This window comes from Stenotrophomonas sp. ZAC14D2_NAIMI4_6, from assembly GCF_003086875.1.
GTDB lineage: Bacteria > Pseudomonadota > Gammaproteobacteria > Xanthomonadales > Xanthomonadaceae > Stenotrophomonas.
Map to the genome: position 1 here is coordinate 1,918,224 of NZ_CP025996.1, position 57,671 is coordinate 1,975,894.

The 57,671-nt window shown below is 67.3% G+C and carries 44 protein-coding genes (1 of these 44 only partly in view); 30 read left to right on the top strand and 14 right to left on the bottom strand.

Features of this window, described 5'->3' with window-relative positions:
* The first annotated feature begins 850 nt into the window (after window positions 1–850).
* From C1933_RS08875 to C1933_RS08900, 6 genes are all read left to right on the top strand, one after another.
* On the top strand, window positions 851–3,295 hold the full coding sequence (locus C1933_RS08875; protein ID WP_108754791.1) for a GH92 family glycosyl hydrolase: 2,445 nt from the start codon (window positions 851–853) through the stop codon (window positions 3,293–3,295).
* 97 nt (window positions 3,296–3,392) lie between these two features.
* A complete protein-coding gene (locus C1933_RS08880; protein ID WP_108752955.1) occupies window positions 3,393–4,442 on the top strand; it encodes a LacI family DNA-binding transcriptional regulator in 1,050 nt (349 codons plus the stop codon).
* A 63-nt stretch (window positions 4,443–4,505) separates the two neighbouring features.
* Window positions 4,506–5,819 carry an L-fucose:H+ symporter permease gene (fucP, locus tag C1933_RS08885; RefSeq protein WP_108752956.1) on the top strand — a complete coding sequence of 438 codons (1,314 nt, stop codon included), beginning with the start codon at window positions 4,506–4,508 and terminating at the stop codon, window positions 5,817–5,819.
* 7 nt (window positions 5,820–5,826) lie between these two features.
* A complete protein-coding gene (locus C1933_RS08890) occupies window positions 5,827–6,822 on the top strand; it encodes a carbohydrate kinase (protein ID WP_108752957.1) in 996 nt (331 codons plus the stop codon).
* Window positions 6,819–8,060 carry an AGE family epimerase/isomerase gene (locus tag C1933_RS08895; RefSeq protein ID WP_108752958.1) on the top strand — a complete coding sequence of 414 codons (1,242 nt, stop codon included), beginning with the start codon at window positions 6,819–6,821 and terminating at the stop codon, window positions 8,058–8,060. Before C1933_RS08890 ends, C1933_RS08895 begins: the two co-directional genes overlap by 4 nt.
* A gap of 57 nt (window positions 8,061–8,117) precedes the next feature.
* The gene (locus C1933_RS08900) at window positions 8,118–10,736 is read left to right on the top strand and encodes a glycoside hydrolase family 2 protein (RefSeq protein ID WP_108752959.1); all 2,619 of its coding nucleotides are present in this window, start codon (window positions 8,118–8,120) and stop codon (window positions 10,734–10,736) included.
* Window positions 10,737–11,206: 470 nt separating this feature from the next.
* Here the strand turns inward: C1933_RS08900 and mtnC are convergent, their stop codons facing one another.
* The 5 genes from mtnC to C1933_RS08925 form a co-directional block, all read right to left on the bottom strand.
* On the bottom strand, window positions 11,207–11,902 hold the full coding sequence (gene mtnC, locus C1933_RS08905) for an acireductone synthase (protein WP_108752960.1): 696 nt from the start codon (window positions 11,900–11,902) through the stop codon (window positions 11,207–11,209).
* A gap of 3 nt (window positions 11,903–11,905) precedes the next feature.
* A complete protein-coding gene (locus C1933_RS08910) occupies window positions 11,906–12,463 on the bottom strand; it encodes an acireductone dioxygenase (RefSeq protein WP_108752961.1) in 558 nt (185 codons plus the stop codon).
* A gap of 92 nt (window positions 12,464–12,555) precedes the next feature.
* Window positions 12,556–13,197 (bottom strand): methylthioribulose 1-phosphate dehydratase, encoded by a 642-nt coding sequence (locus C1933_RS08915; RefSeq protein ID WP_108752962.1) that lies wholly within the window; start codon window positions 13,195–13,197, stop codon window positions 12,556–12,558.
* A gap of 496 nt (window positions 13,198–13,693) precedes the next feature.
* Entirely contained in the window at window positions 13,694–15,121 is a 1,428-nt protein-coding gene (locus C1933_RS08920) for an amino acid permease (RefSeq protein WP_108752963.1), read from the bottom strand.
* Between the two features lie 82 nt (window positions 15,122–15,203).
* Window positions 15,204–16,679, bottom strand: coding sequence for an amino acid permease (locus tag C1933_RS08925; RefSeq protein WP_108749481.1), 1,476 nt, complete (start codon window positions 16,677–16,679; stop codon window positions 15,204–15,206).
* 133 nt (window positions 16,680–16,812) lie between these two features.
* On the opposite strand from C1933_RS08925, the gene C1933_RS08930 reads away from it, so the two are divergent.
* Together C1933_RS08930 and C1933_RS08935 are read left to right on the top strand one after the other, a co-directional pair.
* The gene (locus C1933_RS08930; RefSeq protein WP_108752964.1) at window positions 16,813–17,427 is read left to right on the top strand and encodes an NUDIX hydrolase; all 615 of its coding nucleotides are present in this window, start codon (window positions 16,813–16,815) and stop codon (window positions 17,425–17,427) included.
* Window positions 17,428–17,501: 74 nt separating this feature from the next.
* On the top strand, window positions 17,502–17,819 hold the full coding sequence (locus C1933_RS08935; protein ID WP_159093955.1) for a hypothetical protein: 318 nt from the start codon (window positions 17,502–17,504) through the stop codon (window positions 17,817–17,819).
* Window positions 17,820–17,944: 125 nt separating this feature from the next.
* Here C1933_RS08935 and serA read toward each other — a convergent pair whose 3' ends face one another.
* Window positions 17,945–19,186 carry a phosphoglycerate dehydrogenase gene (gene serA, locus C1933_RS08940; protein WP_108752966.1) on the bottom strand — a complete coding sequence of 414 codons (1,242 nt, stop codon included), beginning with the start codon at window positions 19,184–19,186 and terminating at the stop codon, window positions 17,945–17,947.
* Window positions 19,187–19,357: 171 nt separating this feature from the next.
* Between serA and C1933_RS08945 the strand changes: the two genes are divergently transcribed.
* The 4 genes from C1933_RS08945 to C1933_RS08960 all read left to right on the top strand — a co-directional run bounded on the left by C1933_RS08945 (window position 19,358) and on the right by C1933_RS08960 (window position 23,463).
* The gene (locus tag C1933_RS08945) at window positions 19,358–20,746 is read left to right on the top strand and encodes an FAD-binding oxidoreductase (protein WP_108752967.1); all 1,389 of its coding nucleotides are present in this window, start codon (window positions 19,358–19,360) and stop codon (window positions 20,744–20,746) included.
* A gap of 61 nt (window positions 20,747–20,807) precedes the next feature.
* Window positions 20,808–21,107 (top strand): DUF2388 domain-containing protein, encoded by a 300-nt coding sequence (locus C1933_RS08950; protein ID WP_108752968.1) that lies wholly within the window; start codon window positions 20,808–20,810, stop codon window positions 21,105–21,107.
* 10 nt (window positions 21,108–21,117) lie between these two features.
* The gene (locus C1933_RS08955) at window positions 21,118–22,947 is read left to right on the top strand and encodes a DUF4105 domain-containing protein (RefSeq protein WP_108752969.1); all 1,830 of its coding nucleotides are present in this window, start codon (window positions 21,118–21,120) and stop codon (window positions 22,945–22,947) included.
* A 93-nt stretch (window positions 22,948–23,040) separates the two neighbouring features.
* Window positions 23,041–23,463 (top strand): hypothetical protein, encoded by a 423-nt coding sequence (locus C1933_RS08960; RefSeq protein WP_108752970.1) that lies wholly within the window; start codon window positions 23,041–23,043, stop codon window positions 23,461–23,463.
* 227 nt (window positions 23,464–23,690) lie between these two features.
* Here C1933_RS08960 and yeiP read toward each other — a convergent pair whose 3' ends face one another.
* The 5 genes from yeiP to C1933_RS08985 all read right to left on the bottom strand — a co-directional run bounded on the left by yeiP (window position 23,691) and on the right by C1933_RS08985 (window position 29,758).
* The gene (gene yeiP, locus C1933_RS08965) at window positions 23,691–24,257 is read right to left on the bottom strand and encodes an elongation factor P-like protein YeiP (RefSeq protein WP_108749488.1); all 567 of its coding nucleotides are present in this window, start codon (window positions 24,255–24,257) and stop codon (window positions 23,691–23,693) included.
* Window positions 24,258–24,306: 49 nt separating this feature from the next.
* Entirely contained in the window at window positions 24,307–25,077 is a 771-nt protein-coding gene (locus tag C1933_RS08970) for an SDR family NAD(P)-dependent oxidoreductase (RefSeq protein WP_108752971.1), read from the bottom strand.
* Between the two features lie 259 nt (window positions 25,078–25,336).
* A complete protein-coding gene (locus C1933_RS08975; protein ID WP_108752972.1) occupies window positions 25,337–27,895 on the bottom strand; it encodes an EAL domain-containing protein in 2,559 nt (852 codons plus the stop codon).
* The gene (locus C1933_RS08980) at window positions 27,892–28,785 is read right to left on the bottom strand and encodes a hydroxymethylglutaryl-CoA lyase (protein ID WP_108752973.1); all 894 of its coding nucleotides are present in this window, start codon (window positions 28,783–28,785) and stop codon (window positions 27,892–27,894) included. Before C1933_RS08980 ends, C1933_RS08975 begins: the two co-directional genes overlap by 4 nt.
* A 184-nt stretch (window positions 28,786–28,969) precedes the next feature.
* Entirely contained in the window at window positions 28,970–29,758 is a 789-nt protein-coding gene (locus C1933_RS08985) for an enoyl-CoA hydratase/isomerase family protein (protein WP_108752974.1), read from the bottom strand.
* 119 nt (window positions 29,759–29,877) lie between these two features.
* Here C1933_RS08985 and C1933_RS08990 point away from each other — a divergent pair, with 119 nt between their 5' ends.
* The 9 genes from C1933_RS08990 to C1933_RS09030 all read left to right on the top strand — a co-directional run bounded on the left by C1933_RS08990 (window position 29,878) and on the right by C1933_RS09030 (window position 39,703).
* Complete coding sequence (locus C1933_RS08990) at window positions 29,878–30,132, top strand: FeoA family protein (protein WP_108749493.1); 255 nt, start codon at window positions 29,878–29,880, stop codon at window positions 30,130–30,132.
* Window positions 30,129–31,991 (top strand): ferrous iron transport protein B, encoded by a 1,863-nt coding sequence (feoB, locus tag C1933_RS08995; protein WP_108752975.1) that lies wholly within the window; start codon window positions 30,129–30,131, stop codon window positions 31,989–31,991. The genes C1933_RS08990 and feoB overlap by 4 nt, the downstream gene beginning before the upstream one ends.
* Window positions 31,991–32,236: a DUF6587 family protein gene (locus tag C1933_RS09000; RefSeq protein ID WP_108752976.1), complete on the top strand. Its 246-nt coding sequence runs from the start codon at window positions 31,991–31,993 to the stop codon at window positions 32,234–32,236. The genes feoB and C1933_RS09000 overlap by 1 nt, the downstream gene beginning before the upstream one ends.
* 101 nt (window positions 32,237–32,337) lie before the next feature.
* Entirely contained in the window at window positions 32,338–33,069 is a 732-nt protein-coding gene (gene dapB / locus C1933_RS09005) for a 4-hydroxy-tetrahydrodipicolinate reductase (protein ID WP_108752977.1), read from the top strand.
* Window positions 33,070–33,341: 272 nt separating this feature from the next.
* On the top strand, window positions 33,342–34,469 hold the full coding sequence (gene carA / locus C1933_RS09010; protein ID WP_108752978.1) for a glutamine-hydrolyzing carbamoyl-phosphate synthase small subunit: 1,128 nt from the start codon (window positions 33,342–33,344) through the stop codon (window positions 34,467–34,469).
* Window positions 34,469–35,011 (top strand): hypothetical protein, encoded by a 543-nt coding sequence (locus C1933_RS09015; RefSeq protein ID WP_108752979.1) that lies wholly within the window; start codon window positions 34,469–34,471, stop codon window positions 35,009–35,011. The genes carA and C1933_RS09015 overlap by 1 nt, the downstream gene beginning before the upstream one ends.
* A gap of 54 nt (window positions 35,012–35,065) precedes the next feature.
* Complete coding sequence (gene carB / locus C1933_RS09020) at window positions 35,066–38,308, top strand: carbamoyl-phosphate synthase large subunit (protein WP_108752980.1); 3,243 nt, start codon at window positions 35,066–35,068, stop codon at window positions 38,306–38,308.
* An 8-nt stretch (window positions 38,309–38,316) separates the two neighbouring features.
* Complete coding sequence (gene greA / locus C1933_RS09025; protein ID WP_188489793.1) at window positions 38,317–38,781, top strand: transcription elongation factor GreA; 465 nt, start codon at window positions 38,317–38,319, stop codon at window positions 38,779–38,781.
* A 4-nt stretch (window positions 38,782–38,785) separates the two neighbouring features.
* Window positions 38,786–39,703 carry a phosphoglycerate mutase gene (locus tag C1933_RS09030; RefSeq protein ID WP_108752981.1) on the top strand — a complete coding sequence of 306 codons (918 nt, stop codon included), beginning with the start codon at window positions 38,786–38,788 and terminating at the stop codon, window positions 39,701–39,703.
* A 311-nt stretch (window positions 39,704–40,014) separates the two neighbouring features.
* On the opposite strand, the gene C1933_RS09035 is transcribed toward C1933_RS09030, so the two are convergent.
* Window positions 40,015–41,046 carry a DUF1176 domain-containing protein gene (locus tag C1933_RS09035; protein WP_108752982.1) on the bottom strand — a complete coding sequence of 344 codons (1,032 nt, stop codon included), beginning with the start codon at window positions 41,044–41,046 and terminating at the stop codon, window positions 40,015–40,017.
* Window positions 41,047–41,191: 145 nt separating this feature from the next.
* On the opposite strand from C1933_RS09035, the gene recJ reads away from it, so the two are divergent.
* Window positions 41,192–42,949 (top strand): single-stranded-DNA-specific exonuclease RecJ, encoded by a 1,758-nt coding sequence (gene recJ, locus C1933_RS09040; protein WP_108754792.1) that lies wholly within the window; start codon window positions 41,192–41,194, stop codon window positions 42,947–42,949.
* Window positions 42,950–43,119: 170 nt separating this feature from the next.
* Window positions 43,120–46,005, top strand: coding sequence for a VIT domain-containing protein (locus C1933_RS09045; RefSeq protein ID WP_108752983.1), 2,886 nt, complete (start codon window positions 43,120–43,122; stop codon window positions 46,003–46,005).
* A 59-nt stretch (window positions 46,006–46,064) separates the two neighbouring features.
* Here the strand turns inward: C1933_RS09045 and C1933_RS09050 are convergent, their stop codons facing one another.
* Window positions 46,065–47,027 carry a phosphatase PAP2 family protein gene (locus C1933_RS09050; RefSeq protein WP_108752984.1) on the bottom strand — a complete coding sequence of 321 codons (963 nt, stop codon included), beginning with the start codon at window positions 47,025–47,027 and terminating at the stop codon, window positions 46,065–46,067.
* Between the two features lie 9 nt (window positions 47,028–47,036).
* Complete coding sequence (locus C1933_RS09055) at window positions 47,037–48,245, bottom strand: acyltransferase family protein (protein WP_108754793.1); 1,209 nt, start codon at window positions 48,243–48,245, stop codon at window positions 47,037–47,039.
* 134 nt (window positions 48,246–48,379) lie between these two features.
* On the opposite strand from C1933_RS09055, the gene C1933_RS09060 reads away from it, so the two are divergent.
* From C1933_RS09060 to C1933_RS09090, 7 genes are all read left to right on the top strand, one after another.
* Entirely contained in the window at window positions 48,380–49,291 is a 912-nt protein-coding gene (locus tag C1933_RS09060; RefSeq protein WP_108752985.1) for a LytTR family DNA-binding domain-containing protein, read from the top strand.
* A gap of 199 nt (window positions 49,292–49,490) precedes the next feature.
* Window positions 49,491–50,616 (top strand): peptide chain release factor 2 gene (prfB, locus tag C1933_RS09065; RefSeq protein ID WP_108749502.1). Its coding sequence is split into 2 segments (ribosomal slippage): window positions 49,491–49,565 and window positions 49,567–50,616, totalling 1,125 coding nucleotides; the frame shifts between segments, so codons are not numbered across the junction.
* A 45-nt stretch (window positions 50,617–50,661) separates the two neighbouring features.
* A complete protein-coding gene (locus tag C1933_RS09070) occupies window positions 50,662–51,444 on the top strand; it encodes a helix-turn-helix transcriptional regulator (protein WP_108752986.1) in 783 nt (260 codons plus the stop codon).
* A 715-nt stretch (window positions 51,445–52,159) separates the two neighbouring features.
* Window positions 52,160–53,545 (top strand): NAD-dependent succinate-semialdehyde dehydrogenase, encoded by a 1,386-nt coding sequence (locus C1933_RS09075; RefSeq protein WP_108752987.1) that lies wholly within the window; start codon window positions 52,160–52,162, stop codon window positions 53,543–53,545.
* Window positions 53,546–53,608: 63 nt separating this feature from the next.
* Window positions 53,609–55,249 (top strand): acetolactate synthase large subunit, encoded by a 1,641-nt coding sequence (locus C1933_RS09080; protein WP_108752988.1) that lies wholly within the window; start codon window positions 53,609–53,611, stop codon window positions 55,247–55,249.
* Window positions 55,250–55,581: 332 nt separating this feature from the next.
* Window positions 55,582–57,093: a lysine--tRNA ligase gene (gene lysS / locus C1933_RS09085; RefSeq protein ID WP_108752989.1), complete on the top strand. Its 1,512-nt coding sequence runs from the start codon at window positions 55,582–55,584 to the stop codon at window positions 57,091–57,093.
* Window positions 57,094–57,294: 201 nt separating this feature from the next.
* Window positions 57,295–57,671, top strand: partial view of a two-component system response regulator gene (locus C1933_RS09090; protein ID WP_108752990.1) — the start only. Its footprint extends 769 nt past the window's final position; 377 of the gene's 1,146 nt are visible here — the first part of the coding sequence; it begins with the start codon at window positions 57,295–57,297; its stop codon lies beyond the right edge, outside the window.

The following is a 57,671-nucleotide window of genomic DNA, read 5'->3' on the forward strand; positions in this document are numbered from 1 at the left end:
GAGAGCTCCCCCGCTTGCCCAGTCTTATCGCTTCGAGTGTCCAGCTCCAGCAACTGTTCGGGCGGATCAAGGGAGAATCCGGCGTGGGCGCCAAGCTCCATGGCGATCGTCGAGATCCAGGCTTACACGGCGGCCCACGCCGGCTCTCGACACCTACGCTGCCAGATTTCCATCAGATAAGGCTCGTAGGCGCCATCCATGGCGCCTGCGGTCCTGCAAGCCCACACCGCCCCGCCTCTGACAGATTCCCGCGGCTGTTGGTAACGGCGCCTGGTGTTCCGTGCGGCTGTTGGTAGGTGTCGACCTTGGTCGACACATCTGTCGGATATCGAATGGATTCATTCAGTTGGCCGGCGGCCAGTAGATCCACGCCATGCGTGGACTGTCAGACATCGAAATCAATCTGGGGTCGGAGCCCGTTGCGCAGCAACGGGATCCGACCCCTGCCTTCCCGGCAGATCGCGGAAATCTGTCGAAGGCGGGGTGGGTCCGGTTGAGGGGGCGTGAGCCGCATGGATGCGGCGACCGAGCTTACATGGACGTACTTGCAGCGTCCCCCTCAACCGGGCCCACCCCGCCATCCCACGGAATGCCAGCCTTTGACGTTGACGTTGACGTGGCTCCCAGCAGGTGCAGGGCCGCAGGCCCTGCAAAAGACCCCCCCCTCTTTTGCTGCGGCGCAGAATGCATGGGCGGGCGCTCCCTGTTCTACTTCAATCGATCTAAATCCGCCGGGGTGCGGATTTGTACCGATGGAAACGGGGAGTTCGGCCGCAGCGGCCGGCACCCGCTGCCGCCCTGCCGCCAAGGAGTCCTGTCCGTGACCAGGTTGTCCCGCCGTCGTTCCCCCCTGCGCCTGCCGGCGCTCTCCCCGCGGCCGCTGGCCCGCGCCGCCTGCCTGCTGGCCCTGGCCATCACGCCCTGGCTGCAGGCCGCACCTGCCGCACTCGAACGCGAGGTCAACACCTTCATCGGCAGCAAGGATGACGGCAACACCTTCCCCGGCGCGTCGGCACCGTTCGGCCTGATCCAGGTCAGCCCGATCGGCAGCCACTATTCCGGCTGGCGCTACGACGACGAAAAGATCCGCGGCTTCGGCCATTCCTTCCTGTCCGGCGCCGGCTGCTGGGAACAGGGCGGCCAGGTCTCCATCCTGCCGGTGACCGGTAGCATCGGCCCGGGCGGCGATTTCGATACCGCCAACCCCAAGCAGTTCGACCACAAGGCCTACGCCGCCAACTACACCCACGACGGTGAAGTTGGCCAGGCCGGCTATTACAAGGTGCGCCTGACCAGCTACGGCGGCATCGACGCCGAAGCCACCGCGCGCACCCGCGCCGCGGCCGAGCGCTATACCTTCAGCCAGCGCAGCGGCGATGGCCATGTGCTGGTGAACGTGGGCCAGGCCAACGAGCGCCATTCGGTGATCGGCAGCGTGGTGGACGTGGTGGGCGACCGGGTGGTGGAAGGCAAGCTGGTCACCAAGAGCTTCTGCGGCGGCCACCAGTACACCACCTGGTTCCGCGTTGAATTCGATCGCCCGTTCAAGGCACACGGCACCTGGGGCGAGGCCGGTGGCCTGCCCAATGCGCGGCACAGCATGGAAGGCGAGCAGAAGCCGAACGGCGCCTGGCTGACCTTCGATCTGGCCAAGGGCCAGTCGGTTACCGCGGTCAGTGCGATCTCGCACGTGGACGCCGAAGGCGCACGCACCAACCTGCGCGCCGAGGGCATGCAGGGCGGTGCGCTGATCGGCTTCGACCGCATGCGCGCGCTCTCGCAGAAGGACTGGCGCGAGCAGCTGGCGCGGGTGCGCGTGCAGGGCGGCACGGGCGATGACCGCACCGTGTTCTACAGCGCGCTGTACCACGCACTGCTGCAGCCGCTCACCGGCAGCGATGCCGATGGCCGCTACCGTGGCTACGACGATGGCATCCACCGCGCCGATGGCTGGACCTACTACGAGTATTTCTCGCTGTGGGATACCTACCGCGCGCAGAACCAGTGGCTGGCGCTGACCCGTCCGGACGTGGCGCGTGACATCGGCCGCACCCTGCTGGCCATCGACGAGCAGGGCGGCTGGCTGCCGCGCTGGGGCTATGCCAACTTCGAAACCAACATCATGACCGGCGATCCGGTCACCCCGTTCATGGTCGACCTGTGGCGCTTCGGTGCGCTGAAGGGGCGTGAATCGCAGGCCTGGGATGCGCTGCGCCGCAATGCCTTCGGTACGCCGCCGCTGAACTCGCGGATGGCCGGCCGCTCCGGCAACCCGACCTACCTGGACAAGGGCTACGTGGTCTATGACCGCGCGTTCCCGTCCAAGGGCATGGACGTGGACCCGCACCATGGTGGCTCGGCCACGCTGGAATACGCACTGGCCGACTGCGCGCTTTCGCAGATGGCCGACGGCCTGGGCCATGCGCAGGATTCGGCGACGCTGCGCGAGCGCGGCCGCAACTGGCGCAAGGTGTGGGACCCGCAGGTGCGTGACGCCGAAACCGGCTTCACCGGCTTCCCGCGCCCGCGCACCGAAGACGGCCAGTGGTATACCCCGGCCGACGGCCATTACAGCCCGCGTTCGCACCATGGCTTCCATGAAGGCACCGCGTGGCAGTACCAGTGGCTGGCGCAGCAGGACGTGCCGGGCCTGGTGGAAGCAATGGATGGCCGCGAGCAGGCCGGCCGCCGCCTGGATGCCTTCTTCGCGATGGATGCGCTGCAGGCCGATCCGCTGACGGCCGCGCGCAAGGAATGGGTGGTGGGGCCGTACAGCTACTACAACCAGTTCCGTTACAACCCCAACAACGAACCGGACCTGCACGCGCCGTGGCTGTACACGCTGATCGGCCAGCCCTGGAAGACCGCCAACGTGCTGCGCGCGGCGCAGCAGCTGTTCACCAACGCACCCAACGGCGTCACCGGCAATGACGACCTGGGCACGATGTCGGCCTGGTACCTGTTCAGTGCCATCGGCGTGTATCCCGCGGTGCCGGGCAGCGGCCAGTTCCTGCTGCACACGCCGCGCTTTGCCAAGGTGGAAGTGGACATGGGCAATGGACGCACGCTGCGCATCGACGCGCCGGGCGCCGATGGCCGCCGCCTGCAGTACGTGCAGGGCGTGCAGCTGGATGGCCGCGCGCATGCCCCGGTGTGGCTGGACTGGAACCAGCTGCAGCAGGGCCCGCGCCTGCAGTTCGCACTGGATGCACAGGCCCCGACCGAAGGCTGGGGTACCGCAGTGAAGGACCTGCCGGTCTCATGGTGCGCTGCACCAGGCAGCGTGCTGCGCTGAGCCATCGTCGTGCCGTTCGCGGCCAACCAGCGAACGGCACGGCACGAATGGCCTCCGATCCATTAGGCTTGACCCTCCCGAGGAGCCCGGTACAGCGATGAACGACAACGACGGCACTTCCAGCAAGCGTTCCGGCAAGGCGGTGACGGTGACCGACATCGCCCGTGCGATCGGCGTGTCGCGTGCCACCGTGTCGCTGGTGCTGCGTGGCAGTCCGCTGGTCAATGTCGATACCCGGGCCAAGGTGGAAGCCGAGCTGCGCCGCCAGCGCTACGTCTACAACCGTGCGGCGGCCAACCTGCGCCGGCGCACCTCCACCAGCATCGCGCTGGTCATCAACGATCTGTCCAACCCGTTCTTCGCTGAATTTGCCTCGGGCGTGGACGAGGCATTGGGCGGGCGAGGGTATGTCACCCTGCTGGGCAGCACCGGCGAATCGCCGCAGCGCCAGCAGGCGGTGCTGTCCACGCTGATGGAACACACCCCGGCGGGACTGATCCTGTCGCCGGCCGAAGGCAGCGATGCCGCACTGCTGCGGCAGGCGCTGGGTGCCAACGCCAACGTGCTGCTGTTCAACCGCGAACTGGAAGGGGCCGACTGGGACTTCCTGACCCTGGACAACCAGCACGGCGCCTATCTGGCCACCCGCCACCTAATCGAGCGCGGCCACCAACAGATCGCCTTCTTCGGCGGCCATGCCGATTCCAGTTCCTGCCACCAGCGCCGCGCCGGCTTCCAGCAGGCCCTGGCCGAGGCGGGCCTGGCGCTGCCGCCGGGCTGGATGATCGAATCGGCGCCCAATCGCCTGGAAGCGGCCGCGCGTACCGATGAACTGTTCGCCGACGGCCATCGTCCCAGTGCCGCGGTCTGCTACAACGACACGGTCGCGCTGGGCCTGATGCTGGGCCTGAACTCCCGCGGCATCCGCCCCGGCGGTGATTTCGCAGTGACCGGTTTCGATGATATTTCCGAGGCCTCGGTGGCGGTGCCGCCGTTGACCACCCTGACCGCCGACCCGCGCGAGCGTGGCCGTCAGGCCGCCGCGCTGCTGCTGCAACGCCTGGATGATCCCGATGCACCGCCGCGGCGCACCGTCGCCCCGGTGCAGCTGCGCGTGCGCGAGAGCAGTGCCGCGCGGCCGAACTGATTTTCCACGACCTTTTCCCTTCCACGTACCAACGACCTACACGCGCATCGAGGCGCGAACCGCATGCCGATTTCCGCAACGCCCCGTCCATCGGGATCCAACAGCAGCCAGGCGCCGGTGATGAATGCCCGTGCGGCCCTGTGGGTGGCCACCACCATCTTCTTCATGTGGGGCTTCCTGACCAGCCTCAACGATGTGCTGATCCCGCACCTGAAGGCCGTGTTCGAGCTGAACTACACCCGCGCCATGCTGGTGCAGTTCACCTTCTTCGGCGCGTACTTCCTGATGTCGGTGCCGGCCGGTCGGCTGGTGGCACGGTTGGGCTACAAGAAGGGCATCATCGCCGGCCTGCTGATTGCCGGTGTGGGCGCGCTGGGCTTCTGGCCGTCGGCCGCGCTGCGCACCTATGACGCCTTCCTGGCCTCGCTGTTCGTGCTGGCCACCGGCATTACCGTGCTGCAGGTGGCGGCCAACCCGTACGTGGCGCTGCTGGGCCCGGAAAAAACCGCCTCCAGCCGCCTGACCCTGGCGCAGGCGCTGAACTCGCTGGGCACCACGCTGGCGCCGCTGTTCGGCGGCTTCCTGATCCTGAGCACTGCGGTGAAGAGCGGTGACGAAATCAAGGCGATGCCGGTGGCCGAGCAGCTGGCCTACCGGACTGCCGAAGCGCAGTCGGTGCAGGGCCCGTACGTGGGCCTGGCCATCGCGCTGGTGCTGCTGGCCGTGTTCGTCTACCTGTTCCGCCTGCCCAGCCTGACCGAAACCACCGAGCAGGCCGACAGCAGCCACCACACCCTGCTGGATGCGTTGAAGCAGCCGCACGTGCTGTTCGGCGTGCTGGCCATCTTCTTCTACGTGGGCGCCGAAGTGTCCATCGGCAGCCTGATGGTGAACTACCTGGCGCTGCCCGAAATCGGCGGCATGAGCGAACAGCAGGCCACCCATTACGTGTCTGCCTACTGGGGCTGCGCCATGGTCGGCCGCTTCGCCGGCGCCTGGCTGCTGGCCAAGTTCTCGCCGCGCCGCCTGCTGGCCGGCTTCGCGCTGGCCAACGTGGTGCTGCTGGCGGTCACCCTGGGCTCGGGCGGCAAGGTGGCGCTGTACGGCATCGTGGCTACCGGCCTGTTCAATTCCATCATGTTCCCGACCATCTTCTCGCTGGCCATCGAACGCCTGGGCCCGCTGACCAACAAGGCCTCCAGCCTGCTGATCATGGCCATCGTCGGTGGCGCGATCATTCCGCTGCTGCAGGGCATGCTGGCCGATCGCATCGGCCTGCACCTGAGCTTCGTGCTGCCGGTGGTCTGCTACGTCTACATCATCTTCTACGGTCTGGTGGGCTCGCGCCCGCCGGCCGTCGGCCCGCAGGGAGGCTGAGTCGGAAATGGGTGCCATTGTCTGCTTCGGCGAAATTTTGATCGATCTACTAGCGCAGCCGCCGGCCTCGGCCGACACCCCGCGCGCCTTCCTGCAGTACGCCGGCGGTGCGCCGGCCAACGTGGCCGTGGCCGCTGCCCGGCTGGGCGCGCAGACCCAGTTCGTGGGCATGCTGGGCCGGGACATGTTTGGTGACTTCCTGGCCGACAGCCTGGCCGAGCACCGCGTGGGCACCGACTACATCGTGCGCACCGATGCGGCCAAGACCGCGCTGGCGTTCGTGGCGCTGGACGCCCACGGCGAGCGCAGCTTCAGCTTCTACCGGCCGCCGGCGGCCGACCTGCTGTTCCGTGACAGCGATTTCCAGGGCGCCTGCTTCGACAGCGCCGCCTGTTTCCATGTGTGTTCCAACAGCCTGACCGAAGCGGACATTGCCGCGGCAACCTTCGCCGGCATGGAGCGTGCGCGCGCCGCCGGTGCAGTAGTCAGCCTTGACCTGAACCTGCGCCCGGCGCTGTGGCCGGCCGACACCGATCCCACGCCACGCCTGTGGCAGGCGCTGGAGCGTGCCGACCTGGTGAAGCTCTCGCGCGAAGAGCTGGACTACCTGGCCGCGCCGCACGGCGCCGACGGTGACCAGGTCGTGCTGCAGCGCCTGCTGGCCGCACAGGCACGCTGGGTGATCGTGACCGACGGTGCCGCCACGCTGCGCTGGTACACCCGCGAGCAGCAGGGCCAGGTCACCAGTTTCCGCGTGGCCACGGTGGATACCACCGCCGCCGGCGATGCCTTCGTGGGCGGTGTGCTGGTGGGCCTGCTGGAGCGCGGCGGTGCCGGCGCCGGCTTCGCCGCGTTCTGCCAGGACGCGCAGGCGATCACCGAAACGCTGCGCTTCGGCGCGGCTGTCGGTGCGCTGGCGGTCACCCGCAAGGGCGCCTTCGCGGCCATGCCCTCGCTCGATGAAGTGCAGCAGCTGCTGCAGACCCAGGAACTTTCCGCATGACCCAGACCGCCTCCCGCTTCGTTCCGCAGTTCCGCTCGGCCGAGTTCCTGCGCGCGCACATCGCCGACACGATGGCGTTCTACCACCCGCGCTGCATCGACCCCAACGGCGGCTTCTTCCACTACTTCCAGGACGATGGCACGGTCTATGACGCCGGCCACCGTCACCTGGTCAGCAGCACCCGCTTCGTCTTCAACTACGCCATGGCCTACCGCGAATTCGGTAATGCCGAGTACCGCGAGGCCGTTGAACATGGCGTGCGCTACCTGCGCGAGGTGCACCGCAACCCGTCCACCGGCGGCTACGCCTGGACGCTGCGCGATGGCCAGGTCGAAGACGATATGAACCACTGCTATGGCGTGGCATTCGTGCTGCTGGCCTACAGCTGCGCGCTGAAGGCCGGCATCGAACAGGCCCGCGCGTGGATGGACGAAACCTGGCAGCTGCTGGAAGCACGCTTCTGGGAAGCCGAGCACGGCCTGTACAAGGATGAAGCCGATGGCCAGTGGAACTTCACCGGCTACCGCGGGCAGAACGCCAACATGCACATGTGCGAGGCAATGCTGGCCGCGTTCGAGGCCAGTGGCGAGCAGCGCTATGTGCAGCGCGCACTGCAGCTGGCCGACAACATGACCCGGCGCCAGGCCGCCAAGGCCGGTGGGCTGGTGTGGGAACACTACGACACGAACTGGGAGATCGACTGGAACTACAACCTGGACGATCCCAAGCACCTGTTCCGCCCGTGGGGGTTCCAGCCCGGCCACCAGACCGAATGGGCCAAGCTGCTGCTGATCCTGGACCGCCACGTGCAGGCCGATTGGCTGGTGCCCACAGCCCAGCACCTGTTCGATGTGGCGGTCGAGCGCAGCTGGGATGAAGCGCGTGGCGGCCTGTACTACGGTTTCGCGCCGGAATCGCGGCGCCAGCCGGGCATGGACGGTGCCCCGATCGGCGGCGACAGCTTCGTCTGCGACGACGACAAGTACTTCTGGGTGCAGGCCGAAACCCTGGCTACGGCCGCACTGATGGCCCAGCGCACCGGCGATGACCGCTACTGGCAGTGGTACGACCGGCTGTGGGCGTATTCGTGGGAGCACTTCGTCGACCACCAGTACGGCGCGTGGTTCCGCATCCTGGATGCCGACAATCGCAAGTACAGCAATGAAAAGAGCCCGGCCGGCAAGGTGGATTACCACACCATGGGCGCGTGCTACGAAGTGCTGAACGTCGTTCGTTGAACATCGCCCGAATGCAGTAGTGCCAGGCCCTGCCTGGCAGAAAAACAGGAGCAGCACGTGCACCGTCTTCCTCTCGCTGTCCGTCTGCTCCTGCTGCTGTTCACGTTTGGCAGCTTCCCCGCGCTGGCCGCGCCTCTGCCGGCGCAATGGGAATTCCGCATGCTGCCCGGTGATGCGCAGGGCGCCGCGCACCCCGGCCTGCAGCAGTGGCGCACGGCGCGCGTACCCGGCAGCGTGCACACCGACCTGCTGGCCCATGGGCTGATCCGCGACCCCTACGTGGGCGCGCCGGAGGCCGAGCTGCAATGGATCGGCTTGGCCGCCTGGGAATACCGCGCGCGCTTCGATGTAGACGCGGCGACCCTGGCCAAGGCGCATGCCGAGCTGCGTTTCGACGGCCTGGACACCTATGCCGAGGTGCGTTTGAACGGCAAGCCGCTGCTGCGCGCCGACAATGCGCACCGCACCTGGCGCGCGCGCGTGGAAGGGCGGCTGCGGCCCAGCGGCAATGAACTGCAGATCGTGTTCCGTTCGCCCATCCGCACCCTGCTGCCGGGCGTGCAGGCGATGCCGCACAAGATTGCCGGCAACTATCCCTCGCCCTACGGTGATGAGCCCAAGGACGCGATGGTCGGCAACTTCGCACGCAAGCCGGCCTACCATTTCGGCTGGGACTGGGGCCCGCGTTACGTGACCGCCGGTGTCTGGCGTGGTGTCGACCTGCAGGCCTGGGACACGCACCGCCTGACCGATCTGGCCGTGCGTACCGATGCCTTGGACGCGCAGCAGGCGCGGCTGGCCGTGCTGCTGCAGGTAGAGCAGGGTAGTGCCGCCGGCTCGGCCAGGGTGGACGTGGAAGTGCGTGATCCCGACGGCCGCGTTGTGGCCACGGTGCAGCGCCCGGTGCTGTTGCAGCCCGGCCAGAACAGCGTGGAGATTCCGGTTGAGCTGGCTGATCCGCGGCGCTGGTGGCCGGTGGGGCAGGGTGCGCAGGACCGCTACACGGTGCGCGCGCAGCTGGGCGCTGGCGGCGACCCTACACTCCAGCGCGAGCAGCGCATCGGCCTGCGCACGGTGGAACTGCGCCGCGAGAAGGACGAGAAGGGCGGGCAGGGTTTCGCCTTCGTCATCAATGGCGTGGAGACTTTCGCCAAGGGCGCCAACGTCATTCCGTTCGATGCGTTCCCGGCGCGGGTGGATGTGGCGCGCCTGCGCCAGGTGCTGACCGCCGCGCGCGATGCCAACATGAACATGCTGCGCAACTGGGGCGGTGGGTACTACGAGGACGACGCGTTCTTTGACATCGCCGACGAGCTGGGTCTGCTGGTCTGGCAGGACTTCATGTTCGGCGGTGGCATGCAGCCCGGTTACGATCCGGCGTTCCGCGCCAGCGTGGTGGCCGAAGCGCGCGACAACGTGCGGCGCCTGCGCCACCACCCCAGCATCGTGCTGTGGTGTGGCAACAACGAAGAAGAGACCGCGTGGAAGGACTGGGGCCATGGCCGCGACCTGAAGGCTGCCGACCCGGCGTTTGCCGCGCGGGTCTGGCAGGGCTATGTCGATCTGTTCGGCAACGACCTGCGCCAGGTGGTGGGCGAGGAAGGGCTGGGTGTGCCGTACTGGTCCAGTTCGCCCAGCAATGATCTGGACGAAAAAGCCAACGATTCCACCCGCGGCGACAAGCACTACTGGCAGGTCTGGGGCAATCCGGCGCTGCCGGTGCAGGCGTACCTGCAGGAGACGCCGCGCTTCATGTCCGAGTACGGCCTGCAGGCCTGGCCGTCGCTGGCAACGGTGGACCAGATCGCCACGCGCGCCGAACAGCGCATCGACAGCCCGGTGATCCGCGCCCACCAGAAGTTCATGGCCGGCGAGGGCAACAGCCGCCTGCTGCAGTACATCGAGCGGGGCTACGGCACGCCGAAGGACTTCGCGGACTTCGTCTACCTGAGCCAGGTGATGCAGGCCGATGGCATTGCATTGGCGGCGCTGCATCATCGCGCTTCACGGCCGTACACCATGGGCTCGCTGTACTGGCAGCTCAACGATGTCTGGCCGGGTGCATCGTGGTCCAGCGTGGATTACTTCGGGCGCTGGAAGGCACTGCATTTCGCTGCGCGTCGCTTCTTCGCGCCGGTCACCCTGGCGGCCCTGCGTGACGAAGGCAGCACCCGCGTGCGCCTGATCAACGATGGCGCTGCAGTGGACGCGCGTTGGCGGCTGCGGGTGATGGATGTGGACGGGAAAGTGCTGCGCCGTCGCGAGGCGGCGGTGACTCTGGCTGCCGCCGGGGTCACCTCGGTGGGCGACTTCGGTGATGCCGAACTACTGGCCGGCGCCGCCCCGTCGCGCACCGTGGCGGTGTTCGAACTGCTGCAGGATGGCAAGGTCGGTGCGCGGCAGGTGGTGGGCTTCGTTGAAGCCAAGGACCAGGCACTGCCGTCGCAGGCGCTGAGGGCCACGCTGCAGACCGAGGGCGATCACTACCGCCTACGACTGCAGAGCAAGGCGTATGTACGTGCCGCCTGGATCGACTTCGGTGCGCTGGATGTGCAGGTGGAAGACAACCTGCTGGATCTGCTACCGGGCGAGACGCGCGACATCGCCGTGCGCGGCCCGGTGGATCTGGCGACGCTGCGTGGCGCCTTGCAGGTGAAAACCCTCAACGACCGTTGAAAGCGGAGCACCCCGCTGTGGTAGGTGCCAACCTTACACCCCGCTTTGGTAGGTGCCAACCTTGGTTGGCACATCAAGAGCATGCCAACCAAGGTTGGCATCTACCGATCACCGTTGGGCAGACGAATCTCGCTTTGGTAGGTGCCAACCTTGGTTGGCACACCAGGAACATGCCAACCAAGGTTGGCATCTACCGAAAACCGTTGGGCAGGCGTACCCCGCTCTGGTAGGTGCCAACCTTGGTTGGCACACCAGGAACATTCCAACCAAGGTTGGCATCTACCGAAAACCGTTGGGCAGGCGTATCCCGCTCTGGTAGGTGCCAACCTTGGTTGGCACACCAGGAACATTCCAACCAAGGTTGGCATCTACCGAAAACCGTTGGGCAGGCGTATCCCGCTCTGGTAGGTGCCAACCTTGGTTGGCACATCAAGAGCATGCCAACCAAGGTTGGCATCTACCCCCTGCAGTTACAGCTGGATCTGCTGGAAATTCTCGACCCGCTCGTGGCCGTTGGCGGCCTGGCCGGTACGCGGCAGCGGGTAATCGTCCAGGCGATCGATCAGGCGGGTCTGCAGCCCGGCCTCGCGCGCGGCGTCCAGCTCTTCCACCACATCGGACAGGAACAGGATCTCGCCGGCCGGCACGCCAATGGACTGCACGATGCGGCGGTAGCTGTCGGCCTCACGCTTGCCGCCCACTTCGGTATCGAACCAGCCCGACACCAGCGGGCTGAGGTCGCCAGCATCGCTGAAGCCGAAGAACAGCTTCTGCGCTGGCACCGAGCCGGACGAATACACGTACAGCGGCAGGCCGGAGGCGTGCCAGCCCTTCAGCACCGGCGCCACTTCGGGGTAGAAGTGCGCGGTGTAATCGCCGCGGCGGTAGCCGGTATCCCAGATCACGCCCTGCAGCGCCTTCAGGGCGGTGTGCTTGCGGTCCTGGTCGATCCAGCCCTGCAGCGTTTCCACCACCAGGCTGTCCTGGCAGGCGCCGCCGATCTCGGTGGCCACCGCATCCAGCCAGCGGCGGATCTCCGGTTGCTGGCCGTGCTCGGCCACGAACGCCGGCAGGGCCTGGCGGGCGTAGGGGAACAGCACGTTCTTGACGAACGAAATGCTGCTGGTGGTGCCTTCGATGTCGGTCAGGATGACGCGGGGCTGCATGGATCAGGACGCCTGGGTAGGAATGTAACGCGGGAACTTCTGCGCGATGTCGGTGCCGGTGAAATGACCGACCCAGCCATCCGGCTCGGTGAAGAAACGGATCGCCACGAAGCTGGGCTCGTCGCCCATGTCGAACCAGTGCGTGGTGCCATCGGGCACCGCGATCAGGTCGTCCTTCACGCATTCGATCTCGTACACCTTGTCGCCCACGTGCAGGGTGAACAGGCCGGAGCCGGCGACGAAGAAGCGCACCTCGTCTTCCTTGTGGAAGTGCTCGTCGAGGAATTTCTTGCGCAGTTCGGCGCGGTTCGGGTTGTCCGGGGCGATCGAGGCCACGTCCACGCTCTTGAAGCCGCGCTCGGCCACCAGGCGGTCGATGTCGGCGCGGTAGGCGGCGAACACCTCATCCTGGCTGGCGCCGGGGGCAACCGGCGCGGTGGCCTGCCAGCGCTCGAAGGTAACGCCGATCTTCTGCAGTTCGGCAGCGATGACCGCGCCGTCCTGGGTATCCAGCAGCGGCGAGTCGGGGCGGGTGTCGTCGTAGATGCGCAGTCGGCTCATGGCGGCAGCTTGAACATTCCGGGGGAAAGACAGGGTAGCAGGGTGCAGGCGGCGGCCAGATGGCCAATGGGCATGTGCCTGTGCGCGATGGTTCAGCCGCGCAGCTTGCGCAGTTCCAGTTCGCAGTGCAGCAGGAACTCGAAGGCTTCCATGTGGCGGCGGGCTTCGGCCATGTCGCGGCCCCAGGCGTACAGGCCGTGGCCGTCGATCAGGTAGCCCCACAGCGGCTGGCGGTCCAGCAGGTCATCGACCTGGGCCGAGAGCACGTTCATGTCCTGGGTGTTGGCGAACACCGGGATGTCGATGGCCATTTCGTGGGTGCTGTTGCCGGCGAAGGCCTTCAGCAGTTCGTAGCCTTCCACCCGGATATGGCCCTGCGGGGCGTACAGGCGCGAGGCGATGGTCTGCACCGGGGAGTGGGTGTGCAGCACGCAGCCCACCTCGGGAAAGCGGCGGTACAGCTGGGTGTGCAGCAGGGTTTCGGCGGACGGGCGCAGCGGGCGGCCGACGGCCTGGCCGTCGAAATCCACCACCATGATGTCGTCCTCGATCAGGCGGCCCTTGTCCTTGCCCGAGACGGTGATCGCGGCGTGGCGGTCGTCCAGGCGGTGGGAGAAGTTGCTGCTGGTGGCCGGGGTCCAGCCGGCCTGGGCCAGTTCGCGGACGTTGTCGATCAGCAGCTGGGCCAGTTCGCTCAGGCGCGCGGTGTCGTAGGGAAAGGTGGGGGCGTTCATGCGGGTGATTTTACTGGATTCGGCCAACGGCTGAGCCCCTCGTGGCTGGGTCGCCGTTCTGAATCCCTGGGTTGGCCGGGCGGGGTGGGCTGGCGGGACACGCCGTAAATCCATCCATGGAGCAACTGTGTTGTGGGATGGGATTTTGGCCGTCTGGCAGACAGGCACGGCAAAGCCGGCTGCCGGCCGGCAGCCGCTGCCGTGCGCCCTGGGCTTGCCTCAAGCGGGGATCGGTCCGCTTTCATGAAAGCGGACCGATCCCCGCTTGAGGCAAGCCCAGGGCGCACGGCAGCGGCTGCCGGCCGGCAGCCGGCTTTGCCGTGCCTGTCTGCCAGACGGCCAAAATCCCATCCCACAACACAGTTGCTCCAGGGACGGATTCACGGCGTCCCCCGCGAACCCAACCCGCCCCGCCAAACCATTACACCCGCTCTTGCCGTTGCTCTGGCTTCAAGCGCGGTTGCAGGGCCGCAGGCCCTGCAAGCAAAACAAAACCTCACTTACCCCGCAGGCGGCTGTGCTTGAAGCCGTAGCCGAAATAGATCACGAAGCCGACGACGGTCCACACGCCCATCAGCATCCAGTTGTGCAGCGTCATCGCCGACAGCAGTGCCAGGCAGCTGATCACGCCCAGGCTGCAGACCAGCCAGGCCGCCGGAATGCGGAACGGGCGCGGCAGGTCCGGCTGGGTGCGGCGCAGGATCAGCACGCCGGCACACACCGCGGCGAAGGCGATCAGCGTACCCATCGAGGTCAGCTCGCCCAGGATATCCAGCGGGAACAGCGCCGCCAGCAACGCGATGCCGATGCCGGTGATGACCGTATTGATGTGCGGGGTGCGGTACTTCGGGTGGATCTTGGTGAACACCGGCGGCAGCAGGCCATCGCGGCCCATGATCATGAAGATGCGCGGCTGGCCGATCACCATCACCAGCACCACCGAGGCCAGGCCGATCAGGGCGCCCACTTCCACCACCCAGCGCAGCCAGCCCAGCTGCGGATGCGCGGCCACGGCGGTCACCACCGGTTCGTCGGTGCCCAGCAGCTGGAACGGCACCAGGCCGGTCATCACTGCGGCCATGGCGATGTACAGCACGGTGCAGATCACCAGCGACAGCATCATGCCGATCGGCATGTCGCGCTGCGGGCGGTGCGATTCCTGCGCGGCCACCGACACGGCCTCGAAGCCGATGTAGGCGAAGAACACCATGGCCGCGCCGCGCAGCACGCCTTCCATGCCGTACTTGCCCGGGCCTTCGTTGGCCGGAATGAACGGGGTCCAGTTGCTGGTGTCCACGTACTTCCAGCCGACCACGATCACCAGCACGATCAGGCCGGTCTTGAGGATGACCATGGCCATGTTCATCGCCGAGGACTTGCTGATGCCCACGTAGCACAGCCAGGTGAGCAGCAGCACCAGGATGGCGGCGGGAATGTTGGCGATCGCGCCGGTCGGGCGCAGCTGTGCGTCCAGCGGCGCGCTGACCAGCGCGGCCGGTAGATGGATGTCGAACTGGCTGAGGAAGCTGAGGAAGTAGCCGGTCCAGCTGACCGCCACTGCCGAGGCCGACACGCCGTATTCCAGCACCAGCATCCAGCCGATGAACCAGGCCGACAATTCACCGAAGGTGGCGTAGGTGTAGGTGTAGGCGCTGCCGGACACCGGCACCATCGCGGCGAACTCGGCATAAGCCAAGGCGCAGAACGCGCAGCAGATCGCGGCCAGCACGAACGACAGCATGATGGCCGGGCCGGCGTGGTTGGCCGCGGCCTGGCCGGTGATGACGAAGATGCCGCCGCCGATCACCGCGCCGATGCCCAGCGCGGTCAGGCCCCAGGGACCCAGGTGGCGGCGCAGGCTCAGCCCGTTGGCGTCTTCATGGGCGGCATGCGGATGCTTGGTGGCCCACAGTTGCTTGAACATGTGTGTCGGTCTTGTCGAAGCGCCATTCGAGGCGGCGCGGGGGAAAACGGACGGGCCGGCGCAGGGCCGGCCCGTAGGGGGATCAGGGCGACTTGGCCAGCTTGCTGTTGCGCATGCCGTAACCCAGGTAGATCAGCATGCCCAGCACGGTCCAACCCACGAACAGGTGCCAATGCACCACGAACGCCTGCCAGAACAGGAACAGGCAGGTGGCCGCACCCAGCGGGCAGATGATCCACACCGCCGGCACGCGGAACGGGCGATGCAGTTCCGGGCGGCTGTAGCGCAGCACCAGCACGCCGATGCAGACGGTGGCGAAGGCCAGCAGGGTGCCCATCGACACCAGTTCGCCCAGCACGTTCAGCGGCACCAGGCCGGCCAGCGCGGCAGCGATGACGCCGACCACGATCGTGGCCCAGTAGGGCGTGCGGAAGCGGGCATGCACCTTGCCGAAGAACTTCGGCAGCAGGCCGTCGCGCGAGATCGTGTAGGCGATGCGGGTCTGGCCCATCATCATCACCAGCACCACCGAAGACAGGCCGGCGATGGCGCCGATCTCGACGAAGGTCTTCAGCCAGGCCAGGGTCGGGTAGGGCTCCAGCGCGGTAGCCACCGGCTTGTCGGTGCCCAGCAGGTGGTAGGGCATCATGCCGGTCAGCACCGCACAGACGATGATGTAGACCACGGTGCACACTGCCAGCGAACCGAGCAGGCCGATCGGCATGTTGCGCTGCGGGTCCTTGGTTTCGCCGGCGGCGGTGGAGACCGCATCGAAGCCGATGTAGGCGAAGAACACGATGGTGGCCGCGCGGAAGATGCCACTCCAGCCGAACTCACCCGGCACGCCGGTGTTTTCCGGAATGAACGGCTGCCAGTTGGCCGGGTCGACATGGGCCGCGCCGATGCCGATGAACAGGCAGATGACGGTGACCTTGATCGCCACGATGATCGCGTTGACGAACGCGGACTGGGTGACGCCCACGTACAGCAGGCCCGACACGGCCGCCACGATCAGCACCGCCGGCAGGTTGAACAGCTTGCCCGACGATACGAATTCGCTGCCGGTCCAGGCGATGGGCGCGGCGCTGAGCAGGTCCGGGAACGGCATGTGCAGGGTGGTGGTGATGAAGCTGATCAGGTAGGCCGACCAGCCCACCGCCACCGACGCCGAGGCGAACAGGTATTCCAGCACCAGGCACCAGCCGATGAACCAGGCCATGCCTTCGCCCAGGGTGGCGTAGGAATAGGAATAGGCGCTGCCGGACACCGGCATCATCGCGGCGAACTCGGCGTAGCACAGGCCCGCCAAGGCACAGGCGAAGCCGGCCAGCACGAACGACAGCATCACCGCCGGGCCGGCGTGGTTGGCCGCGGCCTGGCCGGTGAGCACGAAGATACCTGCGCCGATCACCGCACCTACGCCCAGCAGGATGAGGTGTTTAGCCGTAAGGGTCCGTTTCAACGTGGCTTCGCCGTCCAGGCTGCCTTCGATGGGTTCGCCAGCATCGACGTGCCCGGCCGGTTGTACCGGCTTGACCCTCAACAGAGCTTTCAGCATGCAGAACTTTCCTGATGATCGGATTGGGAGGGCTGCCGATACGTTGCCGGCGGCCTGGAATGGTGAAGGCCGTGCGAACGGCCCGCTGTACCTTAGCCAAAGCTGAAGCCACCGCACAAGCGCAATCGCAACAATGAACGGCGATAATGGCCGATGTTTTCCAGGTCGCCCCGTATTCATGAACGAATCCGTCGAATCCCTTGCCGTGCTTGATGATCGGCTGCGCAGCCTGCTGCAGGACTATGGCGGCCGGGAGCCGTCCCACGGCGAGCTGGCTGCCGAATTCGGCACATTGCTGGACGATCCGGAAGATTCGTTCCGTCGCGAGCGCCTGGCCGGGCATTTCACCGCCAGCTGCTGGCTGGTCAGCGCCGATGGCCAGCGCGTGCTGCTGACCCACCACCGCAAGCTGCAGCGTTGGCTGCAGCTGGGCGGGCATGCCGATGGCGACCGCGACCTGGCCCACGTGGCGCTGAAGGAAGGCGAGGAGGAGTCGGGCCTGACCGGCCTGGTGCTGGAAGACCCAGCCATCTTCGACCTGGACAAGCACTGGATTCCCGAACGCAAGGACGTGCCGGGGCATTGGCACTACGACGTGCGTTTCGTGATCCGCGCGCTGGGTGGCGAGGCCTTCGTACTCAGCGAGGAATCGCTGGAGCTGGCCTGGCGGCCGGTGGCCGAGGTCGCCGCGGACCCGGAATCGGACGAATCGATGCAGCGCATGGCGCGCCGGTGGTTGGCGCGTTGATGCTCTCGGACGGCTGTGCCGCGTTTGTTGCGGCTCATGCGTGTGGCGAGGCGAAGCAGGATGCTGCCCTTGCGATGATCAAGGCTGCATTGCCAGTCATCACATCCATCGACTGGGAGCGCGTGCCATCACGCCTGGAGGTCCCCGGGGTGGGGCGGGAGCGGCTGGCGCAGGAGTTGAGCGCCATTGCAGATGCTGTTGGCTTGCCAAGCGACGCTGCGTTGACGGTTGTCCAGGTGGATGGGGCGGTACCTTCGCTGGGCAGCCGCCTGCAGGACTGGCTGGTTCATGCCGAGGAGCTGGATCTCGTCGATACGCTGTTCCTGTCGATGGAAGACAGGGTTCTGATCCATTGGGACTTTTACAAGAACCTCCACGCCGTAAGGTTCTGAGGTGTTCCATCCACGCATGGCGTGGATCTACTGCGGGATCGCGCGAAACGCCAGTAGATCCACGCCATGCGTGGATGGCGCGATGCCGGAAGCAATCCACCGGGGCATGCCCGGCGACGCCTTGCTCAGTACAGAATGCGCGTCCGCAACGTGCCCGCAATCGCGGCCAGCTCGTCGCGCACGGCGCTGGCCTGCTCTTCGCTGGCGGTGATGTCGATCACCACGTAACCCACCTTCGGGTCGGTACGCAGGAACTGGCCGTCGATGTTCACGTTGTGGCGCGAGAAAATCTCGTTCACCTTGGACAGCACGCCCGGCACGTTCTGGTGGATGTGCAGCAGGCGCAGACTGTCGGCATGCTCGGGCAGGGTCACTTCCGGGAAGTTGACCGCCGACAGGGTGCTGCCGTTGTCGCTGTAGCGCACCAGCTTGGCCGCCACTTCCACGCCGATGTTGTCCTGCGCTTCCAGGGTGCTGCCGCCCACGTGCGGGGTCAGGATCACGTTGTCGTGGCGGGTGAGCGGCGATTCGAAGATATCGCCGTTGCCCTTGGGCTCGACCGGGAACACGTCCAGCGCTGCGCCACCAATGTGGCCGCTGGCCAGGGCGGCATCCAGCGCATCGATATCGACCACGGTGCCGCGTGCGGCGTTGATCACGTGTGCGCCCTTGCGCATCTTGGCCAGCTCGGTGCTGCCGATCATCCATTGCGTGGACGCGGTTTCCGGCACGTGCAGGGTGATGATGTCGGCGCGCGCCAGCAGGTCATCCAGGCTGGCCGCGGCGCGGGCATTGCCCAGCGCCAGCTTGGTTTCCACGTCGTGGAAGATCACCTGCATGCCCAGCGATTCGGCCAGCACGCCCACCTGGGTGCCGATATGGCCGTAGCCGATGATGCCCAGGGTCTTGCCGCGCACCTCGTGGCTGCCGCTGGCTGACTTCGACCAGCCGCCGCGATGGCATTCGGCGTTCTTCTGCGGAATGCCGCGGGTCAGCATGATCGCCTCGGCAATCACCAGTTCGGCCACGCTGCGGGTGTTGGAATAGGGGGCGTTGAACACCGGAATGCCGGCCAGCTCGGCCGCATCCAGGTCCACCTGGTTGGTGCCGATGCAGAAGCAGCCCACCGCGATCAGGCGCTTGGCTTCGGCCAGCACCTCGGCACTGAGCTGGCTGCGCGATCGGATGCCGACGATGTGCGCCTCGGCGATGCGCGCCTTCAGTTCGTCTTCGGGCAGGGCCTTGCTGTGGGCCTCGATCTGGCTGTAGCCGGCGGCGGTGAACACCTCCACGGCGGTCTGGCTGACCCCCTCCAGCAACAGCACGCGGATATCCTGCTTGGGGAACGAGGTCTTCTTCGGCGACATGGGACGGCACGGCCAGTGGGACAGGGGCCGCTCACTATGCCAGATCACCGCGGCCATGGTGCAGTGCGGAATTGGTTGCATTCGAACCTATTGCCGCGTGCCGACGGGACTGGACGCCCGCCCGCGCCGCTGGCACGCTTGCCCGTTCTTCACGCACCGCGCTGGACCGTCATGACCGATTCCCGCATCGCCTCGCTGCAGCAGGCCTGTCCCGGCCTGAAGCTGAAGACCGAGCCCGCCGACCTGGAACACTACGGCCGCGACTGGACCCGGCGCTGGACCCCGGCACCGCTGGTCATCGCGCTGCCGGCCACGGTGGAAGAGGTGCAGGCGGTGATGCGCTGGTGCGCGGCCGAAGGCGTGGCCGTGGTGCCCTCCGGTGGCCGCACGGGGCTGTCTGGCGGCGCGGTGGCGGCCAACGGCGAGCTGGTGCTCAGCCTGGAGCGCATGAACAAGGCGCTGGCCTACGATGCCGTGGACCGTACCCTGGTGGTGCAGGCCGGCATGCCGCTGGAAGCGCTGCACAACGCCGCGCTGGAACACGGCCTGATCTACCCGGTGGATTTTGCCGCGCGCGGTTCCTGCTCGATCGGCGGCAACATCGCCACCAATGCCGGTGGCATCCGCGTGATCCGTTATGGCAACACCCGCGAGTGGATCGCTGGCCTGAAGGTGGTGACCGCCAGCGGCGAGCTGCTGGAGCTCAACAAGGGGCTTATCAAGAACTCCAGCGGTTACGACTTCCGCCAGCTGCTGATCGGTTCGGAAGGCACGCTGGGCGTGATCGTGGAGGCCACCGTGAAGCTGACCGACCCGCCGCCGGCCAGCAACGTGATGCTGCTGGCGGTGCCCAGCTTCGACGTGTTGATGCAGGTGTTCGCCGCGTTCCGCGCGCGCCTGCAGCTGCAGGCCTTCGAATTCTTCACCGACCGGGCGTTGGAACACGTGCTGGCGCATGGGGCGCAGGCACCGTTCGACGAAGTACACCCGTACTACGTGGTGACCGAGTTCGCGGCCAACGACGAGGCGCAGGAAGCCGCGGCGATGGCGGCCTTCGAAGACTGCATGGGCAATGGCTGGGTCAGCGACGGCGTGATCAGTGCCAGCGATGCCCAGGCGGCCCAGCTGTGGCGGTTGCGCGAGGGCATCACCGAAGCGCTGGCGCGCTACAAGCCGTACAAGAACGATGTGTCGGTGCGCATTTCGGCCATGCCGGCGTTCCTGGCCGAAACCCAGGGGCTGATCGGCCAGGCCTACCCGCAGTTCGACGTGGTCTGGTTCGGCCATATCGGCGATGGCAACCTGCATATCAACGTGCTCAAGCCCGATGACACCAGCGATGCCGATTTCGTAACGCAGTGCGAGCACGTGACCAAGCTGCTGGCGCAGGTGCTGGCGCGCTTCGATGGCAGCATTTCCGCCGAGCACGGCATTGGCCTGGTCAAGAAGGGTTACCTGGACAGCACCCGTCGCCCGGCCGAGATCGCGTTGATGAAGGCGGTCAAGCGCGCCTTCGATCCGGAAGCACGGCTGAATCCCGGCAAGCTGTTCGACGTCTGAGTCGCACATCTTCTTCACGATGCCGTTACGCTTCACCCATTCCCACTGCGAACCGCACACCATGATCCGATCCGCGCTGATGCTTGCCCTGCTGTCCCTGCCGCTGGTCGGCTTCGCTTCCAGCTTCGCCGGCACCTCGGCCGGTTCGGCCACCGGCGCCTCGTCCGGTTCGTCCGGCAGCAGCTCCGGTGATGACAAGGTGGTGCTGGCCGCGCGCGATGATGCGGCGGCCTTCGTGGCCACCGATGGTCAGATCCGTGGTGCGCGCCTGCAGGCGGCGCTGGCGCACCTGCGCGAACAGGATGCCGGCGCGCAGCAGCAGAGCGATCTGGAACTGGCGCGGGCACTGCTGGCCCGTTGATGCGGGCGCAATGAGCTCGGCCAGCAGCGTCGCCGGGCATGGCCCGGCGCTACCTTGGCGCGCTGCGGTGGCGGTCGGGATTGCCATGATGGCGTGGTTGGTGGCGCCGGCCGCACATGCCGCCGACCGCCTGCAACTTGACCCGGCCGGACTGACCGCCGCGCAACAGCACACCGCGCAGCAGACCCTGGACGATGTGCAGGCCTTGCTGCCTGCCGGCCTGCTGCAGGCACTGCCAGAGCAGGTGCGGGTGGGCTGGCGTACCGATCTGCCGTCGAACGTGCATGGCCGTGCATTTGCCGGCGGCATCGCGCTGCGTCGCGCGCTGCTGGATGACGGTGCGCCGGGCGCACGCCGTGCGCGGCGCAGCGCGCTGGTGCACGAATTGGTGCACGTGGCCGATCGCGCAGACGGGCAATGGTCACGCAGCGCACGTTGGCGTGACCTGGCCGGCTGGCAGCGGCGGCCCTGGCACCTGGGGCGGGGTGACAACGCGTTCACTGATCGCAGCCCGGATGCCTACGAGCGCCGCAGCGCGGCCGAGTACCTGGCGGTGAACGCCGAATACTTCGTGCTGGATGCAGATTTCGGCTGCCGCCGCCCGGCGCTGGCGCAGTGGTATCGCGCCCACTTTGGTGCGCCGCCGTCGCTGCCCGAGCCGCAGTGCCCGGTGCAGCTGCCACTGCTGCAGGCCGACGATGAAGAGGGTGCAGCCTCGCTGCTGCGCCTGGACCCGGCGCGGGTGTACGCGGTGGACTATCTGTTTGCCGAGGGCAGTGCGCAGCCGATGAGCCGCTGGGGCCACAGCATGCTGCGCCTGGTGATCTGTCGCCCGGGCCGCGCGCCTGGCCCCGATTGCCGTCTGGATCTGGCCTACCACCGCGTGCTGTCGTTCCGCGCGTTCGTGGGGGATGTGCAGATTTCCAACTGGCGCGGCCTGACCGGCGGCTACCCCTCGCGCCTGTTCGTGCTGCCGCTGCAGCAGGTGGTGGACGAGTACACCAAGGTGGAGCTGCGCGGCCTGCAGTCACTGCCGCTGCAGCTGGACCGCGGCGAGATCGCCAGTCTGCTGGAACGGACCGCGCAGGTGCACTGGAGCTACGACGGCCGCTATTTCTTCGTCAGCAACAACTGCGCGGTGGAAACGGCCAAGCTGCTGCAGGCCGGCGTGCCACGCCTGGGCCAGGCGGGCCTGGCACAGCTGACGCCGCGCGGCCTGCGCAAGCGCCTGGTGCGCTTGCAGGCGCTGGATGAAGCGGTACTGGCCGACCGCGCATCGGCACAGGCGCAGGGCTACTACTTCGCATCGGCGCGCGACCATTACCAGCAGCTGTTCGCCGTGGCGGCCACGCAGCTCGATCTGCCGGCGGACACGGTGTCGGGCTGGTTGAAGCTTGCGCCGGAACAGCGTGGGCCCTGGCTGCAGCGTGGCGATATGCGCGCCACCGCCGCTCTGCTGTTGCTGGAACAGGCGGCGCAGCGCCGGGCCGAGCTGCGCGCGCGCGACGTGCTGAAGCGGCGGTTGCTGGCGGAACCTGACAGCGCGGCCACTGCGGATCTGCGCAGCCTGCTGCAGCAGAGCGGGCACTGGCTGCGTCCAGGTGCGCTGCTACCGGGGCAGGGCTACGGGCTGCCGCTGGACGACGAACAGGCCGCACTGGCCAGCGAGGTCGCGCAGGCCAGTGCGCAGTCGGTGCCGGCCTGGCAGGCGCTGCGCCTGCAGTTGCGCGCGCAGCTGCCGCCGAAGCAACGCCAGCAGATGGATGCGATCGATGCCAACCTGGCCGTGTTGTCTACCCGCCTGCGCGAGCAGGCCGCAGCGGCGGGTGACCCTGCCTGAACCGTGTGTCAGTGCATGGGGGCGGGTTTCAGTGCCCGTTTACCGCGCGATGGTAGGGTCAGTGCTCCTGTAGTTGCGACAAGGAGCCACGCCATGCGTGCAGTTTCCGCCTTGATGGCCGTCTCCCTCGCCGCCGTGCTGGCCGCGTGCCAGCCCGCGCGCCCCACCTCCAGTGCATCCCCGGAAGCGCCCGCATCGGGCACGACGGCAGGCAGCGAGCCTGTTTTCCGCGCGACCGGCAATGAGCCGGGCTGGCTGGCCGTGGTCGGCGGACCGGCGCCGGGCCTGCAGGTTGAAGTGGATTATGGCCAGCGCCGTTTCCAGGTGCCGACGCCGACCGAAGGTGCCGATGGCTGGGTGGGTAAGGCCACCGATGGCACCGATATCAAGCTCAGCTTCCAGCGCACGCCCTGCCAGGACGACATGAGCGGGCAGGATTTCGAGGCCACCGCCATGCTGACCGTGGGCACCCGCCAGTATCACGGCTGCGGCCGCTTCGCCGCGCCCGCCCCGTAGCGGCGAGCTTGCTCGACGGCTTTCTCCGCTTCGTAGAGTCGAGCTTGCTCGACTGCTTCTGCCGCAAGAGCAGTCGAGCAAGCTCGACTCTACAAAAAGCGGTGCCGCGCGAGCATGCCCGCGCCCATTCCTGGTAGGTGCCAACCTTGGTTGGCACGCTTGGAGCAGTCGAGCAAGCTCGACTCTACGAACGGCGGTAGCGCCGGGCCATGCCCGGCGCAGGGCGCTCAGTCGGCGCGGCCGGCGAATTCGCCGGTGGTGGTGTTCACCAGCACGCGCTCGCCGTTGCTGATGTATTCCGGCACCATGATTTCCAGGCCGGTATTCAACTTGGCCGGCTTCGGGCGCTTGGTGGCGGTGCCGCCCTTCAGTTCCGGCGGGGTTTCCACCACTTCCAGGGTCACGTTCTGCGGCAGCTGGATCGCCACCGGCAGTTCGTCGATCACCTGCACGTAGATGCCGTTCAGGCCGTCGGTGATGTAGCCGGCGTCGTCGCCGATCACATCGGCGTCCAGGGTGTACGGGGTGTAATCCTCGTCATCCAGGAACACGAAGGCATCGCCATCCTTGTACGAATAGGTGGACTGGCGACGCAGCAGTTCCACTTCGACCAGGTTGTCATCGGCATCGAAGCTGGCATCGAGCTTGTTGCCGCCCGGCACGCTGTACATGATGAAACGGAAGCGCACGTTGCCGCCGCGGCCCTGCGGCGAGCTGCGTTCGATGTCGCGGATCTGGTACACGCCGTTGTTGTACTCGACGACGTTGCCCTTCTTGATGTCGTTGGCTTTCATGGTGTTCTAGGTCGGTTGGGGGAGGGCGCCATCCCGGCGCCCGGGGGAATCACTTCGGAGCGAGGCGGGTAGCGCCGTCCAGGCGGATGGTCTCGCCATTGAGGTAGGTGTTGCCGATGATGTGGCCGACCAGACTGGCGAAGTCTTCCGGCTTGCCCAGGCGCGAGGGGAACGGGATCGAGGCGGCCAGCGACTGCTGCACGGCCTCGGGCATGCCGTCCACCATGGGCGTCCAGAACACGCCGGGGGCGATGGTGTTCACCCGGATACCGAAGCGCGACAGTTCGCGGGCCATCGGCAGGGTCATGGCGACCACGCCGCCCTTGCTGGCCGAGTAGGCGGCCTGGCCGATCTGGCCTTCGTAGGCGGCCACGCTGGCGGTGTTGATGATCAGGCCGCGTTCGCCGTCATCGCCGGCCGGGTTGTGCTGCATGCGGTTGGCGGCGGCCTTGGCCACGTTGAAGCTGCCCACCAGGTTGACCATGACCGTGCCTTGGAAGTTGGCCAGCGGCATCGGTGCCTCCTTGCCCAGCACGCGGCCGGCACCGAGGATGCCGGCGCAGTTCATGGCCAGGTTCAGCCCGCCCAGGAAGTCGTGTGCCTGGTCGATGGCGGCGGCCACGGCCGCTTCGTCGCTGACATTGACGTTGAAGTAGCGGGCCTTGTCGGCGCCCAGCGCGGCGACCGCGGCCGCACCCTTGTCGTCGTTCAGATCGAACAGGGCGACCTTGCCGCCGTGGGCGACCAGGTGTTCGGCCACGGCCAGGCCCAGGCCGGAAACGCCGCCAGTGATCACGGCACGTACGGAAGACAGCTGCATTGCACGGTCCTGCAGGTTCAAGAACCGCCGATTCTAACGGAAGGTGCGGCGTGCGCTGTTGTGCGGTGCTGCAAAGGCGGGTGGGAGGGTGATCTACGTAGAGTCGAGCTTGCTCGACTGTTCCAGCAGTGCCAACCAAGGTTGGCACCTACCAGGCGGGAAATCGTGCCAACCAAGGTTGGCACCTACCGGGCGGGGAATCGTGCCAACCAAGGTTGGCACCTACCGGGCGGGGAATCGTGCCAACCAAAGTTGGCACCTACCGGGCCAGGTGGCGCTCGAACTCGCCTGGCTCCAGGCCGTGGGCGAACAGGAAGCCCTGGCCCACGGTCACCCCCAGGTCGAGCAGGCACTGCCGCTGGGCCTCGTTTTCCACGCCTTCGGCCACCACGCCCAGGCCCAGGCTGCGGGCGATCGCGCAGACCGCCTCGCACACCGCCACGTCCGAGCGGTTGCGTGGAATGCCTTCCACGAACAGCTGGCTGAGCTTGAGACCATGGATCGGCAGCCGGCGCAGGTAGTTCAGTGCGCTGTAGCCTTCGCCGAAATCGTCGATGGTCAGCATCACCCCCATCTCGCGCAGGCGGGCGAAGGTGCGCAGGGTATCGGGTGCGTCCTCGATCAGCACCCGCTCGGTGAATTCCAGCTCCAGCGCGGTACCGGGCAGTTCGAATTCGTCCAGCAGGCTGCGCACGTTGCGCGCCAGGTCGTCACCGGTGAACTGGCGGTAGGACACGTTCACCGCCACCCGCAACACGCCCAGGCCGTCGTCGCGCCACTGCCGCACCTGGCGGCAGGCCTCGCGCAGGGCCCAGTGGCCGATGCGCACGATGTCGCCGGTGTGTTCGGCATGGCGGATGAACAGGTCCGGGCGCATTTCCCCCAGCTGGCTGTTCTGCCAGCGCATCAGCGCCTCGCAGCCGATGGTGGCGCCGGTGCGCAGGTTCACCTGGGGCTGGTAGACCAGGCGGAACTCATCGCCATCCAGCGCCTTGTGCAGGCGGCTTTCGATCTGCAGCCGGTCGTTCTGGCGCTCGGCCAGTTCCTGCGAAAACACCTGCCAGCCGTTGCGGGTGCGGCGCTTGCACTCGTACATGGCGGTGTCGGCATTCTGGATCAGCTGCTGCGGCCGGTCGCCGTCCTGCGGGGCGCAGGCAATGCCGATGCTGGCCGTCACCGGGAACTCGTCGCTGCCCAGCTGGAAGGGCGGTACGAAGGCGGTGATGATGCGCTCGGCCAGTTGTTCGGCCTGGTCGGGCTGGTCGCGCAGATCGCAGATGACCAGGAACTCGTCGCCGCCAAACCGGGCCAGCAGGCCCTCAGTGCCGATCGCGCGCGCGATGCGCTGGGTGGCTTCGATCAGCAGCTCGTCGCCGGCGTTGTGGCCCAGCAGGTCGTTGACCACCTTGAAGCGGTCCAGGTCGATGTACAGCACCGCCACCCGGTCGTGGCCGGGGCTGGCCATGCGCACCTCCAGGTCGCTCAGCACCGCATCGCGGTTCATGATGCCGGTCAGCGGATCGGTGCGCGCCTGCACGCGAAGGGTTTCCTCGGCCTGCTTGCGCTCGGTGATGTCCTGCAGGGTGCCGGCGATGCGCGCGGCATCGACATCGCCGGTAGAGACTTCGCCGATCATGCGGATCCAGAACGAATGGCCATCGCGGCGTTGCCCCTGCAGTTCCAGGCCGAAGCTGCTGCGGTGTTCGATGGTGTCGGCCAGCGCCTGCTGCAGGGCCGCACGGTCATCGCTGCGCAGGCAGTCCAGCAGGTCGGGCATGTCCTGCACGTCGTTGGGCTGGCCGACGATGTGGCGGGCCTCGTCGGTCAAGTACAGGCGCTGCAGGCCGCGGTCCCATTCCCAGCCGCCGATATGGGCCAGCGACTGCGCGCGCGAGAACAGCAGGCTGTTGCGCTTCAGTTCGGTGATGTCGCTGAACATCGCATACACATGCCCGGCCTCGTCGCAGCCAGTGCTGAACACCGGCACGTTGGTGCACGACAGCCACAACATGCGCCCGCGCGGGCGGTGGTACAGGCCGATCACGGTGCTGCGGATCACCCGTCCGGCCTGGAAACAGCGGTTGGTCGGCCACATGGCGGCCGGCAGTGGCTGGCCGTGTTCGTCCACCACGATCCAGGCCTCGGGGTCCAGCAGCGAATGCAGGCCGGTGCCATCGCCGGCCAGGCCCAGGATGCGGTGCGCGGCCGGGTTGGCCGACAGGGCGTTGAGGTTGCGATCAAACAGGATCACGCCCTTGTCGATCGATTCCATCAGCAGCCGGTAGCGCGATTCGGCGCGCCAGCGACCACTGAGGTCGCGCGCCACCGCCACGATGCAGCGCTCGCCACGGTCACTGAAGCCGGCCGAGTGCACTTCCACCGGGAAGCGGCTGCCGTCGCCGCGCATGTTGGTCACTTCGATGACGTAGGTGTCGCCCCGGTTCAATGCCTCCCAGACCGGTTCCAGATGGTCGCTGGGCAGGTCCGGGTTCAGCAGTTCGATCGGCTGGCCGACGATGGCGTCGCGCGGGCGGTCATAGGCCTGGATGCCGGCCCGGTTCACATCCAGCACCACGCCTTCGGCACTGAGAATGCTGACCGGGTCGGGCACCGCGTCGAACAGGGCGGTGTAGCGCGATTGATGGTCCTGGGCGCGCTGGCGCTCGTCCAGCAGGGCCTGGCGGGCCTGTTTCAGCAGTGCGGCCTGCGCGGGCGGCGGGGTGGCGGCCAGCGCGCTGTCCAGTGCGGCCAGGGCGACGTCGGTTGCGGCGGAAGGTTCGCCGAGGGCCGGACGGTCGCGCGGGCCGCGGGCGGTCATGTGGCCGCCAATGCCTGGCCGGTGCGGCTGGCGGTGGTGCGGCCCAGCAGCCCGGCCAGCCAGCGGCCGGTGGCGGCCAGCGCATCCAGATCCACCCCGCTTTCCAGGCCCAGGCCGCGCAGCAGGTAGACCACGTCTTCGCTGGCCACGTTGCCGCTGGCACCCTTGGCATAGGGGCAGCCGCCGGCGCCGGACACCGCGCTGTCGACCACGCGCACGCCTTCTTCCAGGCAGGTGGCGATGTTGGCGATGGCCTGGCCATAGGTGTCGTGGAAGTGCACGGCCAGCGCGGACATGGGAATTTCGGCGGCTACCGCCTGCAGCATGGCGCGGGCCTTGTGCGGGGTGCCGACGCCGATGGTGTCGCCCAGCGAGATTTCGTAACAGCCCATGCGATGCAGTGCGCGGGCCACCCACACCACGTCGGCCAGCGGCACTTCGCCCTGGTAGGGGCAGCCGAGCACGGTGGACACGTAGCCGCGCACGCGCACGCCGTCGACCAGGGCGCGGCGCAGGATCGGCTGGAAGCGCGCCAGCGATTCGTCGATGCCGGCATTGGTGTTCTTGCGGTTGAAGGTTTCCGATGCGGCGGTGAACACCGCCACTTCCTGTGCGCCCGCCGCCACGGCGCGGTCATAGCCCTGCTCGTTGGGCACCAGTACCGGATAGGCCACGCCGGGGCGGCGGCTGATGCCGGTGAAGACCTCGGTCGCATCGGCCAGCTGCGGTACCCAGCGAGGGCTGACGAAGCTGGTGGCCTCGATGCTGCGCAGGCCGGTGGCCGACAGGCGATCGATCAGGGCGATCTTGTCGGCGGTGGACACGGTCTGCTGTTCGTTCTGCAGCCCGTCGCGCGGGCCGACTTCGACGATGCGTACGAAATCGTTCATGCGCGTGCCCCGGCAGTGCCCAGCGCAGGGCGGGTGTCATCGGCAGCAGCGGGGCAGGGCAGCGGGAATCGGATCACGTCGGGTCCTGGGGAAACGGGGCGGCCGGTTGTTCCGGCTGCCAGAGGGGATACGCAGGCCGCCCATATGACCGGCCACGCGGTGTGGGTAGCGTGCAGGAAACAGCTCAGGCTTCGGTGACCCAGTGTGGCGCACGTTTGTCCAGGAAGGCGCCCAAGCCCTCCTGGCCTTCGGCCGACACCCGCAGGCGGGCGATCAGGCTGGCATTGTCATGGTCCAGGCGGTCGCGGTCGCGGCTCTCGCAGACCTGGCGGACCAGCTGCTTGGCCGACGCGGCGGCGATCGGGCCGGCCTTGTCCAGCAGGGCCAACTGGCGCTGCAGGGCGTCGTCCAGGCGGTCCGGTTCCACCAGTTGGTGGACCAGGCCGATGCGCAGGGCGGTGTCGGCGTCGAAGTGCTCGCCGGTGGCGAACCAGCGCCGCGCCTGGCGGGCGCCGATGGCCTGGATCACGTAGGGTGAAATGACCGCCGGCAGCAGCCCCAGCCGGCTTTCGGTCAGGCCGAAGCGGGCGCTGGTGCTGGCCAGAGCGATATCGCAGCAGGCCACCAGGCCCACGCCGCCACCGAAGGCGGCGCCATGCACCCGCGCCAAGGTCGGCTTGGGCAGCTCGTCCAAGGTGCGCATCAGCCGTGCCAGGGCCAGCGCGTCGTCGCGGTTTTCCGCTTCGCTGGCCGCGGCCATGCCGCGCATCCACTGCAGGTCGGCGCCGGCCGAGAACGAGGCGCCATGGCCGGCCAGCACCACCACCCGTACCCCGTCATCGCGGCCCGCGTCCTCCAGCGCCGTGGTCAGCTGGGCGATCAGCCCGGCGTCGAAGGCGTTATGCAGGGTCGGCCGGTTCAGCCAGAGGGTCAGGGTGGCGCCGGTGCGCTCGATCTGCAAAGCATCGTTCATGGGAATCCAGGGTCACTTCATACCTGTATGGATCATAGCGGGCCATTGGTCATGGGCCATGACGCGACGCGGGAATGTTAGAATCGAGAACCATTTACATCCAGCAGAGAACGCGCTAGATGACGCTGTCCGAACTGCCCCTGCACACCCCGGCCGTGGTCGATTCCGTGCAGGACCTGCACGCCAACGATGCCATTGCCCGCCGCCTGCGCGAGCTGGGCTTCGTCAAGGGCGAAGAGGTGCGTCTGGTCGCCAAGGGGCCGGTGGGGGGCGAGCCGCTGCTGGTGCAGGTCGGCTTCACCCGTTTCGCCCTGCGTATCTCTGAAGCCAAGCGCGTCGTGATCGATGCCGCCCGCCAGGAAAGCCGTGCATGACCAGCAACGCCTCCGCCACCCCGCTGCGCATCGCGCTGGTCGGTAATCCCAACAGCGGCAAGACCGCGCTGTTCAACCAGCTGACCGGCAGCCGGCAGAAGGTGGCCAACTACACCGGCGTCACCGTCGAGAGGAAGGAAGGTCGCCTGCGCGCGCCGTCGGGGCGCGAGTTTGCCGTGCTCGACCTGCCCGGTGCGTACAGCCTGCAGCCGGCCAGTCTGGATGAAGCGATCACCCGCGACCTGTGCCGGGGTTTCTACCCGGGCGAGGCCGCGCCGGACGTGCTGCTGTGCGTGATCGACGCCACCAACCTGCGCCTGCACCTGCGCTTCGCGCTGGAACTGCGCGAGCTGGGCAAGCCGATGGTGATCGCGCTGAACATGGTCGATGCCGCGCAGCGCCGTGGCATCCAGATCGATGTGGCCGTGCTGGAGCGCGAGATCGGCGTGCCGGTGGTGGAAACCGTGGCGGTGCGCAAGCAGGGCGCGCGCGCGCTGGTCGAGCGGCTGGATGCCATGGTGCCGCACCTGGATGCGCCGCTGACCGGCGTGGAAGGCGGCATCGATTACCACGCCAAGGTGCGCCAGATCCTGTCGGCGGCCGTGCGCATGCCTGCTCGCACCGCGAAAATCGATGACACCCTGGACCGCTGGCTGCTGCACCCGGTGTTCGGCCTGGCCACCCTGGTGGTGGTGATGTTCCTGATCTTCCAGGCAGTGTTTGCCTGGGCGACCCCGCTGATGGACGGCATCGAAGCCGGGTTCGCCTGGCTGGGCGAGCTGGCTGCCGGCGCGCTGCCGGCCGGGCCGCTGACCAGCCTGCTGACCGACGGCATCATTGCCGGTGTGGGCGGGGTGGTGGTGTTCCTGCCGCAGATCCTGATCCTGTTCGCCTTCATCCTGGCCCTGGAAGAGTCCGGCTACCTGCCGCGCGCGGCGTTCCTGCTGGACCGCATGATGGCCGCCGCCGGCCTGTCGGGGCGCTCGTTCATTCCGCTGCTGTCCAGCTTCGCCTGCGCCGTGCCCGGCATCATGGCCACCCGCAGCATCCAGGACCCGCGTGACCGCCTGGCCACCATCCTTGTGGCGCCGCTGATGACCTGCTCGGCGCGCCTGCCGGTGTACGCGCTGCTGATCGGCGCCTTCATCCCCGAGGGCAAGGTCGGCATCTTCAACCAGCAGGGCCTGGTGCTGTTCGGCCTGTACGTGGCCGGCATCCTCAGCGCGCTGGTGATGTCGTGGGTGATGAAGAAGTGGCGCCGCGACAAGAGCGAGCATCCGCTGCTGCTGGAACTGCCTTCCTACCGCATTCCGCACCCGCGCGACCTGGCCGTGGGCCTGTACGAGCGCGGCATGATCTTCCTCAAGCGCGTGGGCGGCATCATCCTGGCGCTGACCGTGTTGCTGTGGTTCCTGCTGTCCTTCCCCGGCGCGCCGGAAGGGGCGACGATGCCGGCCATCGATTACAGCTTCGCCGGGCAGATCGGCCATGCGATGACGGCGATCTTCTCGCCGCTGGGCTTCAACTGGCAGATCTGCATCGCGCTGATCCCGGGCATGGCCGCGCGCGAAGTGGCGGTGTCTTCGCTGGCCACCGTGTATGCGCTGTCGGCCGCCGATGACGATGCCGCAGCGCAGGCGCTGACCCCGCTGCTGAGCGATGGCTGGTCGCTGGCCACCGGTCTGTCGCTGCTGGTTTGGTTCATCTATGCGCCCATGTGCATTTCCACCCTGGCCACCATCAAGCGCGAAACCAATTCGTGGAAGCAGATGGGCTTTGCCACCGTGTACCTGTTCGCTGCGGCCTACGTGGCGGCGCTGATCACCTACCAGGTGACCGTGGCGCTGGGGGGCGGCTGATGACCGCCGGGCTGCTGATCCAGTACCTCATCATCGCGCTGGCCGTGCTGGTCAGTGCGTGGGTGGTGCTGAAGAAGCAGTTCCCGGGCGCGGCGCGCAAGCTGCGCGGCCGCGTGGCGCTGGCGTTGCTGAAGCCGGGACGCCCGGGCTGGATGCAGGCGCTGGGGCGGAAGATCGCGCCGCCGGCCAGCGGTGGCGGTGGTGCCTGTGGCGGCTGCGACAGCTGCGGCCCCACGAAGCGGTAGAGTCGAGCTTGCTCGACTGCTGTTCGCACGCATTTCGAAATGCATCCACGCGTGGCGTGGATCTACTGGACGGGTCGGGGCGCTGCCGCTAGCCTTCCTGCATGAACCAGACCCCCTTGCGATTGCTCATCCATGGCGCTTCCGGGCGCATGGGCCAGGCCTTGTTGCGCTTGGCCGCCGAACATCCTGAAACGCTGCAGATCGTTGCCGCCGTCACCGGTCGCGCACCGGCGCAGCGGGTGGTGGATGGCGTGCCGTTCTTCGCCGCCAGTGAGCTGGCAGGTGCGCCTGCCTTCGATGTGGCCATTGATTTCAGCCTGCCGGAAGGCTTCGACGCCATGCTGGCGCTGTGCGTGCAGCGCGGGGCCGGGCTGGTGTCGGGCACCACCGGCATTTCCAGCGCGCAGCGGCAGGCGCTTGACGCTGCGGCCATCCAGATTCCACTGGTCTGGGCCTCCAACTTCAGCCTGGGCGTGGCAGTGCTGGACGAGCTGGTGGAGCGGGCAGGGCAGGCGCTGGCCGGCTGGGACTGCGACATCATTGAATCGCACCACACGCAGAAGAAGGATGCGCCGTCGGGCACGGCGCTGACCCTGGGTGCGGCCGCGCAGCGGGGCGGGGCGGAGCCGCACTACGCCAGCCTGCGGGCCGGCGATATCGTCGGCGAGCACCTGGTGCAGTTCACCGGCCTGGGCGAGCGTATCGAGCTGGTGCACCGTGCCACCAACCGCGACATCTTCGCCCGCGGCGCGCTGTTTGCCGCCCGTCAGCTGCAGGGCCGGGCGCCGGGCAGCTACCGCGTGCGCGACCTGCTGGACGCCCCGCGGGCCTGAACCGCGCGGGGTCGGATTCCTTTCCAGCGGAAAGGGATCCGACCCCGTCTCCGGCCCACATACGGCGCCGGATTGAAATGAATACGCAATCGCCTGTTCATAAAGCGATATAAGCGCTGGCGCCAGCGGCCCGGCGGCGCTACAATTCGCACTCGCCGAATCACGAAAGCCGGACCGGTCCCAGACCGTACGTCCGCGCTTTTTTGCAACCGGATTTCCGTGAAGCGCAGGCGTGACTTCGGCCCCCCTTCGGTAGCCAAAGTGAGAATTCCGTGACCCAAGCCGCAATCCTCGTCCTCGAAGACGGCACCGTATTCGAGGGCGAATCCGTAGGCGCGCCCGGCCTGTCCGTCGGTGAAGTGGTGTTCAACACCGCCATGACCGGCTATCAGGAAGTGCTGACCGATCCGTCCTACGCCCGGCAGATGGTCACGTTGACCTATCCGCATATCGGTAACACCGGCATGACCGACCAGGACAATGAAGCGTCCAAGGTGTGGTCGGCCGGCCTGATCGTGCGCGACGTGCCGCGCCGTCCCAGCAACTGGCGCAGCCAGGTGTCGCTGCAGGACTGGCTGATCCAGCGCGGCGTGGTCGCCATCGCCGGCATCGACACCCGCAAGCTGACCCGCATCCTGCGCGAGAAGGGCGCACAGAACGGTGCGCTGATGGCCGGTGACATCGACGTGGAAAAGGCACTGGAAGCCGCCCGCAAGTTCCCGGGCCTGAAGGGCATGGACCTGGCCAAGGTGGTCACCACCGAAAAGACCTACACCTGGACCGAAGGCCAGCTGGACCTGGACGCCAACGCGTTCGTCAGCGTGCCGGCCCGGTTCAAGGTCGTGGCCTACGACTTCGGCGTGAAGACCAACATCCTGCGCATGCTGGCCGAGCGCGGCTGCGAAGTGACCGTGGTGCCGGCGCAGACCCCGGCGGCCGACGTGCTGGCGCTGAAGCCGGATGGCGTGTTCCTGTCCAACGGCCCGGGTGACCCGGAACCGTGCGACTACGCCATCGAAGCGATCAAGACCTTCATCGACGTGAAGATCCCGACCTTCGGCATCTGCCTGGGCCACCAGCTGCTGGGCCTGGCCTCGGGTGCGAAGACCATGAAGATGGGCCACGGCCACCACGGCGCCAACCACCCGGTGCAGGACCTGGACAACGGCCGGGTGATGATCACCTCGCAGAACCACGGTTTCGCCATCGATGAAGCGACCCTGCCGGCCACCCTGCGGGTGACCCATCGTTCGCTGTTCGACGGCACCAACCAGGGCGTGGCCCGCACCGACGTGCCGGCGTTCTCGTTCCAGGGCCATCCGGAAGCCTCGCCGGGCCCGACCGACGTGGGCCCGCTGTTCGACCGTTTCGTGGCCCTGATGGAAGAGGCCAAGGCCTGATGCGCAACGCCGCACTGCTGCCGCTGCTGTGCGTTGCCGGTATCGCTTCGGCGGCGCCGGCGACTGACGCCGCCGTGGCGGATGTGCTGCGGACGTTGGGCAAGGAATCGATGTGGGTTTCCGCGGTGGAGGCGATGGTGGCGGAAGTGCCATCGCTGAATGGTTTGCCGCAGAGCGATCGCCAGTGCGCGCACAGCGCCATGCAGGCGGTCGTGCTCGGCAACGCCAGGCAATCGGTGATCAACCATCTTGGCGACGATGGCGACAGTGTCGTAGCCGAATGGGCGCGTTTCCTGGAAACGCCGTCTGGAAAAGGCTATCTGGCCCTTGAAGGCGTGTTGACCGAGACAGACGTTGAACCCGTCGACGTGAACAGCGAAACGTACCAGACCGATTTCGAGGCCTTCATGGCCAGTGCGGCGTACAGACGCCTGCTGGCCAGTTTTGGCCGAATGGCCATGCCCGGTGACCTGCCGGAGCAACTGGCCCGAGGACTGCAGGACCAGTGCCGGATTGCGCTGAACCCCGAAGAAATTTCCTGATCGACAGCGTGCGATCACTCCCCCTTGTCACGCTGTACTGACTTAGAGAAGAAAATGCCCAAGCGCACTGACCTCAAGACCATTCTCATCATCGGTGCTGGCCCGATCGTCATCGGCCAGGCCTGTGAGTTCGACTATTCCGGCGCCCAGGCCTGCAAAGCCCTGCGTGACGAGGGTTACCGCGTGGTGCTGGTCAACAGCAACCCGGCCACCATCATGACCGACCCGGAGATGGCCGACGCCGTCTACATCGAGCCGATCAACTGGCAGACGGTCGAGAAGATCATCGCCAAGGAAAAGCCCGATGCGCTGCTGCCGACCATGGGTGGCCAGACCGCGCTGAACTGCGCGCTGGACCTGGCCGACAACGGCGTGCTGGAGAAGTACAACGTCGAACTGATCGGTGCCAAGCGCGAAGCGATCCGCATGGCCGAAGACCGCGAGCTGTTCCGCGTGGCCATGGGTGAGATCGGCCTGGAGTGCCCGACCGCAGCCGTCGCCCACACCCTGGACGAAGCGCTGGAGATCCAGACCCGCGTCGGCTACCCGACCATCATCCGCCCCAGCTTCACCCTGGGCGGCAGCGGTGGCGGCATCGCCTACAACCGCGAAGAACTGGTCGATATCGTCAGCCGTGGCCTGGAACTGTCGCCGACCACCGAAGTGCTGGTGGAAGAATCGGTGCTGGGCTGGAAGGAATTCGAAATGGAAGTGGTCCGCGATACCGCGGACAACTGCATCATCGTCTGCTCGATCGAAAACCTGGACCCGATGGGCGTGCACACCGGTGACTCGATCACCGTGGCCCCGGCACAGACCCTGACCGACAAGGAATACCAGCGCCTGCGCGATGCCTCCATCGCCGTGCTGCGCAAGATCGGCGTGGACACCGGTGGCTCGAACGTGCAGTTCGGCATCAACCCGAAGACCGGCCGCGTGGTCGTGATCGAAATGAACCCGCGCGTGTCGCGTTCCTCGGCGCTGGCCTCGAAGGCAACCGGCTTCCCGATCGCCAAGGTCGCCGCCAAGCTGGCCGTGGGTTACACCCTGGACGAACTGAAGAACGAAATCACCGGCGGCCTGACCCCGGCCTCGTTCGAGCCGTCCATCGACTACGTGGTCACCAAGATTCCGCGCTTCGCTTTCGAGAAGTTCCCGGCGGCCGATGCGCGCCTGACCACCCAGATGAAGTCGGTCGGTGAAGTGATGGCCATGGGCCGCACCTTCCAGGAATCGGTGCAGAAGGCCCTGCGTGGGCTGGAAACCGGCAAGGTCGGCTTCGACCCGACCGGGCTGGACCTGACCAGCGAAGATGACCTGCAGACCCTGCGCCGCGAGCTGAAGGCGCCGGGCCCGGAGCGTCTGTTCTACGTGGCCGATGCGTTCCGCGCCGGCATGAGCGTGGAAGACATCTACGCGCTGTCCTTCATCGACCATTGGTTCCTGGACCAGATCGAAGAGATCATCGCCGCCGAAGGCGAAGTGGCTGCCGGTGGCATCGACGCGCTGGACGCCGCGCGCCTGCGCAAGCTCAAGCGTGCCGGTTTCTCCGATGCGCGCCTGGCCCAGCTGACCGGTACCAACGAAGCGGCCATCCGCGCGCTGCGTCGCGCGCACAAGGTGCGCCCGGTCTACAAGCGCGTGGACTCCTGTGCCGGTGAATTCTCCACCGGCACCGCCTACCTGTACTCGACCTACGAGGACGAGTGCGAGGCCGCGCCGACCAACCGCGACAAGATCATGATCCTGGGCGGTGGCCCGAACCGCATCGGCCAGGGCATCGAGTTCGACTACTGCTGCGTGCACGCGGCACTGGCGCTGCGCGAGGATGGCTATGAAACCATCATGGTCAACTGCAACCCGGAAACCGTGTCGACCGACTACGACACCTCCGACCGCCTGTACTTCGAACCGCTGACCTTGGAAGACGTGCTGGAAATCGTCGAGCTGGAACAGCCCAAGGGCGTGATCGTGCAGTACGGCGGCCAGACCCCGCTGAAGCTGGCGCGCGCGCTGGAAGCCAACGGCGTGCCGGTGATCGGCACCAGCCCGGACTCGATCGACCTGGCCGAAGACCGCGAGCGCTTCCAGCAGCTGGTGGACAAGCTGGGCCTGAAGCAGCCGCCGAACCGCATCGCCCGCAACGACCAGGAAGCCCTGCTGCTGGCCCGCGAGATCGGCTACCCGCTGGTGGTGCGCCCGAGCTACGTGCTGGGCGGCCGCGCGATGGAAATCGTCTACGGCGAATCCGACCTGGCCCGCTACGTGCGCGACGCGGTGAAGGTGTCCAACGATTCGCCGGTGCTGCTGGACCGCTTCCTGGACAACGCCGTGGAATGCGACGTGGACATCATTGCCGACAAGGATGGCAACGTCCTGATCGGCGGCGTGATGGAGCACATCGAAGAAGCCGGCGTGCACTCCGGTGACTCGTCCTGCTCGCTGCCGCCGTACTCGCTGTCGGCCAAGACCCAGGCCGAGCTGCGCCGCCAGGTGGTGGAGCTGGCCAAGGCCCTGAACGTGGTCGGCCTGATGAACACCCAGTTCGCGATCCAGACCAGCGAAGACGGTGATGACACCATCTACCTGCTGGAAGTGAACCCGCGCGCCTCGCGTACCGTGCCGTTCGTGTCCAAGGCCACCGGCATGGCGCTGGCCAAGATCGCCGCGCGCTGCATGGCCGGCAAGACCCTGCAGGAGCAGGGCGCCACCAAGGAGATCGTGCCGGACTACTACTCGGTGAAGGAAGCGATCTTCCCGTTCGCCAAGTTCCAGGGCGTCGATCCCATCCTGGGGCCGGAAATGCGCTCCACCGGTGAAGTGATGGGCGTGGGCCGCACCTTCAACGCCGCCTTCGCGCGTGCGCAGGAGGCGGGCAGCATCAAGGCCCCGCCGATCGGCAAGGCCTTCGTTTCGGTGCGTGACCCGGACAAGAAGCGCGTGCTGCCGGTGGCCAAGGCCCTGCTGGCGCGTGGCTACAGCCTGGTGGCCACCCGTGGCACCGCCGCGTGGCTGCAGCAGCACGGCATGGACTGCGAAATCATCAACAAGGTGGTGGAAGGTCGTCCGCACATCGTCGATTCGATCAAAAACGGCGAGATCGTCTACATCGTCAACACGACCGAAGGCCGTGCGGCGATCAACGACTCGTTCTCGATCCGTCGCGAGGCGCTGCAGCACCGCGTCACCTACTCGACCACCATTGCCGGCGCCAAGGCGCTGGTGGATTCACTGGAATTCCGTGGCACCGGCCCCGTCTGGTCGCTGCAGGAACTGCACAAGGAGTTGAATGCATGAGAGCCCCCATCACCATGAAGGGCGCGCAGAAGCTGCGCGACGAACTGGACCACCTGAAGTCGGTCAAGCGCCCGAAGGTCATCGCTGCGATTGCCGAGGCGCGTGAGCACGGCGACCTGAAGGAAAACGCCGAGTACCACGCCGCGCGCGAGGAACAGGGCTTCATCGAAGGCCGCATCAAGCAGCTGGAAGGTGAGCTGTCGCACGCCGAGATCATCGACGTGAGCAAGCTCAACGCCGGTTCGAAGGTGGTGTTCGGCGCCAGCGTGACCCTGGCCGACGTGGAAACCGACGAAGAGAAGAAGTACCAGATCGTTGGTGACCTGGAGGCGGACATCAAGCTGGGCCTGATCGCCATTTCCTCGCCGGTGGCCCGCGCGATGATCGGCAAGCTGGAAGGCGATTCGATCGTGATCGACGCCCCGGCCGGCCAGCGCGAGTACGAAATCGTCAGCGTCAGCTATCTGGACTGACCGGGTGGCAACGGCGACCCTGTTGTTGCCGGCGCGCAGCCGCTTTGCGGCGGCTGCATTGCCTGACGAGGTGGCGCGCGCCCTGGGCCGCGCCACCACTGTGCAGCTGGATGCGGGCGAACGCGCCCAGCTGCAACGCCATTTCAGCGTGGCCGCGCCGCACTGGCCGGTGGCCGCACTGACCCGCCAGCGCGATGTTGGCGATGCCGCCGGTGCGTGCTGGCTGCGCGCCGATCCGGCCTGCATGGTGCCGGACATGCACGGTGCGCGCATGATGGGGCACGGCGAAACACTGCGGCCCACGCTGGCCGACAGCCTGGCCTTGCTGCCGGTACTGCAGCCGCTGTTTGCCGATGCCGGTTTCGTGCTGGATGCGCCGGACCCGGCGCGCTGGTACCTGCGTCTGCCCATCGACATTGAACTGCCCGACTTCGACAGTCCCGACGATGTGCTGGGCGACGATCTGTTCTCGCACCTGCCCGAAGGGCCGGCCGGTCGCCGCTGGCGCGCCCTGATGACCGAGGCGCAGGTGCTGCTGCACAACCATTCCTGGAACCAGCAGCGTGCCGCGCAGGGTCAGCAGCCGATCAACTCGCTGTGGTTCTGGGGTGGCGGGGTGATGCCGGTGTCGGTGACTACCCAGCACGTGCAGGTACGCAGTCGCGACGCCCTGCTGCAGGGGCTGGCCCAGGCCGCCGGTGTGGCGGTGGACGGCGAGCAGGCCGTGGATGCCTTGGTGGACCTGCGGCAACTGCGTTCGCTGCAGCAGCTGGGCAACGAAGCGATTGTTCCGCTGCTGGCGGCACTGCGTCGCAGCGAACTGCAGCAGCTGGTACTGGATTTCGAAGACGGCCTGCAGTTCCGCCTCGACCGCGGCCAGCGCTGGCAGTTCTGGAAGAAACCCCGCCAGCTGCACGACTGAGCGGGGTCGGATCCCGTTGCTGCGCAACGGGCTCTGACCCCTGATGCGGTACGTGCCAACCTTGGTTGGCACGCCACGCTCCGGTAGGTGCCAACCTTGGTTGGCACGCCACGCCCCCGGTAGGTGCCAACCTTGGTTGGCACGCCACGCCCCGGTAGGTGCCAACCTTGGTTGGCACGCCACGCCCCGGTAGGTGCCAACCTTGGTTGGCACGCCACGCCCCGGTAGGTTCCAACCTTGGTTGGCACGTTGGGATCAGTCGAGCATGGCTCGACTCTACAGAGGGCGGGCAGGGCGCCGCCCTGCCGGCCTCACTTCACCGTGCTGACGATCGTCGGCAGCGTCCAATGCCCACCGGCTACACCACGGCACTGGCCGGTGGTGAACGCGCTGGTCTTCACGAAACGCTGGCCATCCCACACCCAATCGTGGCCGGAGAAGCAATCGCCGATGCCGCGACCACGGAACCGCCCGCGCAGGGTCATGTCGTCGGTGTCGAAATCCTCTGCATCGGAGGTGACAAAGCGCGCCTGGTACGGTGCCTTGTCCTGCACCACCCAGTAGCCGCTGCTGAAGTTGTAGGCGCCCATGAAGCAGCTGGTGCTGGCCAGCACATGCGAACCGTCCAGCCGCACGATATCGATCTCGTCCTGCTCGCCTTCGCTCACGCGGCGGCATTCGTCCGCGTTCGGCAGGCTGGCCTGCAGCGCCTTGCGCAGCGCCGGGGCTTTGGCCAGCGCCGCATCGCCACTGCGCGCCGGCGCCAGCTTGCCGTGCACCACCACCGGCATCGGCAGCGCGGCCGGCACGCTGGCCTCGGCCTTGTCACCGCGACGCACCAGCGCGCCGGGCGTGCCCAGCCGGCCCTGCGCCTCGTCCATCTTCAGCAGTACCGCGGTGGCGCCGCTGTCGGAAATCGGCCAGGCCTTGCCCTTGCCATCGACGATCTCGATGCGCGCCTGGCGGGGCAGGGCGGCGACCAGCGCATCGGTCTGGGCCTGCTGCAGCAGGATCTTCTCTCCATCACCGGTGTCGCGCACCGGGCCCAGGTCCTTGCCATTCAGGCGCAGGCGCAGCGCGCCGGTCGGCATGGGGCTTTCGCCGTCCTCGCCATTGCGCAGGCGCGCCACTACCGGCGCACCGGGGCCGCCCGCACGTTCCAGCATCAGGCTGAGCAGGTTGCCGGGCTCTTCCGGGCTGTAGCCGGCGGCGCGACAGGTGCGGGTGTTGTCGCAGGCCAGTGACCAGTCGTTGTGGTCGAACGACACGCCGGCCTTCGGCTCGGGCGTGGCGGCGTGGGCGGCCGGGGCGAGGGCGAGGGCCAGGAGCAAAGTGTGGCGCATGAAGAGAAATCCATTTCGGGGCCGATAAGCATGAAATAAATGGCGGTCGATTCCAAATGCTTCCGACGGGGTCAGAGCCCTCTGCCTGCAGAGGGCTCTGACCCCGCGTTATCATGGTGACGTCTTCTGCAACCCGGCGATGCCGATGTCCCTTGCCGCCGATGCTGCGCTGCCCGTGTCCGATACCCCGCTGATCCGCCGCCGCGAGCCGGTGCAGCCCGGTGCGTGGCCCGACGATACGCTGCCGCTGCTGGCCCGCCTGTATGCCAGCCGTGGCGCGACCACGCCGGAACTGGCGCTGCCGCGACTGGGCAACCTGCATGCGCCCGAGCTGCTGACCGGCATCGATGCGGCCGTGGCCCTGCTGGTCGATGCCATCGCCAACGACAAGCGCATCCTGGTCGTCGGCGATTTCGACTGCGATGGGGCAACCGCCTGCGCCGTGGGTGTGCGCGGCCTGCGCATGCTGGGCGCGCAGCACGTCTTCCACGCGGTGCCCAACCGCATGGTGCATGGTTACGGCCTGTCGCCGTCGCTGGTGGATGAACTGGCGGCGCTGCAGCCGGACCTGCTGGTGACCGTGGACCACGGCATTGCCTGCCATGCCGGTGTCAACGCCGCCAAGGCGCGCGGCTGGCAGGTGCTGGTCACCGACCACCATCTGCCCGGCCCGCAGCTGCCGCCGGCCGATGTCATCGTCGATCCGAACCTGCAGGGCGATGATTTCCCCAGCAAATCGCTGGCCGGTGTCGGCGTCATCTTCTATGTGCTGATGGCGCTGCGCCGCTGCATGCGCGAGGCCGGCGTGTTCGCCGATGGCAAGGGCCCGGACCTGACCACGCTGCTGGACCTAGTGGCTGTGGGCACCGTGGCCGATCTGGTCGCACTGGATGCCAACAATCGTGCGCTGGTCAGCGCCGGCCTGCGCCGGCTGCGGGCCGGGCAGGGTTGCGTAGGCCTGAAGGCGCTGATCGAAGCCAGCGGACGCGACGCCGCACGCCTGACCTCCACCGATATCGGCTTCGCGTTGGGCCCGCGCCTCAATGCGGCCGGTCGCCTGGAAGACATGGGCTTGGGCATCGAACTGCTGCTCACCGAAGATCCGCGGCAGGCGCGCGACATTGCCCAGACCCTGGAACAGATCAATGCCGAGCGGCGCGCGGTGCAGCAGTCGATGACCGATGACGCCGAGCAGGCGCTGTCGCGCGTGGTGCTGCACGAGCAGGGCCAGCGCCCGGTCGCGGCATGCCTGTTCGACGCCGAGTGGCACCCCGGCGTGGTCGGCCTGGTGGCGTCGAAAATGAAGGACCGCCTGCATCGTCCGGTGATTGCATTTGCACCGGCCGAACCAGGCGCGGACACCCTGCGCGGTTCGGCGCGCTCCATCCCCGGCCTGCATATCCGTGACGCGCTGGCGCTGGTCGATGCACGCCATCCCGAGCTGGTGGAGCGCTTCGGTGGCCACGCCATGGCCGCTGGCCTGAGCATGCGCCTGCAGCACCTGCCCGCGTTCGAGGCCGCCTTCGTCGCCATCGTGCAGGAACTGCTGGATCCGGCCGCGCTGCAGCAGCAGGTGCTCAGCGATGGTGAACTGTCCGCGGACGAACTCGATCACCGCCATGCCGATGCGCTGCGCCTGGCCGGGCCCTGGGGGCAGGGCTTTCCCGAGCCGCTGTTCGACGGCCACTTCGAAGTGGCAAACTGGCGCGTGCTGAAAGAGCGGCATCTGAAGCTCGAGCTGCGCCTGCCCGGGCTGCCCGGCACGATCAACGCCATCCATTTCGGCGGCTGGCACGGCAACGCGCCGGGTCGCCATGTGCACCTGGCCTACCGCCTGGCCTGCGATGACTACCGCGGCGGCACCGCGATCCAGCTGATCGTGGAGCATTGCCTGCCCGCCTGATGGCGGAGCGCCACGCTTCGCGCCCGCCGGGCATGGCCCGGCGCTACCAGGGGCGCCGCACGCTGCGGTAGCGCCGGGCCATGCCCGGCGGGATGCATCGACGGTCGACCGCTAACCCCACCTGCCGTGGTGGTGCGTTGAACCCTGCACGATCCCACTGGAGCCGTGCCATGCCACTTGCCCGCTGCGTCCCCTTCATCCTGCTGGTGCTGGCGGCCTGGTCCGCAGACGCGCAGTCCCCCGGCATTGCGCGCCCTCAGCCCAGCACTCCGCTGTTGGTTGCTCCAGCCGCCGAACAGCCGATCCAGCTGCGCCAGGCGCGCATCGAAGGCGAAGTGCAGGCCGGTATCGCGCAGACCCGCATCACCCTGGAATTCCACAACCCGAACCGTCGCGTGCTGGAAGGCGAGCTGCAGTTCCCCTTGGCCGATGGCCAGCAGATCAGCGGCTTTGCGCTGGACATCGATGGCGAACTGCGCGAGGCGGTGCCGGTGCCCAAGGATCGGGGGCGCCAGGTGTTCGAAGATATCGCCCGGCGCGGTGTGGACCCCGGCCTGCTGGAGCAGACCGCCGGCAACCAGTTCCGCCTGCGCATCTATCCGCTGCCAGCCGGCGGCAGCCGCCGCGTGCAGCTGGTCGTGCGCGAGCCGCTGGCTTACGCCGGCAACGGCTGGCAATGGGCGCTGCCACTGCAGTTCGCCGCGGGTGCGGCATCGGTTGAGCTGAAACTGCAGGCGCCGGGCCAAGCGACGGTGGGCACGGCACCGTTCCGTATCGATGCGGGTCAGCTGCATTGGCAGGGGCGCGGCGCGCAGTTGCCGGCGCAGCTGCAGTGGACGCTGCCTGCGGCGCGCCGTGCGCAGGTGCAGGTGGCCAACTGGCAGGACGGCCATTACCTGCTGGCACAGCTGCCGGTGGCTACAAGCACCACGCCGCGCACGCTGCCGCGCGAGATCGGCCTGCTCTGGGATGGCTCGGGTTCGGCGGGCCAGCGTGACCGCACGCGTGAGTTCGCGCTGCTGGACCGCTACTTCGCCGCCATGGGCGACGGCACGGTGGTGCTGACGGTGCTGCGCGACCGCCCCGAGCCCGAACGCCACTTCCGTATCCGCAAGGGCGATTGGAGTGCGCTGCGCCAGGCGTTGCAGGCGGTGCGGCCCGACGGCGCCAGTGCGTTGGCTCAGTGGCGGCCGCAGCCGGGCGTGCAGGAATACCTGCTGGTCAGTGACGGCCTGCTGACCTATGGGCCCGAGGCCCTGCCGGCATTGGCCGAGGGCCAGCGTTTGTTCTCGATCAGCAGCGCGGGTGCCCGCACCGACAGCCCGCGCCTGCGCGGTTGGAGCGCAGCCCATGCCGGGCGTTTCGTCGCGCTGGGAACGGACGTGGACGCAGCCGCGCGCGAACTGCTGTCGGCTCCGCTGGATGTGCAGATCGATGCCGGGCGCGGCGTGCAGGACGTGGTGATCGATCGCCGCAGCGAAGCGCAGGGCTGGTTGTGGCTGCATGCACGCCTGGCCGCCGACGGTGTACCGATGCGGGTGCGCGTTGCCGGCAGTGACTGGCAGGCTCTGCCGGCCAGCACGCGCAGTGATGACGGCGCGCTGCTCGCGGGACTGTGGGCACAAGCGCAGCTGCAGCAGCTGGCGCTGGACCGGCGCAGCAACCGCGAAGCGATGCAGCGCCTGTCGCAGCAGTTTGGCCTGGTCGGGCCGGACACCTCGCTGATCGTGCTGGAGACGCTGGACGACTACCTGCGCTACGCCATCCGTCCGTCGGGCGCGCTGCGTGCCGGCTATGACGCCCGTTTTGCAAAGCAGGTGGTAGATCGCCAGGCCGAGGACCGCCGCCGCTTGGATGCGGTGGCCGCGCAGTGGAAGGAGCGCCAGCAGTGGTGGAACCGCCGTTGGCCGAAGACCGCGCCGCCCACTGCGGGCAATGCCAAGGAAATCGCGCAGAACGAGGCCGTGGCCAGTGCGCCGATGGCCCTGCTGGCTGCACCGGCACCGGCAGCGCCTCCGCCGCCCCCGGCGCCGATGGCACCGGCCCGGGCCCGCAGGCAGGCACCGGCCGCCGAGGCAATGACGCTGGACGCGATGGCCGTGGCGGCCGCTGATGCCGGGGATGCCGCCGCGCCGGCCAACGATGGCCAGCTCGGCATCCGGTTGGCGGCCTGGCAGCCTGATTCAGAGATGGCTCGTCGCCTGCGCCAGGGCCCGCCCGCGCAGCTGTACGACCGCTACCTGGCCGAACGCGATGCCCACGCCGACAGCAGTGCGTTCTTCCTCGACGTGGCCGACCTGCTGCTGGAGCAGGGTCAGCGCGAACTGGCGCTGCGTGTGCTGTCCAACCTGGCCGAGATGGAGCTGGACAATCGGCACCTGCTGCGCGTGCTCGGCTATCGACTGATGCAGGCCGATGCCCCCGCGCTGGCCGTGCCGGTGTTCGAGCAGGTGCTGGCGATGGGCCAGGAAGAGCCGCAGAGCTTCCGCGATCTTGGCCTTGCTCTGGCAGCGGCCGGCAAGCCGCAGCAGGCACTGGACTCGCTGTACCAGGTGGTGGTGCGCCGCTGGGACAGCCGTTTCAATGGTGTTGCCCTGATCGCACTGGACGAACTGACCAACCTGGTGGCCCGCAGCCGCCCGGCGCTGGATACCCGTGCCATCGATCCGCGCCTGTTGCAGGCCATGCCGCTGGACCTGCGCGTGGTGCTGGCCTGGGATGCCGACAACAGCGACATGGACCTGTGGGTGACCGACCCCAACGGCGAGCGCGCCTACTACGGCAACCGCCTGACCTGGCAGGGCGGGCAGATGTCGCAGGACTTCACCGGCGGATACGGCCCCGAGCAATTCTCGCTGCGCAACGCCAAGCCCGGGAAATACAAGGTGGAAGCCAACTACTTCGGCAGTCGCCAGCAACTGGTGACCGGCGCCACCACGCTGATGCTGCGCCTGACCACCCATTGGGGCACGCCGCAGCAAAAGGACCAGAGGGTCACGCTGCGCCTGAAGGACCGCTCGGAGACCATCCTGGTAGGCGAATTCGAAGTGCAGTAGAGCCACGCCATGCGTGGCTGCAGAAAGCCCACTGCCACGCATCCACGCACGGCGTGGATCTACCGCTGGCGCGGAATCCACCGCGCCAGCGCCACGCCACCGCCGAGGATCAACAGCGTGCCAACGGTATGCCAGAACACTTCGGTAATCGGCGCGTCGGGCAACGGAAGGCGGTACGCCAGCCATTCAATCAACGGTCGCGCCAACAGGTAGATCACCACCACACCCAGGACCCGCAGCACGCGTTGCACGATGCCTTGCGGATCCACCGGCCAGCCGCGCCATTGCAGCCACGCCACCAGCAGAGCGAGTGCCAGCAGGCGTGCGGCTTCGCCCAGCGGCACCAGGTGCGTCCACAACGAAGCCCCTGCCAGCGCCACGCCCAAGCCCAGCAGTACGGGCAGCTGCCAGCGCCGCGCCCCGCGCAGCCCTGGCATCAGCTGCCAGGCGAGCACGGCCACGCCGATCCCGATCAGCCACCCGGCCACCACGTCGGCCAGGAAGTGCCGGCCCAGGTACATGCGCGAAATGGCCATCAACAACGGCCAACCCAGCACCAGCACCCAACGCAGCCAGCGCCGGCGAATGCCGAATGCCAGCAGCAGGCTGACGCAGGCGGCGGTGGTGATGCCCACGTGGCCGCTGTTGAAACCATAGTCGGCGTGCGGCTGCGCGCGCAGCATCGCCGTGGCCTGCGCATCGGGCAGCGACCAGAACGTGCGGCCACCGCCATCGACCACGAACGGATGCGAAGGCTCGCCCTTGTCCAGTACCGCCGCATCCACGTCGGAGGGACGGGGCAGGGCGGCGCTCTGCTTGATCGCATGCGTGGCGCAGGCCATCAGCAGCACCGCCAGCATCACGCACAGGCCCGCGCGCAGTCGCGCGCCGAACGCGCACACCAGGATCAGCGCGGTATAGCCCAGCTCGTAGCCGAGCAGGCTGATGAACTGCATCACTGCCAACATCCAGCTGGCGTCGAAGGTCTGCTGCAACCACAGGTGCCATTGCGTCTGGAACATCCGTTGTCCTCAATGCGCCGGTACGACGCGTGCAGCGGTCGACGATAGCGGATGGGCGCGCAGTCCGAACAGGGGGCGCAGCCAACGCACGCGGCGGATCAACAGTTCGTGGATCAACAGGCAGCCACCCACGGTGCCGGCCACCAGCAGCGCCGGTTCCAGCCACGGGCCCAGCTGCAGCGGTCGCAGCGCATACAGCAGCACGATCAACACGGTCTGGTGCAGGATGTACCAGCTGAACACCGCCTCGCGGCAATAGGCCTGGCCCGGCCACGGGCGCGCCAACAGCACCCGGGCCCAGCCGAACAGCGCCAGCAGCATGCACCAGGTGTAGAGCGCCCGACCGACGCGTTCGGTCTGCGCCCATGGCAGCGCCAGAATCCACGGATCAACGTTGCCCACGTCCGGCAGTCGGGCCAGCGCGCGGATCCCCAACTCCAAGCACAGCCCGAGCACGGCCAGGCCAAGGGTCAGCCGCCGGCCGCGCACCAGCAGGTCCCAGCCGCGCTGCCAGCGCGCGGCCAGGAAGCCGCCCAGGAACAGCGGCAGCGACTCGGCGTGCACGTAGACGTCGTCCAGCAACGCATGGGTTGGCGGCCAACGCGGCATCAGCACCAGCAGCGCCCAGGCCAGCCAGGCCACGGGGAGCACCAGCAGCGCGGCCCCCAACAGACGGTCACCCACTTTCAGGGTCGGCACCGCTTTGGCCACCGGCCGCAGCAGGCTGGCCAGCACCACGGCCAGCACGGTGTAGGGCAGCAGGTAGGCCAGATACCACAGGTGGTTCCAGGTGAAGCCGTACTGGGAACCGGTGAAGTGCGCGCCCGGCCATGGCCGGAACTGCCAGTAGCGCCACAGGAACCGTCCCAGCCCCGGCGCCACGTCGCCCTTGTCCAGCGCCTCGCAGTACGCCTGCAGCGAGACCAGCGCCACGATGCCGAACAGCAGCGGCAGCAGCAGGCGCCAGCAGCGGCGCAGGGTATGCGGCAGGCGACCCCGGTCGGGCAGGGACAGGCCCAGGGCGATGCCGCTGATGGCAAACAGCAGCGGCATCCGCCAGCGATTGAGGGCGATCATCGGCCATTGCAGCCACTGCGCGGTGTAGGCGCTCTTCAGGTGGAAATCCCAGCCGGCCACGTAGGCCATGGCGGCGTGGTAGAGGATCAGCAGGGCGAAGGCGGCGATGCGCAGGGTGTCCAGATCGTGGCGTCGGTGCATGGCGATGGGCATCAGGGGGATGCTGCACCTTGGCCCGCTGACCATCACCGCACCAGCTGAAAGGGCGCAGTGGCGGGCGTTCTGGGCCCAATGGCGGGGCTGCAGGGACCAATGGCCGATGCGCGCGGGAGCGGATGGGCAACAATGGCGGCATGGAAAATGGAGATCCGGCGGCACGTGCCGCTGCAACCGCCCAGGTGGCGTATAGACCCGGCAAGGACGTGATGTTCTGGTCGCTGCTGTTCCTGTGTACCGCCGCGGGCAACGTTCTGGCGCAGTGGATGCGGGCGGTGCGTGACGCGCAGCCTTTTGCCGGGCTGGGCACCTCCATCGAGGAGTTCAGCAGCGCGCTGGCAACCCTGGGGCTGCTGATGCTGCTGCAGGCGGCGGCCCGCCGGTGGCCGCTGCATGCCGATACCTGGCGGCGCCGGATCGGCTTCTATGTGCTGGGCGGCATCGCCTGGTGGCTGCTGCATGTCAGCGCGATGGTGCTGCTGCGCAAGGTGGCCTTCGCCCTGGCAGGCCAGCGCTACGTCTATGGCGACTGGCCGGCACAGTGGTTCTACGAGTTCTTCAAGGACGTGCAGACCTACAGCCTGCTGGTGATCGCCGTGCATGCCGTGGCCTGGTTCGGCCGCCAGCGGCAGGGCGAGGCGCACCTGCTGGCGCCGCCCGACGAAGGCCCGCCGGTGGAGCCGGTCGAGCGCCCGCAGCACTTCCTGGTGCGCAAGCTGGGCAAGGAATTCCTGGTGGCCACGGCCGATGTGGAATACGCCCAGGCGGCCGGCAACTATGTGAACCTGCGCGTGCGCGGGCATGACTACCCGCTGAGGATCACCATGGCGGCGCTGGAGCAGCGGCTGGACCCGGCCGTGTTCCTGCGGCCGCACCGAAGCTGGCTGATCCACCGCGACCAGCTGCGCTCGATCGAGCCGCTGGAGGGTGGCGAGGCCCTGCTGCACATGGCCGACGGGGCCGGGGTGCCGTGCAGCCGGCGGCAGTTGCCGCTGCTGCGGCAGGCGCTGGGCGCTTCGCACGGGGGGTAGAGTCGACTGTCAGTCGACTATCGCGCGCAGCGCGGGCTCCTTCACAACCTGAACGGAGAGCAGTCGACTGACAGTCGACTCTACCAAGACCCGGGTCGGCGTCGCCGTCGGCGCGAGCGGGCGGGGGAGCGGGCCTCATGCTGGGAACCGCGGGCTGCGGTATCATATGCAGTCATCTATTTAGTGCATAACCGCCGACATGATCGAACTGAATCCTGTCCGCCAGCGCATCGCCGATCTGACCGATCGTGTGGTGTCGCTCAGGGGGTATCTTTGACTACGACGCCAAGAAAGAGCGTCTTGAAGAAGTAACGCGGGAGCTGGAAAGCCCCGACGTCTGGAACAACGCCGAGTACGCGCAGAATCTGGGCCGCGAGCGCTCCAGTCTGGAAAAGACCGTGGGCGGCATCGCCTCGGTGCTGGACGGCCTGACCGACGCGACCGAGCTGCTGGAACTGGCTGAGTCCGAACAGGACGAAGACACCGCCCTGGCCGTGGTCGCCGATCTGGACAAGCACCAGGCGCACGTGGAGAAGCTGGAATTCCAGCGCATGTTCTCCGGCGAGATGGACAATGCGGCGGCCTTCGTCGACATCCAGGCCGGTGCCGGTGGCACCGAAGCCCAGGACTGGGCCGAAATCCTGCTGCGCATGTACCTGCGCTGGTGTGAATCGCGCGGTTGGAAGACCGAGCTGATGGAAGTGTCCGGCGGCGACGTCGCGGGCATCAAGTCGGCCACCCTGCGCGTGGAAGGCGATTACGCCTATGGCTGGCTGAAGACCGAGACCGGCGTGCACCGTTTGGTGCGCAAGTCGCCGTTCGATTCGGACAACCGCCGCCACACCAGCTTCACCTCGGTGTTCGTGTCGCCGGAAATCGATGACAACATCGATATCACCATCAACCCGGCCGATCTGCGTACCGACGTGTACCGTTCGTCCGGTGCCGGTGGCCAGCACGTGAACAAGACCGAGTCGGCGGTGCGTATCACCCACATCCCGACCAACATCGTTGTGGCCTGCCAGACCGGCCGCAGCCAGCACCAGAACCGCGACAACGCGATGAAGATGCTGGCCGCCAAGCTGTATGAGCTGGAGATCCAGAAGCGCAACGCCGAAAAGGATGCGGTGGAAGCCACCAAGTCCGACATCGGTTGGGGCAGTCAGATCCGCAACTACGTGCTCGACCAGAGCCGTATCAAGGACCTGCGCACCGGTATTGAACGTTCGGACACGCAGAAGGTGCTGGACGGCGACCTGGACGAGTTCGTCGAGGCCAGCCTGAAGGCCGGTCTGGCCGTGGGTTCCAAGCGCATCGATGCCTGATCGGCGCGCCTGCGCGGATATCATCGTCTCCTGCAACGGGGGGCGATGATGCGCAGCGAAGGTGAACGCAAGGAACTGGGCGGCTTCCTGAAAGCCTGCCGCGCCCGTGTCGACCCCGCCACGCTCGGCCTGCCGGCCGGGCGCCGGCGTACCCCGGGGCTGAAACGCGAGGAAGTGGCGCTGGCCATCGGGGTCAGCGTGAGCTGGTACACCTGGATCGAACAGGGCCGCGAAGTGCGGGCCTCGCCGGAAGTGCTGGAGCGCCTGGCCAAGGTGCTGCGCCTGAGCGACGACGAGCGCGCCTACGCCTTTGCGCTGTCCGGCTATGGCGTGCCACTGGAATCGCCGGACGAAAGCGTGACCGACGGCCTGCGCCAGCTGGTGGAGGCGATGCAGCCGATCCCGGCCTACGTGCGCAATACGCGCTTCGACATACTGGCCTGGAACCCGGCCATCGCCGAGCTGTTCGTGGATTACAGCCAGTTTCCGCCACACGAGCGCAACACGCTGCGGCTGATGTTCCTGTACGCGCCGTACCGCACGTTGATTCTCAACTGGGAAGAAATGACCCGTGGCCTGCTGGCCGGGTTTCGTGCAGCAATGGCGCAGGCGCCGGACAAGGCGCCGTTCCTGGCACTGGTCGAGGACCTTGCTGCACACAGCGAGGAGTTCCGGCTGTGGTGGCCGGAGCACGATGTACGTCGCTTCGACGAGGGTGCGAAGAAGCTGAACCACCCCGTGCATGGGTTGCTGGACCTGCAGTACGTGGCGCTGGTGCCGGAGAGCCGGCATGACCTTTCGCTGGTGACCTACCTGCCGCGGAAGTAGGGGGTGTTCGGCAGGGCTTGCAGCCCTGCACCTGCTGCGATCAACGTCAAAAGCCAGAGCGGGTTTCCGTGGTTGGGCGGGGCGGTGTCGGATTGCGGGGACGCCGCAAGTACGTCCTTGTAGGCTTGGCAGCCGCATCCATGCGGCTGACACCCCGCAATCCGACACTGCCCCACCTTCGACAGGTTCACGCGGCTGTTGGTAGGTGTCGACCTTGGTCGACACATCTGTCAGGTATCGAATGGATTCATCCGTGTCGACCAAGGTCGACACCTACCGGATCAGAGCGCCATGCGTGGATGAATCTGTCAAACATAGAAATCGATCCGGGGTCAGAGCCCGTTGCGCAGCAACGGGATCCGACCCCATGCCGTTCCGACAGATCGCGTGAACCTGTCGAAGGTGGGGCGGTGTCGGATTGCGGGGTGTCAGCCACATGGATGCGGCTGCCAAGCCTACAGGGACGTACTTGCGGCGTCCCCGCAATCCGACACCGCCCCGCCAACCCACGGAATGCCCGCTGTTGCTGTTGCTTCAGTCGAGCATGGCTCGACTCTACAGCAGGTGCAGGGCTGCAAGCCCTGCCGTACCCCCCCTATACAGGTAAGTGCAGGTCACAGGATAAGCAGGCGCCTTGTTGCTGCCCTCGAACAGGTCCACATTCCTGTGCAGGACACGGGCTGCCCGCCCGCTGTCGAGACAACAGGAGACCTGCATGTCCGCTGCCCCCACCACCGCCACCTCCCGCGACCCGGCCACCGGCCAGGTGATCGCCGAGCACCCGTTCGCCAGCGCCGCCGAACTGGAAACGATCCTGCAGCGCGGCCAGGCCGGCTTCGCCGCCTGGAGCGGCTACACCCTGGAACAGCGCGCGGGCGTCCTGCGCGGCATGGCCGCGGTGCTGCGCCGTGACCGCGAACCCCTGGCCGCGCTGGCCACCGCCGAAATGGGCAAGGTGCAGGCCGAAGCCCTGGCCGAGATCGAGAAATGCGCCGTGCTGTGCGACTGGTACGCCGACCACGGCGCGCCGTTCCTGCGCGATGAACCGACCCAGGTGCCGGGCGACCAGGCCTATGTGTCCTACCTTCCGCTGGGCGTGGTGCTGGGCATCATGCCGTGGAATTTCCCGTACTGGCAGGTGATGCGCGCGGCGGTGCCGATCCTGATGGGCGGCAATGGCTTCCTGCTGAAGCCGGCCGAGAACATCGTCGGTACCGCGCTGCTGCTCGACGCCGCCTGGCGTGAGGCCGGCCTGCCCGAGGGCACGTTCATCGCCGCCAACATCAGCCGCGACGGCACCAGTGCCGCGATTGCCGACGACCGCATTGCCGCCGTCACCCTGACCGGCAGCGTGGCCGCCGGCCGCAGCATCGCCGCCCAGGCGGGGCAGGTGCTGAAGAAGGTCGTGCTGGAGCTGGGCGGCTCGGACCCGTTCATCGTGCTGGCTGACGCCGATCTGGACGCTGCAGTCGATGCGGCCGTGGCTTCGCGCTTCCAGAACACCGGGCAGGTCTGCATCGCCGGCAAGCGCATCATCGTTGAAGAGGCGGTCTACGACCGCTTCGTCGCGCAGTTCTGCCAGAAGGTGCAGGCGCTGACCATCGGCGATGGGCGCGAGCCGGGCAACCGCATTGGCCCGATGGCCCGCCAGGACCTGCTGGACCAGCTGCATGCGCAGGTGCAGGCGTCGGTGGACGCCGGTGCCCAGCTGCGGGTGGGTGGCCATCAATTGGATCGCCCCGGTGCCTTCTACGCGCCGACGGTGCTGGTGGACGTCGAGCCCGGCATGCAGGCCTTCGATACCGAAACCTTCGGCCCGGTGGCTTCGATCAGCCGCGCCCGCGATGCCGACCATGCGGTGGAACTGGCCAACCAGAGCGAGTTCGGCCTGAGCGGCAACCTGTGGAGCGCCGACCGTGCGCGCGCCATGCAGCTGGCGCGCCGGCTGCAGACCGGTGGCGTGTTCGTCAACGGCTTCTCGGCCTCCGACCCGCGCGTGCCCATTGGCGGGGTGAAGAAGAGTGGCTTCGGCCGCGAGCTCTCGCACTTCGGCATCCGTGAATTCGTCAACGCGCAGACGGTCTGGTTCGACAAGCGTTGACACCCGGCTCCCACCCCACCTGCAACCATTCCCCCCACAGTCCAGCGAAAGGACGGCATTCCGATGTCCAAGGGTTCAGATCTGCTTGTCGCCGCACTTGAGAACGAAGGCGTCGAGCGTATTTTCGGTATTCCCGGCGAAGAAAACCTCGACGTGGTCGAGTCGCTGCGCCATTCCAGCATCGAGCTGGTCATCACCCGCCACGAACAGGCGGCGGTGTTCATGGCCGCCACCTACGGCCGCCTGACCGGCAAGCCGGGCGTGTGCCTGGCCACGCTGGGGCCGGGCGCGCTGAACTTCACCACTGGCGCCGCCTACGCGCTGCTGGGCGCATGGCCGGTGATCATGATCACCGGGCAGAAGGGCATCGTGGCCAGCAAGCAGGCGCGGTTCCAGATCGTGGATATCGTCAGCACTATGAAGCCGCTGACCAAGCTGGCGCGGCAGATCGTGTCGGCGCGTACGATCCCGACCATCGTGCGCGAGGCCTTCCGGGTGGCCCAGGAAGAGCGCCCCGGCCCGGTGCTGCTGGAGCTGCCCGAGGACATCGCCGCCACCGAGGTGGAAGGGGTATCGCTCATTCCCACCCATGCGGTGGATCGGCCCATTGCCAGCCCCGAAGCGCTGGACCGGGCGGCGCAGCTCATCCGCGCGGCGAAGCGGCCGCTGCTGATGATCGCCTCGGCGGCCTCGCGGCCGCAGTCCAGCGAGGCACTGTCGGCCTTCGTGCTGCGTGCGGGCATTCCGTTCTTCACCACGCAGATGGGCAAGGGCGCGGTGGCCGGCGGCTCGGGCCTGTACATGGGCACGGCCGCGCTGACCGAGCGCGACTACGTGCACATGGCCATCGACCAGGCCGATGTGATCGTGACCATCGGGCACGAGGTGACCGAGAAGCCGCCGTTCGTGATGCGTCCCGGTGGCCCCACGGTCATCCATATCGGCTATTCGCAGGCGGCGGTGGAGCAGGTGTACTTCCCGCAGGTGGAAGTGATCGGTGACATCGGCCGCTCGCTGACCCAGCTGGCTGATCGCATCGAAGGCCAGGTGCCACATGCCGATGCGCTGTTGCCGCTGCGCGCGACCATCCTGGACCATCTGGCCGACCGTGCCGAGGAGCCGGGCTTCACCCCGCAGCGGCTGGTGCATGACGTGCGCCAGGTGATGCCGCCGGACGGCATCGTGGCGCTGGACAACGGCATGTACAAGATCTGGTTTGCGCGCAATTACCGCACCCAGGTGGCCAATACGCTGCTGCTGGACAATGCGCTGGCGACCATGGGCGCGGGCCTGCCGTCGGCGATCATGGCGTCGATCCTGTATCCGCAGCGGCGGGTGCTGGCGGTGTGTGGCGATGGCGGTTTCATGATGAACAGCCAGGAGCTGGAAACCGCGCGGCGGCTGGGCCTGAACCTGGTGGTGCTGATCCTCAACGATGGGGCCTACGGCATGATCCGCTGGAAGCAGGCGGTGGATGGTTTCACCGACTACGGCATGACCTTCAGCAACCCCGATTTCGTGAAGTACGCGCAGGCCTATGGCTGCAAGGGCCACGAGGTGACGGCCATCGAGCAGTTCATTCCGACCCTGGAAGCGGCCTTCAACGAGGGCGGAGTGCATCTGGTATCGGTGCCGGTGGATTACTCGGAAAACCAGCGGGTGCTGGTGGACGAGCTGCGGCAGGCGTTTCCGGGGAACGGTTGACGATTACCGGCGCCCGGGATCTGGTAGGTGTCGACCCCGCGGACTAGTAGGTGTCGACCCCGCGGACTGGTAGGTGTCGACCTTGGTCGACACAGAGAACGCCAACCAAGGTTGGCGGCTACCAGGGCGAGGAACGCCAACCAAGGTTGGCGGCTACCAGGGCGAGGAACGCCAACCAAGGTTGGCGGCTACCAGGGCGAGGAACGCCAACCAAGGTTGGCGACTACCAGGGCGGGGGCGCTGCCGGGGCCGGGGCAGGGCGGTTTTGGTATGCTGTGCAACCGGCTGTGCCGGCGCAGCATCCCCCCTCACTACACGATTCCCGCAGATCCATGAGCGAAGCTACCGATACCCCCCCCGTCGACGAAAACAAGTTGATCGCCGAGCGCCGTGAGAAACTCAAAGCGCTGCGTGGGCAGGGCATCGCGTACCCGAACGATTTCCGTCGCCAGGACTTCGCCGGGCGCCTGCAGGAAGAATTTGCCGATGCCGAGCAGTGGACCGCCGAGGCGCTGGAAGCCACCGGCCGCACGGTGAAGATGGCCGGCCGCCTGATGGCCAAGCGCATCATGGGCAAGGCCAGCTTCGCCCAGATCCAGGACGAATCCGGCCGCATCCAGCTGTTCCTGCAGGGCGCCGTGCTGGGCGATGCCTACACCGCCTTCAAGGGCTGGGACGTGGGCGACATCATCGCCGTGGAAGGCGGCCTGACCCGCACCAAGACCGGCGAACTGTCGGTCAAGGCCGAATCGATCCGCCTGCTGACCAAGTCGCTGCGGCCGCTGCCGGACAAGTGGCACGGTCTTTCCGACGTGGAACAGCGCTACCGCCAGCGCTACGTCGACCTGATCGTGACCCCGGAATCGCGCGCGGTGTTCATCAAGCGCTCGAAGATCATCCGTGCCATGCGTGCGTGGCTGGACAACCGCGACTTCCTGGAAGTCGAAACGCCGATGATGCATTACATCCCCGGCGGCGCGGCGGCCAAGCCGTTCACCACCCACCACAACGCGCTGGACCTGGACCTGTACCTGCGCGTGGCGCCGGAGCTGTACCTCAAGCGCCTGACCGTGGGCGGCCTGGAGCGGGTCTACGAGATCAACCGCAACTTCCGCAACGAAGGCGTCAGCACCCGCCACAACCCGGAATTCACCATGATGGAGCTGTACGAGGCCTATGCCACGTACAACGAGATCATGGACCTGACCGAGGGCGTGATCCGCGATGTGGCGCAGACCGTCAACGGCGGCACCACGGTGGAATGGGACGGCGCCAACATCGACCTGGGCCCGGCCTTCCGCCGCTGGCGCATGGACGAGGCGGTGCGCCACCACAACCCGGAAATTTCCGCGGCCGACTGCACCGACCGCGAGGCCCTGCTGCGCCATTGCGAGCGCTTGAAGATCCGCGTCAAGCCGTCTTACGGCTGGGGCAAGCTGCTGCTGGAAATCTTCGAGGCCACCGTCGAGCACACCCTGATCCAGCCGACCTTCATCACCGATCACCCGGTGGAGGTTTCGCCGCTGGCCCGCGCCAACGACAACGACCCGGGCTACACCGACCGCTTCGAGCTGTTCATCAACGGCAAGGAGCTGGCCAACGGCTTCTCCGAGTTGAACGACCCGGAAGACCAGGCGCAGCGCTTCCAGGCGCAGGTGGCCGCCAAGGAAGGTGGCGACGATGAGGCCATGCACTACGACGCCGACTACATCCGTGCGCTGGAGTACGGTATGGCCCCGACCGGCGGCCTGGGCATCGGCGTGGACCGTCTGGTGATGCTGCTGACCGGCAGCAGTTCGATCCGTGACGTCCTGCTGTTCCCATACATGCGTCCGGAGCACTAAGCTCGGGTTCGCACTCTGCATGTGCGCGCCGTCCCGGAATGGGATGGCGCGATTGACGCTTTCCGCACACGGCGTATGGTGATTGCACCGCCTTGACATCCCCTGTGGCAAACAGGGGCTGGGGTGGAGGCAATGCGAAGGACCGGCTTCACATTGTGATGACGATCATGAACCGGCGACATCGTGACGGGAGTGGGGCCGATGCAGGGTGCCAGTGTGCACAGCGGCGGAGTATCCTCGCCGGCTGAGTTTCCAGCGTGGTCGAGAAGGAAGGCAGAGAGCGCGTTGAATATCGTCATTGTCGACGACCAGACTTCTGCACGGACGATGTTGCGGCATGTCATTGAAGACATCGCACCAGAACTGTCCGTGTACGACTTTGGCGATCCGCTTACGGCCCTGGCCTGGTGCGAAGCGCACCCGGTCGATCTGTTGCTGCTGGATTACCGCATGCCGGAAATGGACGGGCTGGAATTCGCCCGCCGCTTCCGCCGCCTGCCCAAGCATCGCGACATTCCGGTGATCCTGATCACCGTGGTGGGCGATGAACCGATCCGCCAGGCGGCACTGGAAGCCGG

Coding starts and splice junctions, on each gene's coding strand:
- mtnC (WP_108752960.1), bottom strand. CDS start 11,902: ATGCAGCCCCGCGTCATCCTGACCGACATCGAAGGCACCACCAGCAGC.
- dapB (WP_108752977.1), top strand. CDS start 32,338: ATGAACCAGACCCCCTTGCGATTGCTCATCCATGGCGCTTCCGGGCGC.
- C1933_RS09000 (WP_108752976.1), top strand. CDS start 31,991: ATGACCGCCGGGCTGCTGATCCAGTACCTCATCATCGCGCTGGCCGTG.
- fucP (WP_108752956.1), top strand. CDS start 4,506: ATGCCGATTTCCGCAACGCCCCGTCCATCGGGATCCAACAGCAGCCAG.
- C1933_RS08890 (WP_108752957.1), top strand. CDS start 5,827: ATGGGTGCCATTGTCTGCTTCGGCGAAATTTTGATCGATCTACTAGCG.
- C1933_RS08895 (WP_108752958.1), top strand. CDS start 6,819: ATGACCCAGACCGCCTCCCGCTTCGTTCCGCAGTTCCGCTCGGCCGAG.
- C1933_RS09070 (WP_108752986.1), top strand. CDS start 50,662: ATGATGCGCAGCGAAGGTGAACGCAAGGAACTGGGCGGCTTCCTGAAA.
- C1933_RS08990 (WP_108749493.1), top strand. CDS start 29,878: ATGACGCTGTCCGAACTGCCCCTGCACACCCCGGCCGTGGTCGATTCC.
- C1933_RS08880 (WP_108752955.1), top strand. CDS start 3,393: ATGAACGACAACGACGGCACTTCCAGCAAGCGTTCCGGCAAGGCGGTG.
- C1933_RS09015 (WP_108752979.1), top strand. CDS start 34,469: ATGCGCAACGCCGCACTGCTGCCGCTGCTGTGCGTTGCCGGTATCGCT.
- C1933_RS08910 (WP_108752961.1), bottom strand. CDS start 12,463: ATGAGCCGACTGCGCATCTACGACGACACCCGCCCCGACTCGCCGCTG.
- C1933_RS08980 (WP_108752973.1), bottom strand. CDS start 28,785: ATGAACGATTTCGTACGCATCGTCGAAGTCGGCCCGCGCGACGGGCTG.
- C1933_RS09080 (WP_108752988.1), top strand. CDS start 53,609: ATGTCCAAGGGTTCAGATCTGCTTGTCGCCGCACTTGAGAACGAAGGC.
- C1933_RS08915 (WP_108752962.1), bottom strand. CDS start 13,197: ATGAACGCCCCCACCTTTCCCTACGACACCGCGCGCCTGAGCGAACTG.
- C1933_RS08960 (WP_108752970.1), top strand. CDS start 23,041: ATGCGTGCAGTTTCCGCCTTGATGGCCGTCTCCCTCGCCGCCGTGCTG.
- C1933_RS08955 (WP_108752969.1), top strand. CDS start 21,118: ATGAGCTCGGCCAGCAGCGTCGCCGGGCATGGCCCGGCGCTACCTTGG.
- serA (WP_108752966.1), bottom strand. CDS start 19,186: ATGTCGCCGAAGAAGACCTCGTTCCCCAAGCAGGATATCCGCGTGCTG.
- C1933_RS08920 (WP_108752963.1), bottom strand. CDS start 15,121: ATGTTCAAGCAACTGTGGGCCACCAAGCATCCGCATGCCGCCCATGAA.
- C1933_RS08985 (WP_108752974.1), bottom strand. CDS start 29,758: ATGAACGATGCTTTGCAGATCGAGCGCACCGGCGCCACCCTGACCCTC.
- C1933_RS09045 (WP_108752983.1), top strand. CDS start 43,120: ATGCCACTTGCCCGCTGCGTCCCCTTCATCCTGCTGGTGCTGGCGGCC.
- C1933_RS09035 (WP_108752982.1), bottom strand. CDS start 41,046: ATGCGCCACACTTTGCTCCTGGCCCTCGCCCTCGCCCCGGCCGCCCAC.
- carB (WP_108752980.1), top strand. CDS start 35,066: ATGCCCAAGCGCACTGACCTCAAGACCATTCTCATCATCGGTGCTGGC.
- C1933_RS08970 (WP_108752971.1), bottom strand. CDS start 25,077: ATGCAGCTGTCTTCCGTACGTGCCGTGATCACTGGCGGCGTTTCCGGC.
- C1933_RS09075 (WP_108752987.1), top strand. CDS start 52,160: ATGTCCGCTGCCCCCACCACCGCCACCTCCCGCGACCCGGCCACCGGC.
- lysS (WP_108752989.1), top strand. CDS start 55,582: ATGAGCGAAGCTACCGATACCCCCCCCGTCGACGAAAACAAGTTGATC.
- yeiP (WP_108749488.1), bottom strand. CDS start 24,257: ATGAAAGCCAACGACATCAAGAAGGGCAACGTCGTCGAGTACAACAAC.
- C1933_RS08945 (WP_108752967.1), top strand. CDS start 19,358: ATGACCGATTCCCGCATCGCCTCGCTGCAGCAGGCCTGTCCCGGCCTG.
- C1933_RS09050 (WP_108752984.1), bottom strand. CDS start 47,027: ATGTTCCAGACGCAATGGCACCTGTGGTTGCAGCAGACCTTCGACGCC.
- C1933_RS08950 (WP_108752968.1), top strand. CDS start 20,808: ATGATCCGATCCGCGCTGATGCTTGCCCTGCTGTCCCTGCCGCTGGTC.
- C1933_RS08925 (WP_108749481.1), bottom strand. CDS start 16,679: ATGCTGAAAGCTCTGTTGAGGGTCAAGCCGGTACAACCGGCCGGGCAC.
- C1933_RS09055 (WP_108754793.1), bottom strand. CDS start 48,245: ATGCACCGACGCCACGATCTGGACACCCTGCGCATCGCCGCCTTCGCC.
- feoB (WP_108752975.1), top strand. CDS start 30,129: ATGACCAGCAACGCCTCCGCCACCCCGCTGCGCATCGCGCTGGTCGGT.
- C1933_RS08975 (WP_108752972.1), bottom strand. CDS start 27,895: ATGACCGCCCGCGGCCCGCGCGACCGTCCGGCCCTCGGCGAACCTTCC.
- recJ (WP_108754792.1), top strand. CDS start 41,192: ATGTCCCTTGCCGCCGATGCTGCGCTGCCCGTGTCCGATACCCCGCTG.
- C1933_RS08930 (WP_108752964.1), top strand. CDS start 16,813: ATGAACGGCGATAATGGCCGATGTTTTCCAGGTCGCCCCGTATTCATG.
- C1933_RS08935 (WP_159093955.1), top strand. CDS start 17,502: ATGATCAAGGCTGCATTGCCAGTCATCACATCCATCGACTGGGAGCGC.
- C1933_RS09060 (WP_108752985.1), top strand. CDS start 48,380: ATGGGCAACAATGGCGGCATGGAAAATGGAGATCCGGCGGCACGTGCC.